The organism is Asticcacaulis tiandongensis, assembly GCF_006475605.1.
GTDB classification, from domain to species: Bacteria; Pseudomonadota; Alphaproteobacteria; order Caulobacterales; family Caulobacteraceae; genus Asticcacaulis; species Asticcacaulis tiandongensis.
The window spans coordinates 1,257,186-1,314,856 of sequence record NZ_SSBC01000010.1 but is presented as its reverse complement, the minus strand read 5'-3'; the positions used below and the strand labels follow the sequence as shown (position 1 = coordinate 1,314,856).

Sequence of the window (57,671 nt, the reverse complement as noted above, 5' to 3'; positions counted from 1 at the left end):
CAGCCAGTCCAGATTGGTGAACTTGATAGCCCCTTCGACCACAGGTCCTGCGACGGCGCAGGCGGCAAAATCAAGCGACGGCTTGCCGCCAATCTCATTGAAATAGTCAGCAATCACCGCATAGAGATCGGGATAATCCTCGGTCTCATAGGATTTGAAGTGATCAAGGCCATAGGTGTCGCCCTTGCGCTCGGCGATGGCGAAGCGCGCATTGGTGCCGCCTATGTCGCCGACAAGGCCGCTGAAAAGCTGAGAAGTGCCTGTAAACGTCGCTTGGTTGTCAATAACCGTCATTATACCTACCAGAAAACGGAGCCGCCTGTATCGGATGCCCCGACCAGACGCCTGAACGGTGCGAACAGCTCCCGCCCCAGACCGTCCGCTTCCGGAGGTCTCTGGGCAGCAGGTCGCGCCGCAAATTCCGCTTCATCACCTATGAAGCTCAGGTTCCCGTTTTCACAATCTACTCTTACCTTGTCTCCTGACCGTAATTTTGAGATCGGTCCGCCGTCAACGGCTTCTGGAGTAAGGTGTATGGCGGCTGCGACCTTTCCTGATGCTCCCGACATGCGGCCATCGCTGACCAGGGCGACTTTACGCCCCTGATCCAGCATGGCCGACAGTGAGGGAGTCAGGCTGTGCAGCTCCGGCATGCCATTTGCTTTTGGCCCCTGAAAGCGCACAACGCAAATGAAATCGCCTTCCGGCAGGTTTCCGGCTTTAAAAGCAGCCAGAAAATCGTCCTGATCGTCAAATACCGCCGCAGGGCCTTCGATAAAGCGGTGCTCAGGTTTGACGGCGGAAATCTTGGTGACCGCAGCCCCCAGATTCCCCTTTAATTCACGTAATCCGCCTTCGGCTGAGAACGGATTGGTGACCGGACGAAGAATATTCTCATCAAGGCTTTGGGCAGGTGCATCGCGCCACACCAGTTCGCCATTGTTCAGGATCGGCTCTTTGCCATAGGCGCTTAAGCCCTTGCCCCAGACGGTGGTGACGTCTTCGTGCAGTAGGCCCGCACTCAGTAATTCGCGAATCACAAAACCGATGCCACCGGCGGCATGGAAATGGTTTACGTCGGCGGCCCCGTTAGGATAGACGCGCGCCAGAAGCGGCACGGCGTGGCTCAGGTCGTTCAGGTCTTCGGGCAGAAGCTGGATGCCTGCGGCGCGCGCCATGGCCGGAAGGTGCAGGGCGTGATTAGTCGAACCGCCCGTGGCCAGCAGGCCGACAACGCCGTTGATAATAGCGCGTTCGTCAATCACATCGGCCATATAGATCGGCGCATCGCGGTTGGCGGCGGTCTTTACCGCCTGTTGCACGGCGGCGCGGGTCAGGGCGTCACGCAGGTCACCATGCGGCGGCACAAAGGCCGCGCCCGGTACATGCAGGCCCATGACTTCCATCAGCATCTGGTTGGAATTGGCCGTGCCATAGAAGGTGCAGGTACCGGCGGAATGGTAGGAAGCCATTTCGGCGGCCAGAAGCGCATCGCGACCGACTTCGCCCTTGGCATACTGGGTACGGACTTTTGCCTTTTCGGGATTGGGCAGGCCGGACGGCATAGGCCCGGACGGGACAAAGATCACCGGCAGGTGACCGAAGGCCAATGCCCCCATCACCAGACCGGGAACGATCTTGTCACAGATCCCCAGACACAGGGCGGCATCAAAGGCATCATGGGTCAGGGCAATGGCCGTCGACATGGCAATGACGTCGCGCGAAAACAGGCTGAGTTCCATGCCCGGACGGCCTTGGGTCACGCCGTCGCACATGGCGGGCACGCCACCGGCGACCTGAGACGTGGCACCGGATTTGCGGGCATAGTCGAGGATTTTTTCAGGGTAGCGATAATAGGGCTGATGCGCCGACAGCATGTCATTATAGGCGGTGACAATGCCGATATTGGGGACATTATCGAGCGCGGCAGCCAGTTTGTCGTCTGTGTCGCTGGCGGCGACCACGTGGGCATAGTTGGCGCAGCTTAATTTCTTGCGGCGCGGCTCATGAGTTTTATAACGCGCGATGCGGGCCATATATTCGGCACGGCTGTCACGGCTGCGGGCAATCAGGCGCTCGGTGACGGCTTTAACAACAGGATTCAACTCGGTCATATTTTTATATCCTTCCCCCTCGGTGTCTTAAATCAGCCTATGCGACCCAGATAATATCGACGGGTTGCGCAAGCTGTTTCAGGAAGGCCCCGATGGGCGCGGTGTCCTTATCGGGGTTGGCGATGGCCTCTCGGAGGGCCTCAAGTTTCGCCTTGCCGGTTATGTATAGCACAATGCGGCGCGACCGGTTAAGGGCGTTCACGCTTAATGTGAGGCGAGGAAGTTTGGGCTCAAGCGATCCGTCGGTGGCCGCAACCGGCACAACCAGTGTTTCGGTGTCATAGATGCTGGCATTGAGCGGGTGCTGCGGGAAGATCGACGCATAGTGCTTGTCGCCCCCCATCCCGAGCAGGGTCACATCGAACACCGGTGCCTCACCGTCATTCAGCGCGCGTAAGGCGGCCTCGGCTTTTTCAGCGCTTAAGGCCTGATCGGCATCCTGAATGAGGCTGAGGAAGGTCAGGCCTTCGATGCCGGAGGTCGCCTCACGCATCATGCGGGTGTTGGAGCTTGGGTCATCGACCAGCACAAAGCGCTCATCGACCTGAGTGAGGGTGACCTTGTCCCACGCCACATCAAGCGTATGCAGACGTTCGTAGACTGGCTTAGGGGTCGAACCGCCCGCGCCACAGATCACAGCCTTGTCTTCAGCAGTGATAGCGGTGGCCACAGCGTCACCGATCAGGTTCAGGACAGCGGTTTCGGCTTCGTGGGCCGTGGCGAAAACCTGAACCTCAAAGCGACCGGCGGTCCCTTCCAGAATAAGGGTATCAGTCATTCCACACTCGCCCGTCACGATCCAGCAGGGTATAGGCGCTGGTCGGGCCATTGGTGCCCGCCGGATAGATTTGCGGCTTCGGATAGGCCTTTTCCCAGCCTTCGGCAATGCCATCGACCCACGCCCAGGCGGCCTCAACCTCATCACGGCGGACAAAGGCAGCATTGTTGCCATTGAGGGCATCAAGGATCAGGCGCTCATAGGCGATGCGGCGGCGCGGCGGTTTATTGCCATTGCCGTTAAAGGCGTTGATGAGCGACAGGGACAGAGCCAGAGGTTGCAACTGTTGCTGGCCATCGGCGCTGAGGCCCGGGGCCTTGTTCATCACGGTCAGGGAAATATCTTCATCCGGTTGCAGACGGATCACCAGACGGTTCGGTGTGGCCTCGGTGCCAAAAAGGGCATGAGGCACGGGCCGGAACTGAATGACCACTTCGGTCGTGCGGGTCGGCAGGCATTTGCCGGTGCGCAGATAAAAGGCCGTGCCGCTCCAGCGCCAATTGGCAATCTCTGCCTTAAGGGCCACGAAGGTTTCGGTGTTCGACGGTGAGCCTTTTTCAGCCTCGTAACCGGCAATCTTTTCGTCACCGGCGTAGCCCGGGCCATACTGACCACGGGCCGTGTTTTGCAGGACGTTAGACGCGTTGATTGGCTTAAGGCTTTTGAGCACCTTCACCTTTTCGTCACGCAGGGAATCGGCGGACAGACCGGCAGGCGGCTCCATGGCCAGCAGGCACAGAAGCTGGAGCAGGTGGTTCTGTAACATGTCGCGCAGCGCGCCATATTCGTCGTAGTAACCCAGGCGATCACCGGTGCCGACGGTTTCGGAAACCGTAATCTGAACGTGATCGATGCTCTGGGCATTCCACAGGGGTTCAAACACCGTATTGGCGAAACGCAGCGCAATCAGGTTCTGCACCGTTTCCTTGCCGAGATAGTGGTCGATGCGGAACACGCGCGATTCGTCGAAAGCGACGGCGACCGAATCGTTGATCACCTTTGAGGTGGCCAGATCACGGCCCAGCGGTTTTTCGATGATCACGCGGTTAGGGGCCGCGTTCAGGCCCGCCTCAAGGATACGCTCACACAGCGGCTTGAACAGGCTGGGCGAGGTGGACAGGAAAAAGACGATGTCGAGGTTTTCAGGCTCACCGATCTCAGCCTTGAGCTTTGCGCCCCATTCGGTGTCGTAGGCATCAAGCGGCAGGTGGGTCAGGCGGTCGGTAAAGGTCTTGAGGGTGCCGTCTTCGAGGGCGTCGCCGGAACGTTTGGTAACCGCCGCACTGACGCGTTCAATGAAGGCGTCATGGGTTATGGCTTCGCGGGCAATGGAGATAAGCCTGAGGTCCTCGGCCAGAAAGCCATCCTGATCAAGCATAGCCAATGACGGCCATAGCATGCGCAGGGCCAGATCGCCTGTGCCGCCTACGAGCACAAAGACAGGCTGACGGCGGCCGGTTGATCTCGATTCGGCTGATTTAGACTCGGTAACGGAACGATCGGACACTTTTGCTTTTCCCGGGGCCTATGAAGCCCTTTTCTTTTGTGAAGGGCTTTGGATGGTCATACAGATACCGTATGACAGCGCTGTCATACATGTCCTTCGGCGCAGGGTCAAGCCCGATATAGACTAAATATGATTAAGGCCCGTTTAGACGATATAAGCGTTAAAACGGGCCTCTGCAAGAATGTTGACTGGTATTTTATTGGCTTTTTATTGGTGTTAACCTGTATTGCGCAGGGCGCTGGCTATACCATTGACCGTCAGTTGCATGGCCAGTTCAACCAGCTTATGCGTGTTGCCGTCGCGGCGCAGACGTAGAAGCTCGACCTGCATGTGATTAAGCGTATCCAGCAGCGGCGCAGAACGTTCGATGGAGGCTCTCAGAGCTTCCTGATCCGGCAGCAGGGTTTTTGAATTGCGGATACGCAGGCACAGGGCGACGGTCTCATCATATTCGTCACGAATACGGGCAAAGATGCGTTTGGCCTCAACCGGATCGCTGGCCAGACCGGCATAGAGTTCAGCGATTTTCAGGTCTGACTTGGCCAGAGCCATTTCCATATTGGCGAGGAAAACGTCGAAGAACTCCCATTCGTTGGCCATACGGATCAGGGTGTCGTCGTCGGTGCCGACCGCTTTCACTGCCGAGGCAAAGCCGTACCAGCCGGGCAGAACGAAACGCGACTGCGACCATGAGAAGACCCACGGAATGGCGCGCAGATCCTCGATCTTGCCGGATTTGGTGCGTGAGGCCGGACGCGAACCAATCTTCAGGTCGCTGATCTCAGAAATCGGCGTGATCGAGCGGAAGAAGGCCAGGAAGTGCGGGTCGTCATAGACCAGACCGCGATAAGCCTTAAAGGAGGCTTCGCTAAGGCTTTCCATCAGGTCGGCATATTTGGCCTGAGCCAGCTTTTCGTGGCTCTGGCCCTTAACGTCTTCGCGCGACGGCAGGGAGGCGAGGAAGACGGCGGCCGAAAAGGCATCAAGGGTTTTTTGCGCGGTGATGGCATTGCCGAATTTGCGGGCGATCATTTCGCCCTGTTCGGTGACGCGGATTTGCCCGTCAACCGTGCCTTCGGGCTGTGCACGGATAGCGGCAAAGGCCGGGCCCCCGCCGCGACCGACCGAACCGCCGCGACCGTGGAACAGGCGCAGCTTGACGCCGCGTTCGGTACAGACGGCCTTGATGGCCGAAGACGCCTTGTGCAGCGACCAGCGTGAGGCCGTATAGCCGCCGTCCTTGTTGGAATCGGAATAGCCGAGCATGACTTCCTGAATGGCCGGGCGGCCAAGCAGCGAACGCATGGCCGGAAGCCCGAGCCAGCGCTTCATGATTTCCGGTGCGGCCTCAAGGTCTTCGATGGTCTCAAACAGAGGCGCGGTACGGATCATGGTGTGCGGCGACGGGCCACCATAAACGAGGCCGGCCTGTTTCAGCAGCACCAGCGGCTCAAGAATGTCGGACACCGACTTGGCCATGGAGATGATATAGGAACCGATGGCATCAGGGCCAAAGACGCGTACGACTTCGGCGGCAGCATCGATGATTTTCAGTTCGCGCTGGGTCTCAGCCGAATAGCGTGCAAACGGCCAGCGCAGCAGGCGGTCATTGGTCAGTTCCGCCACCAGTGCCGATACGCGCTCGTTTTCCGAAAGTGAGGTGTAGTCCAGAAGCTCGGACGACTGGGCAAACAATTCGGCCACTACCCGTTCATGCACACTTGAGTTCTGGCGCAGGTCGAGTGACAGAAGGTGGAAACCACAGGAGCGGGCAATCTGGATCATCGATTTCAGGGTGCGCCCCACCAGACGCTTGCCACCAAAATCCTTCAGGCTGTCACGAATAACCTTGAGGTCGAGCACGAAGGCTTCGGCGGTCTCATAGGCCGGAATCAGTGGATTGGTCAGGGTGTGCGGCAGGTTGAGGATCGACTCAGATGTCGCCGCCAGACGGGCGCGAATATAGGAGATGGCGCGCCGGTAAGGTTCATCAACGCGGTGGACATTGGTGTCGGCGGATTTCCGCGCCAGTTCCAGAAGACCGTCCGAAACCTTCGCCAGTTCCTGAGACAGGGTCAGTTCAATATCGAGTTTTTCCAGTTGCTCGAAATAGAAGCTCAGGATCAGCTTGGACTGTTGTTCAAAGGCATATTTCAGCGTTGTATCATCGACATGCGGGTGACCATCGCGGTCGCCACCGATCCATGAGCCAAGCTTAAGGATATTTGGCAGCGGGCCTTCGAGTTCGATCTCCTTGCCCCACTGAGTATAGAGTTCGGTCAGGGCTGGCAGGATCGAGCGTTTCACTACGCTCAGCGAGTTCTGTACCTCGTCGGCCACGCTGATGCGTTCGGGACGGTTCAGGCGCGTGTTGAACAGAAGCGCCACGGCCCGATACAGGTCTTCCTCAAGATATTTGCGATCGATAGGACGATTAGCGGTTTCGTATTTCGCCAGAAGTGAGGTGATCTCATATTCACGCTCAACGATACTGGCGCGACGCATCTCGGTCGGGTGTGCCGTAAACACCGGTGACGCCAGAATGCCACGCAGGGTGTCTTCGATTTCGGTCTGGGTGTAGCCATCCAGACGCGCCGAGGTCACGGCATTGACGAGGCTGATCGGTTGCGGATTGCCTTCGGCATCTTCGAAGGTTTCAATGCGGGCCAGATTGGCAACGTCTTCTGAAATAACCGTCAGGGCCGACAGGCAGGTCAGAAGACGCGCGGCGTGGGCGGCTTCGGATTCACTTAGGCCCTTAAGGGTCAGAACCTGACTTTTCAGGCCGTCAATTTTTGACAGGACATGCACCTTGCCAAATTCATGTACCGCCTCGGTCAGAAAGCCTTCAAGCATGGCTATATTCTGCCGGACGTGATCGATCGTCGTATCCGTCATCAACTTTTAGTCCCCTAAGAACTCGTACTTTTATTCTGGCTTGAATGTGGTTTGTGGGCGCGGTGCGGACACATCCGTCAAGCGGGATTTTCTCCAAACTAGCGCAAAATTTGTGCGCCGCAAGAAAAAGCTGAGGCGGCACGGTGCAGGCGGAACCTAAGACGAAATAATACAAGGGCTTGAGCGATGCGGAGACTGTTTATTTTTTAACTATCTTCAAAATGTCTGACTTAATAAGGGGTTGCGTGAGGTCGTGCAGGGTGTGAGGTCGCAAATTTTTCGTTAACCATGCCCGCTCATCAAATCCTAAATCCTGCGCTTTAAGCTACCTTTCACGCGCGTATCTGTGTGCCGGAGTCAGGAGCCGGTCACGGGCGCGCAGAATGGGAAAGCAGAATGGCTAAGGCAGTATTTCATCGGCATCAGAGGGTTTATGTCGAGCCGGTCGGCACCTGGGCGGTCATCGATAAGGTGAATCCGGTCTGGGCCAAGGGCTTTGATGAGCCGGTCCGGGTGACCTATGATTGCGGTCTGGGTCGTGATTTCCGTGCGGATGAACTGGTGGCTGAGGGGGAGGCGGAGACGCGTCGTGACGGCGATGTCACCCATTGGCGTCTGATGCGGGCCAAGAATAAATGGCACGCGCCTGACAGCAGCGGTCATCATCCGTTTCCCGGCACCTATCCGGTGGTCGTCACAGACCAGAATGATTGGGGCGGCTGGCGCGTACCGGCGGCAGAATATGATCGCGATCCGGCCCTGATTGAGATGCAGGCCCGTCTGATTGCGGCGGCGCCTCGTATGCTCAAGCTGATGAAGACACTGGTTGAGTTATCAAGCCATGATGCAGACGATATGCCGGACGGGGTGATTCAAATTGCCCGTCGTGCCGAACAACTGCGTCGTCTGATCGAAAACGATACGGTGGAAGCCCCTAAGGACGCCCGACAGGCTGCGTCACTATAAATTGAGGCAAAAAAAACCCCGACGCCAGATCCGGTAAACCGGCAGGGTCGGGGCATGAGGCCATTTAACCTTTTAAATAATGCCAAATTTAAAAGGCCGCTTAAAACCACACGGACGCGCGACCGTGAAAAAGGGAAAGAAGTCGCGCTCAGCCATGGTTCTAAAGTCAAAGCTCCGATGCTGTCGGCAGGTGTCTTGAAAAAGGCATCCGGCGTCTGGCGAGCGGAGATAAGCACCAACGGGTAAATTTACGGTAGTCATTTCTGACAGCGCTGTCAAATGCGTTTTTGATTTTTCCTTCATTTTTTGACGTCAAGGAATAAAAAATAAGCATGAGCGGGGCAAAATTTAGAATTAAATTGCTGTATATATTGAATAAAAATAATAGCATTTAATTTCATTATTTTACTGTCCCTTTTGTCAAAACCCTTGGTTTGCAGGGTTTTACGGGGTTGACGCCTTTTGATAGCGCTGTCATTAAGGTTTGAAAGATGTAGCGCGCCTCTACGGTCAGCGCTTGCCGGAGGCTGACGGTTGACTTTCGCCTCAAAACCGGCGCCCCATAAAACAATATTCCCGTTATAAGGGATGAAGGCAGAGAAGGACGGACGAACATGCGCAATAATACAACGGCATTTAAGCGTTGGCTGAAAAGCGGAGCTTCTGCGGGACTGTTGCTTGGCTGGGGGCTGTCGGCCTGCGCGACGACCGGCAGTGTGGACGCAACGCCTGCAACACCGTCGACACCTGTCGCGGAAGCTGCTGCGGTTACAGTAAATCCGGTTTGGCCTGAACTGAAAGATGCCGGTCTGATTGATGCCGATGTTGAGGCCCAGATCGATCAGCTGATGGCGGGGATGACGCTTGAAGAAAAGGTCGGTCAGGTTGTGCAGGCTGATATCGCCTCCATTAAGCCCGAGGATCTGCGCAAATATCCACTGGGATCGATTCTTGCCGGTGGTTCGTCTTCGCCGAACGGCAATGAGCGCGCCACGCCGCAGGAATGGCTTGATCTGGCCGATGATTTCTGGCGCGCCTCTCTGGAATATCCGTCACAAACCAAGATACCCTTGCTGTTCGGTATTGATGCCGTGCACGGGCACTCGAACCTCGTGGGCGCGATTATTTTCCCGCACAATGTCGGTCTGGGGGCGACGCGCAATCCTGAACTGATGAAGCAGATTGCCGAGGTTACGGCCTATGAAATGACGCTGGCCGGTGTCGACTGGACGTTTGCTCCGACTGTGGCTGTGGCGCGCGATAAGCGCTGGGGCCGTGCTTACGAATCCTATTCGGAAAACCCTGCCGATGTGGCCGCCTATGCCGGTAAGGTCGTTGAGGGCCTTCAGGGGGCCGATGGTGGCGATAAGGGTGTGAAGCCCGGTCGTATCATCTCCTCGGCCAAGCATTTTCTGGGCGATGGCGGCACCGATGGTGGTCGCGATCAGGGCGATGCGACCATGACTGAAGAAGATTTCGCCAACATACATAATGCCGGTTATCCGCCGTCTATTGAGGCCGGTGCCCTGACGGTTATGGCCTCGTTCTCAAGCTGGAACGGCAAGAAAATCACCGGTGACAAGTATCTGCTGACGCACGTCCTTAAGGAGCGCATGGGCTTTGACGGCTTTGTGGTGTCTGACTGGAACGCACAGGGGCAGGTGCCAGGTTGCACGACGGTTTCCTGTCCGCAGGCGTTCAATGCCGGTATCGACATGTTCATGGCGCCTGACTCCTGGAAGGGTATCTATGAAAACACACTGGCTCAGGTGAAATCCGGTGAAATTACCGAAGCGCGTCTGGATGATGCTGTGCGTCGTATCCTGCGCGTCAAGATCAAGGGCGGCCTGTTCACACTCGGCGCGCCTAAGGACCGCCCGCTGGCGGGTCACTTTGAAAACCTGTCCAAGCCCGAACACCGCGCCATTGCCCGTCAGGCCGTGCGTGAGTCTCTGGTACTTCTGAAAAACAACGGTTCAATCCTGCCGATCAAGGGTAGCGCCAATATTCTGGTCGCCGGTGACGGCGCAGACGATATCGGCAAGCAATCCGGCGGCTGGACGATCAGCTGGCAGGGTACGGGCAATACGAATGCCGACTTCCCGCATGGTCAGTCGATCTTCGGAGGCATTAAGGAAGCGGCTGAGGCTGCCGGTGGTAAGGCGACTTTAAGCGTCGATGGCTCGTTCTCCGGCCAGAAGCCTGATGTGGCCATTGTTGTGGTGGGCGAAGACCCTTACGCCGAGTTTCAGGGTGACCGCCCGAATCTCGACTATCAGTCCGGTGAAAAGGCCGATCTGGCGCTGATCAAAAAGCTGAAGGATCAGGGGATTCCGGTGGTAACCGTGTTCCTTTCGGGGCGTCCGATGTGGGTCAATCCTGAAATCAACGCCTCTGAGGCCTTTGTCGCGGCCTGGTTGCCCGGTACCGAGGGCGCAGGTGTGGCTGATATCATCATCGGCGACAAGGCGGGTAAGCCGCGCCATGATTTCAAAGGCAAACTCAGCTTCAGCTGGCCAAAGCGTGCGGATCAGCAGCCTCTGAACTATCAGCAGGCAAACTATGATCCGTTGTTTGCCTATGGGTTTGGCTTGACCTACGCCAATAAAACAAACCTTGCTCCATTGTCCGAAGATTCCGGCCTCAAGGATGTGCAACTGGTGAACGTGGACAACTATTTCACGGCGGGTCGCGTGCGCGAACCATGGAAATTCTATCTGGCCGATGCGCAAGGGGCCGCTGAGGGGGCGGGCAATCTGGCGTCACCGCAAGGTTTCATCACCCAAACCATTACCGACGCCGGAGCACAGGAATCAGGTCGTATCCTGACCTTCACCGGACAGGAATCGCGCGCCTATTTTGAAGGCCCTCTGGTTGATCTGAGCCGTCAGGCCACGGGTGAACTGGCCATTTCCTTCAGCTATAAGCTGGATCAGGCCCCGACCGGCCCGGTTAATCTGTTCCTTGGCCGTGACCGCTTTGTCGGCCAGCAACGTGATATTTCGCGGCTTCTCAAGGCCGATGGCAAGTTCCACACGCTTAAGGTCAAGCTGAACTGCTTCGGCGCTATTGGTCTCGACATGAAGCAGGTCGGTATTCCGTTTGGTCTGTCTTCGGCGCAACCGCTGAAGATCACCTATAACACCGTACAGTTGGCGACCATCGAAGGCGAAGGCCAGTGCCCGTAAAAGGGCTGTTTTCTGGCCTGCAAAGGCGCCTCTTCTGCGCTTCCGATGCTCATGTACCCAAGTACACTGCGCTTCGGTTCTCGAAGACACGTCTTTTCGGCTAAGACTCCAACCCTTTTAAAGCGTCCTTAATCAGGTAAAAAAAGCCCCCCTGAAGTTTTTCAGGGGGGCTTTTTTGTTTGACCTGCGCTTTTTGCAGCCCGACCTATTGCAAGGTCGTCTCAGGCTGCATATCGGCGCGTATTCGGTCGATTTCCTCTTTGAGCTTAAGCTTCTTACGCTTCAGTTCCTTGAGATAGAGTGAGTCCACAGAGGGGGAGCGTTCCTCACGCGCGATGGTGGCCTTGAGGGACTGATGACGATTATCTAGCTCACGGACTCTGGCTTCTATGCTCATTGGTAGTCTCCTTCACAATACGGACGTCTGCGGGCCTGTTGCCCGGATCCATAAAAAATGTGTCTGAAAGAACTATGTCCAAACCCCATGTTTGAACCCCACCATGGAACACTGTAAAGCGTGGACTGTAGAATCACGATCGGTTACATTCGATCACGCTATTGAGAGATTCAGAGTAAGCGTGTGCTTAACCCTGTTTCCCCGTTAAGGAGAAAAAATGTCGCCCCAAACTCCCTCACGGCTCATTGTCGCCATAAGCGGCGCGTCAGGGGCGATCTATGGCATAACCGCCCTTAAGATGTTGAATTCACTAGGGGTTGAAAGCCATCTGGTGATCTCAAAAGCGGCGGCACTGTCGCTTTCGGCCGAGACAGACCGGAGCCTTTCGGAGGTAAATGCACTGGCGGATCAAGTCTATCGGGTGGGGGATATTGGCGCAACCATAGCCTCGGGATCGTTCCGTACACTGGGTATGTTGATTGCACCCTGTTCAATCAAGACCCTAAGCGAAATTGCCACGGGGGTGACGTCAAATCTCATTAGCCGGTCCGGTGACGTGACGCTTAAGGAACGTAGGCGGCTGGTGCTGATGGTGCGCGAAAGCCCGCTGCATCTGGGGCATCTGAAGACCATGGCGGCGGTGACGGAGATGGGAGCGATTGTGGCTCCGCCCGTTCCCGCCTTCTATACCCGCCCGCAAACCCTTCAGGATATGGTCGCTCAGAGCGTCGGTCGTGCGCTTGACCTGTTTGGCCTTGAGGCCCCCGTGCAACGCTGGGGCGGCATGAACGCCGATGACTGAAAATTTCTGGGACTGGGCAGTCAGAGTCTATGCCACGCCTGCGGTGGCCGAAGCCTGCCTTGAGCTACAGGATACCCATGACCAGTGTGTGCCGCTTTTGTTGTTCGGTCTGTGGACCGAAGCGCAGGGCTATGTGCTGAACGAAGACCTGTCTGAAGCGGCGGTTGATACGGCGCGGGCCTGGTCTGAGCACGTCATTGCGCCTTTGAGGAGCATTCGTCGCCGCATCAAGGGGCCCGTCAGCGATATGGACGATGCCGCCAAGTCGGCAATCCGTGAGCAGGTCAAGGCGGCGGAACTGGCGGCGGAAAAAGCGCTGATGTCAGCGCTTGAGGGGCTGATGTCCACCGAGCGCTCTCAGACACAGGCGGGAGACAATCTGGTGCGACTGGCGCGTTTCTGGTCACCGGTGGTGCCGCGCACAGGTCTTAAGCGTTTAAGAGACGCTCTTTCTTAAGGGGGTATTTTGCGCTATAAACCCTTAGTCAGCGTATAAGTCCTTATAACGCCAATCCCTGAAACGGAGCTGATCTCGATGCATGACGACAGCAATATACACGCCCTGTTCCGACCGGATGCCCTGACGTTGGTGAAAAATACCGAAGCGACGGGCGGTGGTGATGAGGAAAGGCGGGTGCTGTCACGGCAGGATAATAGTCCTCAGTCCGCCAACGAGACCGATCATCAACCGGATGACCTTGAGCCGCAAATCCGCGAAGAAGACGAACATGTGCGGTCCTTGCCAATAAATGCCGAGACGGTGGCCCTGCGCACGCAATTGGCGCTCTTGCGTCAGGAGCATAAGGATCTCGACGATTCTATTTCTGCCCTTGAGGTCGTGCCTCAGCCGGATCAGATTCTGATCGCCCGCCTGAAGCGTAAAAAACTGGCTCTGCGCGATCAGATTGTTACCCTAGAGGACCGTATCCGTCCCGATATTATTGCTTAAGCGCGTCGGCCTTCTCCGCATAGCGTTTGGCCATAAACGTACAGACCACCAGCTGGATTTGATGGTAAATCATAATCGGCAGCATGAGCATTCCCATGGCCGGATGACCGGCAAACAGTACGGCGGCGATTGGCGCGCCATTGGCCAGACTTTTCTTTGAGCCGCAGAAGACGGCGGCCACTTCATCTTCATGCGAAAAGTTCAACCGGCGGGCCATGAAGACGGTTAAGCCCAGCACCACAATCAGTAGGGCTGATGTCATGACCACGATGCCCCCGATCAGCAGCGGGTCATACTGTGTCCACAGACCGGCCAGTGTCGATTCACAAAAGGCGGCATAGACGATCAGTATGACGACCGTGCGGTCGGCCTTGGATATCCACGGTTTGTGCCGTGCGAGAAACTTACCGATAAAGGGCCGCAGCATCTGACCGGCGGCAAAGGGCAGCAGCAGCTTGACCATCACATCCATTATGGCGGGGCCGAGCGGCAGGTGACCGGATGAAGCGCTGACCACCAGCGAAATCAGAACCGGTGTCATGACCATGCCGATCAGGCCCGAAAGCGTGGCGTCAAATATGGCCCCGGCCACATTGCCGCGCCCCATAGCCGTCATGGCCACCGATGTGGTGATGGTCGAGGGCAGGGCGCAGAGGAAAAAGAAGCCCAGTCGCACTTCTTCGGGCAAGACCCCGCCGGTGGTGAAAAATACCGCAAAACCTATGGCTGGAAACAGGACAAAGGTTGCCGCATGGACAAAGACATGCAGTCGCCAGTTGGCGGCACCGGCCTTAACGGCGGAGGGCGACAGATTGGCCCCGTGCAGGAAGAAGACCAGACCGATACCGATGGAGGTGACAATGTCGAGGTGGAGCACGCCACCCTTTGCGCCCCATTCAGGAAGCAGAAGGCCAGCAATCACCGCCAGTATCATGGCCAAAATAAAACCATCCAGCCGAAAAAACTTCATCATGTCGTCACAGGGGTAAGGGATTGTGTGAGGTCGGAACTTAGGCAATACTCAAGAAATTACAAGATGTTATCTTTACTTAGGGTCAATTGAAAAAGGCGGGGTAATCATGGGTATTGCTGATAATCTGAAAACGGGGCTTAAGCTGCCGGTTATTGCGGCACCGATGTTTTTGGTTTCTGGCCCTGATCTGGTTATTGCAGCCTGTAAATCCGGCATTATCGGCACCTTTCCGGCGTTAAATCAGCGGACCTCAGAAGGTTATGCGGACTGGCTTGAGCAGATTAGTGCCGCCCTTTCGCCTGACGATGCCCGATATGGCGTTAATCTGATTGTACATAAGACCAATAGCCGCCTTGAGGCCGACCTTAAGTTGACGGTGGATCATCAGGTGCCGCTGGTAATCACCTCATTAGGGGCTGTCAGTGAGGTGGTGGACAGCATCCACAGCTATGGCGGCGTGGTGTTTCATGATGTCATTTCCGTGCGTCACGCCGAAAAGGCAGCAGAAGCCGGTGCCGATGGCCTGATTCTTGTGTGTGCCGGCGCCGGTGGCCATGCAGGCACCCTGAACCCGTTTGCGCTTTTGGGCGAGGTACGGCGTTTCTTCAAAGGTACGATTATACTGTCGGGCGCCTTAAGCACAGGGCGTGATGTGGCCGCTGCGCGTCTTATGGGCGCTGATCTCGCCTATATGGGGACGCGGTTTATTGCCACGCGCGAGGCTATGGCGCAGGAGGCCTATAAGGCGATGCTGCTGGAGAGCGCGGCTAAGGATATCGTCTATACGCCTGCGGTATCCGGTGTGGCCGCAAGTTTCCTTGGGGCTTCGCTTCAGGCCAATGGCTTTACGCCGGAAATTCTGGCGGGGGAAAAGCCCGCTATGGACATGGCGCATGAAATGCATGAGGAGGCCAAGGCATGGAAAACCGTCTGGTCGGCGGGTCAGGGCGTTGGTAATATCGAAGATATTGTGCCGGTGGCGGATCTGGTGGAGCGGCTCAGAACGGAATATGAGGAAGCCGGTGCGGACTTTGTACAGAATTTTAATGCCGGGACTGTCACATAACTGTCGTGAAAATGTCGTAGAGGGCGTTATGTGACGCTTTTTTGGCAGATTTATTACAAGGTGGCGTAGGCAAAGCGCTGCGAGGAGTTATCCGTTGTCTTCTGTTTATACCCCTGTGGCGCTTGCGGCCATTGTCTCGTTACTGGTGCAAACGCCGGTTCTGGCGGAGGACATCAAACTGTCGGGTCAGTTTACGCTCGCCACAGATTCCAACAGCAAGGGTGTGTCGGAAACGAAAGGCAATGGTCAGGCCGGTGCGGTTCTGACGGCGACCCGCGGGCTTGGCTTTGCCGCCCTGCGCTATAAGAATTACAAGGGCAGTGATGGCAGTGACCATCAGTCGGGTATAGCGCTTGGTCTCAAAGGGCAAACCGACAGCGGCTATAAATGGTCGAGCCAGATCATCTATAAGGTCAATCTTGGGGCGGTCGCAGGTTCGGACAATGAGGCCTATGAATGGCAGACCGATCTGAGTAAATCCTATGGCAAAAATGGCCTCTATTTCGAAAGTGTCTATTCACCGGATTCCAGCGGCTCAACCAAAGAGGCGCTCTATATTGAGGTCGGGGCCACGCGCGAATTGACTGATCGCCTTGAGCTTTCCGGTGGTATTGGGGGCCGGACCATGCGCCCCAGCCGTGATTACATGGCGTGGAACGTCGGCCTGAGCTATGCCCTGCGGGACAAGACTGAGCTTGATCTGCGCTATTACGACACCAACCGCCATGAATATTCCAAGGGGCATGGTGACCGTTTGGTGCTGGCCCTTAAGCAGGGTTTCTAGCTTCCGTTTGAGGCGTCCGGATCATGCGCTTCAAGACGCGCCCTGAGGCTGTCGATTTCCGAGAAGAACCGCCGACGCACTTCGGAGGCATAGGGGTTGTCGCGTTCGATACTGAGAAACAGTTCATCCGAATCTCCCTGCACCAGACGCACACCTTGCATCAGAAGGTCATAGGAGCGCGTGGTGTGCTCCTGCGGCAAGGGCTCCAGACCACTTAAGACCTTGGCGATCATATGCGTCAGGCCCTGAACCGCTGCCAGCGCCCGGTCGTGTTCCTCTGGAGTGGCCAGTGAGACCTTAAGGCCGAGCGTGTTTTTCAGAAAGGCTATGACGGGTTTGAGGTGACGCATCCGTACGGGGCAGACAACGATTTCCATATCGTTGATGCCTTTGCTGGCCGATTGTGGCCCGAAAAGGGGATGGGTACATAATATGGAAGTGGTCGGTGCCAGCGTGTCTTTCAGCCACTGGGCGGGCTTCACCTTCACCGAGCCGACATCAATCACCAGCGCATATTTGCGCACATGCGGGGCGATGGTTTTCGCCAGTTCCTTAAGGGAGCGTATCGGCGTGGCCAGAACCACAAACCGGCAGGCGGCCGCGACCTCAAGTGTCGTAAGGGTAACATTATGACGTTTGGCGAAGGCCCTGGCTTTAGGCGACGGATCATAGACATAGATGTCGAAATAGGGCGCCAGATGACGCACAATCAATTGCCCGAAGGCCCCCAAGCCGAACAGACCCAATGTATATACTTTTTTGCTCACGCGCCCACTTATCCCGTTTTTTAGCCTAAGCGGGTTAGCATATTCCAAAACGGGATGCGAGTATAAAGCCGTAAGATACGTGCCGAGGCAGGGCTATTTGCCTTTACGCTGTTGCTTGGCGCGTTCGGCGGCCCGGGCCTCAAGACCGATCTGAAGCGGTGTTTTCGGCAATTCATCGAGCGTCAGTTTACCGTCCTTGTTGCGATCAAGCAGGTTAAAGCGGGCGGTGGTCGCCTTGATCCATTCGTCCTCGGTGACCCGAAAATCGAAGTTGCGGTCAGCAGCCCTGATCGGCTGAGGCTCGTTGATAAGGCTGAATTGTGCCGCCCCCTGAATGCGAGCCTGATAGGCCTGTGTCCAGGGCTCGGTCGCCTTGTCGTTTTCACGCTTGCGGTATGTGGGTTGTTTGACCAGCGGGCTGAAACCAAGGATCTCAGGGGCCAGTTCCTGTTCGTAGCGGCTGTTTTCCTGAGAACTGATGATCTTGTTGCCATCGACATCGACAACGGCAAAAAAGCGCAGGGCATCGGCCAGAAACTCTTCACGGCTTAGGGCACCATCCTGATCAGTATCAGCACCGGAAAACCACAGGGCGGTCGGGTAGGCCTCACTGAGGGGGCTTTTGAAGACTTCGCCGGACGGGCTGAAGAAAACGGATTGCCCGGCCACGCGACCGGAGGGGACTGCCTCTTCGGTGGTAGGGGCCTTGGGCGGTGGTGCAATCTGAGCCCATGTGGTTCCAGCCATGAAAAGAGGTGCCAGAAATAAGGCTGATTTCGTCCACATGCTTTTAAGCCCCGCAATATCTTGAGAATCTTACTGTCTGGCGTTTATGTGATCTTTACATGGTCTGAATATGGCAGAACCGACATAAAATCAGCTGTCACCTTTTAATTATCGCCATGCTTAATAATCAACGTGATAGTCCTTGGGGAAGGGGGCATTGGCAAAGGCTTTTTTAGATGTCCAGTCCTGAGCGGGCGCGGTCCAGTAGCTGTCGGTTTTGGGCAGACCCAGTGCCAGAAAGCTTGAGGCGGTGATATACATACTGCCATTATTGGAATACCAGTCGCCCAAAGCTGGCTGATGACCGGCAAAGCCAATGGTCAGATAGCCTTCGTCGAAATTCGAAGGATGCGTGAAAATGGCCTTATGCGCCGCCGTCAGCGCCGCCCGAACCTGACCTTCGGGCAGGCTTTGCGGCAGTTGCTTGCGCCAGGCCAGCAGCGCCAGAGGCTGAAAGGCTGCCGTGCGATAGGTCAGGGAGCGGCCAATCGGCGGGAAGGTGCCTTCGGGGGAGATAAAGCGCTCCAGATGTTCGCCATAGCGCTGCATGCGCTTTAAGGCCTGCGCCAGAAGGTCAGCAGGTTTGCCGCGCCAGTAAGGGGCATTGTGGCGGGCCAGAACCTCAAGGATTTCGACCATAAACGGATGAATGACGAACGAGCCGTAATAATCGAAATGGAAGGTTTCGCCGTCCTTGATCCAGCCGTCACCGACGTACCATTCATTGATCTTTCGCACAGCCGTATTCAGGCGCATCGGATCATAGTCTTCGCCGACCGATAGCAGAAAAGCTTCGTTCATGGCCGCAAACAAAAGCCAATTGGTATAGGGCGGCTCGACGCGCCTTAGGCCTTTTATCTCAGCAATCAGGCGCGATTTGGTGGCCGCATCAAGTGGCTCCCACAAAGCCTTTGGGGCGCGGATCAGGGCATTTGTAACATAGGCCGAATCGACCAGCGCCTGCCCTTCGCTGCGCCACAGAAGATAGTTCGGACTTTTAGGATCAACGGCATGGACATAGCTTTGCAGGGCGTCCTGCCGCAGCTTGTGGCGGATACGGCCTTCGGCTGTTGTGTCGTCGGGAAGTGTAAGCCATGGGGCGACACCTGATATTAGTCGGCCAAAGGCTTCCATATAGGTGACCGCTGGATCGCGGCCATCCCAAGTCGGGCTAAGTTCGCGTTTAAAATTCTGCCTAAGGCGGCCCTGCGCCATGTTGGACAGGACAGGTTCGGCCATTTTCCTGAGCAGGCCGCTCATATAGGCGCGATCATCAAGCGGCGGTGTTGCCGCAGTAGCAGAGGTAGTCGAGGCGGAGGACAATGCCGCCGCCCCGCCTATGGCTGACCGGAAAAGGTCGCGCCTGTGCATGAATTAAGCCTTTTCGGCCTGAAGCCTCTCAAGCGGCACCTTGGCAAGACGTGGGCTGAGAAGGGAGATAATGGCAAAGCCGACCAGATAGGTACAACCAGCGACAATGAAGATCGGCTGATAGGAGCCGAAGGCATCAAGGATGTAGCCGTTATATTGTGACATCAGCATGCCACCGATGGCACCGGACATACCGCCGAAACCGACGACCGAGCCGACCGCTGCTTTGGGGAAGATGTCCGAAGGTAGGGTCATCAGGTTAGCTGACCAGGCCTGGTGCGCCGCGGCGGCAATACCGATGATCAGCACCGCGAGCCACAGATTGCTGACGAACTGTACGCTAATGATTGGCACAACCACCAACGCACACATCAGCATGGTTGCCTTACGCGCAAAGTTGGGTGAGCGTCCGTTCTTGATCAGGCGTGAAGACAACCAGCCGCCGCCGATAGAGCCGCCATCGGCCAGAAGATAGATAGTGATCAGGGCCGGATAGAAGGTCGCCAGTTCAAGGCCATGTTCCTTATTCAGGAACGACGGCAGCCAGAACAGATAAAGCCACCAGATCGGGTCAGTCAGAAATTTACCGAGCGCGTAGGCCCAGGTTTCCTTCTGACGCAGAAGCTTCGACCAGGGTACCTTGGCGGTGGCTTCGGCAGCCAGCGCCAGATCTTCGCCGTCGCTCGAGCGGATATGCTCAAGTTCAGCCGCGTTCACCTTGGGGTGTTCATGCGGGCGGCGATACATGATCAGCCAGGCAATCAGCCATACGCTGGTGATGATACCAATAGAGATAAAGGCCGCGCGCCAGCCGAAAGCCAGCGTGATCGCCGGAACAATAAGTGGCGTCAGAATCGGGCCTGCGGCTGTACCGGCATTAAAGATGCCGGTGGCCATGGCACGTTCTTTTTGCGGGAACCACTCAGACACGGCCTTCAGGCTGGCCGGGAAGCTACCGGCTTCACCCAGACCCAGTGTAAAGCGGGCGATGGCAAACTGTGTCACCGTATGCACCAGTCCGTGGCCTATATTGGCGAGCGTCCAGACCGTGAAGGCAACGGCATAACCTACGCGCACGCCGATCTTGTCGATGAAACGTCCAAAGGCCAGAAGGCCTATGGCATAGGCGGCCTGGAAGGCGGTGATGATGTTGGCATAGTCGTGTTCACTCCAGCCAAGCTCAACCTCAAGGGTGGGCTTAAGGATGCCGATCATCTGACGGTCGATATAGTTGATGGCGATAGCCGTGAACAGAAGACCGACAATGATCCATCTGTAGCGGCTGGCCCGCTGCAAGGCAGCAGACTGATTATCTGACATTAAAGGCGCTCCTGCTATAGCTCTTATTTTTGGTTGAAGGTGTTGTCTGATAATTTTTCACATCTGACAACGATTTTATAGATACCGGTGTCATTTATTTTTCGTGTGTTCTGTAATTTACCCGCATTATCGCCTTCAAGCTGAAATTCATAATATGTATTATTTCATAAATGGGCAAATCAGAATTTTGCTTAAAAATCATGCATGACACCGATTTCAGGCTTGATGAGGTGGGGCATGAGTGTTAGCAATCGATTTGTCTGAGTTAAAGGTTGTGATCGCTTTGGATAAGGCGGTGCATGTCCCCCTCAGGCGAGCAGGTATAATCGCATCTGACAGACATAAACGGATAAATCCGGCGGGAGGCGATGCAGGGAGCGAAGGGTGAACCGCGTGAGCGCAATCGATATCCGTAATGTCACCAAAGCCTATGGGCCGACATTGGTGCTGGATGATATTTCCCTTAAGGCAGAGGCCAATGAATTCATTGCCTTTCTTGGCCCGTCCGGTTGCGGGAAATCAACGCTTTTACGGATGATCGCGGGCCTTGAAACCCTTGATGCCGGTGAAATTCATATCGGCGGGCGGCGGATCGATGAACGGGAACCGGGCGCACGTGGCGTGGCCATGGTCTTTCAGCACTATGCCCTTTATCCCCACATGACCATCCGCGACAATATGGGTTTTGGCCTCAAAAATATTCGTATGAATAAGGCGGAAATCGACCGGCGTGTGGCCGAGGCGGCCCGTATACTTGAGATTGAGCCATTCCTCGATAAAAAACCCGGCCAGCTGTCGGGCGGTCAGAAGCAGCGCGTGGCCATTGGCCGTGCTATTGTTAAAAACCCTGACATATTCCTGTTTGATGAGCCGCTATCTAATCTGGATGCGGCGTTGCGGATGCGCACGCGGCTGGAACTGGCGCAACTGCGGCGCCGTCTGAATGCCACCATGATTCTTGTGACGCACGATCAGGTCGAGGCCATGACTCTGGCCGACCGGATTGTGGTCATGCATGATAAAAAGATTCAGCAGGTTGGTGCGCCGATGGACATCTATGCCCGTCCGGCCAACCGCTTCGTGGCCTCCTTTGTTGGCTCACCGCCGATGAATTTCCTGCCGGTAAGCGTCAGTGAGGGTGCAAACGGAGCGGTGGCGACGCTGGGGGACGGCTCTAAGGTGACCACCCGTGTGAAGGGTTTGACGGATAGCGCCTCATGGGAGTTGGGGCTGCGGCCCGAGCATGTGCGCGTGAGTGATCAGGGGCTGGCGGCGAAGGTTGAATTTGTCGAGCGGTTGGGAGAGCGCACGCTCGTCTATGCCCGTCTCGGTGATGGTACGGCGCTCACGGCCGAAGACGAAGGTCTGAGTCGTGTGAAAATGGGCGATACCATTTATCTTAAGGTGGATGGTGACGCGGCGCATCTGTTTGATGCCGATGGTAAGGGCTACCATACGCCGGAGGTCGGCTGATGATGTCGCCCAAAGCCAGACGGGAATTCGGTAATTTCCTGTTCGTCGCCCCCTATCTGTGTGTTTTCCTATGGCTTTTAATCTGGCCGCTGATTTCCGGCATGGGCCTGAGCCTGTTCAAGGCCGACCTGTTCGGCGGGGCCAGTTTTGTAGGCTTTGAAAACTATAGTCGTTTGTTGCAGGACCCTGTTTTCCTTCAGGCCGTGGGCAATACCTTCTACTTCGTCGCCCTGACGGTTCCGGCTCTGGCGATCATTCCGCTGTTTCTCGCCCTGATGCTGAACCGCGCCACACGTACGGCAGCGTTTTTCAGAGGCGTGTTCTTTTCATCCTCGGTGCTGTCGGTGACCATTGTCACCCTGATCTGGCGCATGGTGCTGATGTCCGACGGCGGCTTTGTTGCCAATATTATAGGCTTTTTTGGATTTGATCCGATCCCCTTCCTCAGTGACCCCAATCTGGTGATGATCTCCATGAGTATCATTACGGTATGGTGGTGTCTGGGGCTGCCGATGATGCTCTATCTATCTGCCCTGCAGCAGGTGCCGCAGGATATTTACGAAGCCGCCGCCCTTGATAACACGCCGTGGTGGAAGCAACTGACGCATATCACCTTACCAGCCATCAGCCGCACGGTTGTGCTGGTGGTCATCATGCAGTGCGTCTTGCAGTTCCAGTTGTTCGGGCAGCCGCAACTGATCACGCAGGGCGGGCCTAACGGGGCGTCGCGTCCGATTGTCCTGTTTATCTTTGAGGTCGGCTTCCGTCGTTGGGATATCGGCTATGCCGCAGCGGCGTCGCAAATCCTGTTTGCCATTATTCTGATGGTAACGCTGGCGCAGTATTTCGTTGCGTCGCGTCGTGAGGGGAGGGGCCGATGAGCAAACCCTTCGGTCATATGGGTTGGCGTCATAGCCTGTGGTGGCTGGCGCTGATTGCGCTGGGGCTGATTATGGTCGCGCCGCTGATCTGGACACTGATGCTGTCGCTGAAGTCGAACTCAGAGCTTCTGCGTTCGACGACCAACGCCTTTCATCTGCCCTATACGCTGGAAAACTACGCGGCGATTCTCAAAAGTTCCGGCGTATTTCGCTGGCTGTTCAATTCGGTGCTGGTGGCGGGGCTTACGACAATTGGGGTGCTGACCCTGTCGTCACTGGCGGGATATGGTTTTGCGCGGCTTGAGTTTCCGTTCCGTGATGTGTTGTTCGTGGTCGTGCTGTTCGGGCTGGCTATCCCTGAGCAGGCGGTGATTATTACGCGTCACCAGATGTTCGCCGGTCTGGGGTTGCACAATTCTTATCCGGGGTTAATCCTTCCCGGACTGGCGGCACCCTTTGGCGTGTTTCTCATGACCCAGTATTTCAAAGCGATCCCGAAAGAATTGGATGAGGCGGCGATGCTCGATAATGCCTCACGCCTTAAGGTCTTCTGGAAAGTGCTGCTGCCCCTGACATTACCCGCGCAGGCGACACTGGGCATTTTCACCTTTCTGGCGGCATGGAATGATTACTGGTGGCCGCTGATCTCGGCGACGCGGCCTGAGATGTTCACCCTGACCGTTGGGATTGCTTCCTCGCAGATCAATTTCGCCCAGACAAGCGGTCTTGGCTATCTGATGACGCAAGCGGTGTTCGCCTCGGTGCCGATCCTGATCGTCTATGTCTTTTTCCAGAAATATATTGTGCGCGCGGTTGCGGGGCAGGCGGTACGATGAACCATTCGGCAAAAGTGGGAACCGGTTTTGCGATCGGAATGGCGAAACAAATAAGCGGGCTTTTGTCATTATTAAGGGTGTCCCCCACCCACCGCTTCGCGGTCCCCCCTCCCCGTAAACGGGGAGGGATGTGGATGGGGGTTTGTCTCGCTCTGGGGCTCGCCGCCTGTTCGCCCCAAGGCGACCGGACACAGATTACGGTTCAGCGTATCTTTGGGGAATGTCGTGCCAATGTGCCGAAGGATCAGGCCCCGCTGCGTAACCCCGATGGGGAGTGCGAAATTCTCACCGGCCTGATCGACCGTTTTCAGCGTGAAAACCCGGACATCGACCTTAAGGTCAATGTCGTCGCCTGGCCCGGCTATGATCAGCTTTCAGCGCAATATGCGGCCGGTGATCCGCCCGATGTCGTCAGCATCCATATGTCGTCAATTCCTGATTATCAGGTGCGTGGCCTGATCGTGCCGGTAACGCCCTATCTCGATAAGGCCGGTATCGACGCTGGCGCTTTCACGCCTGCGGCGCGTCAGGGCGTCATGGTGAAAGACGCGGCCTATGGCCTGCCGTTCGATAACTGGACGCAGCTCTGGCATATCAATACCGGCCTGTTCCGTCAGGCGGGACTGATGCGCGGTTCGGAGCCGATATTACCACATAGCCCCGAAGAGTTGCTCGCTCAGGCGCGTCAGTTTAAACAGGCGACGGGTAAGCCCTATCTGGTGCAGTCGATGATCAATGAGCGGGCCGCCTATACGCGCAATCTTTATACCTATCTCATGAACCAGCAGGCGGTATTTTTTAAGAACCCGAAGCAGATTACCCTCAACACCCCCGAAGCCCGCCGCATTGTTGGCCTTTTCAAGCAAATCTATGACGAAGGTCTGACGACGCGCGATCAGGACTATCCGGCGGCGACGCAAGGGTTCCTCAACGGGCAGGGTGGGGTCTATCTCGGCGGCACATGGCTGATCGGTACCTATGAAAATGAGGCCCAGACGCGTGGTCAGCCGCTTTATGAGTCCTATACGGTGAAGCCCTATCCGGCTCTGTTTGGCCCGAAGCAGACCGCCTATGTCGATGGCCATGCCTGGGTGGTGTCAGACCGCAAGCGCAGTGCGGCTCAGGATGAGGCGGTCAGCCGTTTCCTGAAGTTCCTCTATGACCACAATTACGACTGGTCGCGCACGGGACACCTGCCGACGGTGCAGAGTGTGGCCGAAAGTGACGCTTACCTGAATTTGCCGCACCGGCGCGATATTGTGTCCTTAAGCCATACCGGCCAGACCTTACCGCCCGAAGTGCAGCGCCAGTTCGCCATTCAGGACATTATCGGCGATGAGCTGTTTTCCGCCATCACCGGCCATAAAACCATCGAGCAGGCCCTGACTGACGCCGAGCGCCGCGCCAATGACCTTCTTTTCCATCTTCTCTGAGAGTGAGTGCCAGATATGACCCTCAAAGCTTCCGTCATCGCTGACCGCGATTTTATCGTCGATAAGCTTGACCGCCGCCTGTTCGGCACCTTCGTTGAACACATGGGGCGCTGCGTTTATGGCGGCATCTATGAGCCGGGCCATGCGACAGCGGACGAGCATGGCTTCCGTCAGGATGTGCTCGAACTCACGAAGGAACTTGGCCCGACCATTGTGCGTTATCCGGGGGGGAACTTTCTGTCGGGCTATGACTGGGAAGACGGCGTTGGCCCTAAGGAAAACCGTCCCGTTAAACTCGATCTGGCCTGGCATTCGACCGAGACCAACCAGTTCGGCACCAACGAATTTATGACTTGGATCAGGAAGGCCGACATCGAGCCGATGTTTGCCGTCAATCTCGGGACGCGCGGGCCGGATGAGGCGCGTCATTTCCTTGAGTACTGCAACCATCCGGGCGGCACCTACTATTCCGATCTGCGTATCTCGCATGGCTTCAAGGAGCCGCATGACATCAAGTTCTGGTGTCTGGGTAACGAGATGGACGGGCCCTGGCAGATATGCGCCAAGACGGCACACGAATATGGCCGTCTGGCGCAGGAAACCGGCAAGGTCATGAAATGGGTCGATCCGTCGGTGGAACTTACGGCCTGTGGCTCATCCCAGCGCCTGATGCCGACCTATGCCCGCTGGGAATATGAGGTGCTCGATACCTGTTTTGAGCAGGTCGATTATATCTCGCTGCACCATTACATGCGCAATGACGGCAACGACATCAAAGAGTTCTTTGCCGAGGTCGAGGCGCTCGATTATTTCATCAAGGAAGTGGCGGCCATTGCCGACGCTGTGGCTGCGACGCGGCGGTCCAAAAAACGCATCATGCTGTCGCTGGATGAATGGAATGTCTGGTATAAGGCGCATGGCCCTGACGATGTGAAAAAGCCCGGCTGGCCCGAAGCGCCACCACTGCTGGAGGAAATCTATAATTTTGAGGACGCGCTGGTGCTGGGTGGGGCGCTGATTGTCATGATGAACAATGCTGACCGTCTTAAGGCCGGTTGTCTGGCGCAACTGGTCAATGTCATCGGACCGATCATGACCGAAACCGGTGGACCAGCCTGGCGACAGACCATCTTCCATCCTTTTGCCGATGCGACGAAATACGGACGCGGCGAGGTGCTGCGCCTTAAGGTCGATACCACGACCTTTGAGACCAAATCACAGGGGGCAATACCGCACCTTTTGACGGCGGCGGTATTCGATCCTGAGACCGGCGCGGTGTCTGTATTTGCGCTTAACCGCTCGACCGATGAAGAGATGAACCTGAGTGTCGATCTGCGCGGTCTGGGTGCAGGGCTTAAGCTTGAGGCGGCGACGGAACTGCATCATGCCGATCTCAAGGCGGTCAATACGAAGGGTGCGGAGACCATCCGTCCGGCGGCTCATCCGGCGGCAAAGATTGACGGGCAACAGTTCACGGCGACGCTGAAACCGCAAAGCTGGAATGTGTTTAGCCTGCGCGTTTAAGGCCACTTCTAAGGCCCGTGCCATGACCCGATAATTTTGTGGGCCGCACGGGCATTTATTGGACAAGTCTGTGTTGTCTATAACGCTTGAGTCGGCGCTTATTTTAATTAGTCATACCAATTATCAGGCGGGTGAGTAAGTCATGCAAGCCTGCATATAATTTCCATTTTAAAATATGCAATAAATTCAATATATTGTAATATGTTGCCGGAATGCCGCGCCTGTTCTGAAATGTGGTTAAATTTCAATTTGTCTGTCATATTCTATATTGACAGTGTGTCTTATGTCCGACAATTATTGCCATAATAAGTTAAATGCCCAGACAAGGGCATTGAAAATCATAGGGAGATAATTTCATGAGAACCAAAGGGTCGGGGGCGCATTGTGCCCGTAAAGTGAGCGTTCATGCCTTGATGGTAACGGTGGCCGCCTCATCGTTGATGATGGGCGCGACGCAGGTAGCGGCGCAGGATGCCGTTGCCGCCGAAGAAGATGTCGAAGTGGTTGTTGTGCGCGGGGTTCGCGCCAGTGCGGCTAAGGCCGTTGACGTCAAGCGTCGCTCAACCCAGATTGTTGACTCGGTCATCGCTGAAGACATCGGCAAGCTGCCGGACAATAACGTGGTCGAGGCGCTGCAACGCCTGCCGGGTATTCAGGTGACGGGTCGTCTGGGTGGGGAGACTAGTGGCATTACTATCCGTGGATTGCCGGATATTGCGACGACCTGGAATGGTCGAATAAAGTTTACTACGACTGGTCGTCAGCAGCAGTTGCAGGACATTCCTGCTAACCTGATTAATCGCATCGATGTTTATAAGACCCGAACAGCAGAGCAGCTTGAGCATGGTCTTGCCGGTCAAATCGATGTGCAAACCCATCGTCCATTTAACTTCCGCGGTTTTCAAGCGACTGCGGCCGTACGCGGCACGTGGAACGAGCAGGCTGACAGCTATAATCCCAACCTTTCAGCCTTGGTTTCCAACCGCTGGAGCACCAGTGTTGGTGAAGTTGGGGCTCTCATTAATATTTCCTATAACCGCAACAAATTCCGTAATCAAAACACCATGGCCGGGGCTATGGTTCCATTCATGACGGAAAATCCGCCAGCAGGCTTTGTGCCGTTGGAGCGGTTCTGGCCGGATAACCCGCGTGCGCCGTGGCAGCCGGGTATGGAGCATGGGTTGCCTTATGCGGAAGGTTCGACCATTTTGGTAGATGGGACGACGCAATATCCATATTACCTCGCCCGTGATGCCATGGCAGCCACGGATGTGCATGGTGACCGTAAGCGGGCCGCTGTAAATACTGCTTTCCAATGGCGCCCGAATGAGAATGCGGAATACACCCTTGAATATGTTTACGAGGGGTATCGTAATGATGACAATAACCGTATGCACTTCTCGTTTGCGGACTGGTGGGGTTCATTGGGGCCTAATCCCCAGTTCACCCTTTTCCCCGGCACGAATATAATCAAGACGCGTACGGTTAATAGCGTCTTTGGCTTCCAGTCAGCGGACTTCAGGCAGCGCAGTACTGACACGCACATTTTGGCGTTGAATGGTAAATGGCGCGTAAGGGATAATATTACCATTATAGGTGATATTGCTTACCAAAAGAGTGATTACGAGAATGCATTCATAGCTGTTCAGACCGAGCGTGCCGGGCAGAATATTACCGTCGATTTCAATGCGAAAGACGACCTGCCATCATGGCAGATTGTTGATCCGAACGTACCTAATGTACTGACGGACGCTTCCCAATGGACATCCGGCCCCTTCTTTGACAACGCGGACCGTCATAAAGGCGATGCCTTGACCGTTTCGCTCGATGGTGACTGGGATGCGAATGAAGGCATATTGAAAAAGGTAAGCTTCGGCGTGCGTTATGATGATCGTGGCGCCACTCAGTACCACAGAGAGCAGGATATAATAGGTTCGCTGGGCCGACTATTAAGTTCTTTCCCAGATGAAGCCATTTTGACGAACACAGGCTTCTTCGATGGCCGTTCCGATGTGCCAACGTCTTGGGTCCAGTTTAATTCAAAATGGCTGTTCGATAATGCAGACACTGTCCGCACGGCATATCAAGCAATCAAACCGTCATTGGTTACTGAGGAAAATTTCCCTTATAATCGTGACTTTGATGTTCAGGAGGTCACCACCTCGGCCTATTTCCAGGCAGATATAGAGCCTCAGGTGTTCAGCCGCCCGTTACTGATCAATTTCGGTCTGCGCTACGTGAAGGTTGAGACAGATATGACCTTTGTTGACCGTCTTTCAAAGCAGGTGTCTACGGGGTCTGCAAATACACGTGAAGTCATGCCTAGCCTGACATTACGTTATGATCTTACGGACACGGTTCGGTTGCGCTACAACTATGGTGAAACCTTGCGCAGACCAGATTTTGTCGATTTGAATCCGAATTTGGCACTCAGGGGGATTATAACTAATACGGGCTTAGGGACGGGTGACCAAGGTAACCCTAATCTTAAAGCAGCCCACTCTAAGAATACCGATATCGGGGTTGAATGGTACTTTGCGCGCGACAGTGTTGTAAGTCTCACGGCCTTTAAGCGAGAAATAGAGGGGCTGGTGGTTCCAGGCGTATCAATCAGGACCATCCTTAATTCTGGTCAGAATACTGATAAGTTTATTATTTCTCAGCCCCTTAATGCCTCGGACGGTGAACTCAAGGGTATCGAGTTGGGGCTGACCTATTTCCCTGACTACCTCCCAGGTTTACTTGATGGTCTTGGAGTGCAGGCGAGTGCGACATGGTTGGATTCAACTCAGAACATCCCGATTTATAACTTCACTACAGGTCAGTTGATCGGTCAGGATAATTCGTCTTTCTTTGGGGTTTCGGACTTCTCTTACAACATAACGGCCGCTTATGAACGTGGTCCAATTGGTGCTAGACTGTCGTACGTATGGCGTGAAGATTTCTTGGCTCGTAATGAGGCGCGTAACTTTGCCAATCCGCTCGGTATTTGGGTAAGCCCTGAAGCGAGTCTGGATTTCCAACTGAATTACGATGTTAACGATAAGGTTTCACTGTCTCTTGATGCCGTGAATGTTTTGGATGAGATGAGCCACCAATATTATAAATTTGCTGAGTCTGGCGGGCCTAAAACCCATAACCACCTTGGTTTCATTGTCGGTCGCCATGTCTCGCTCGGTCTGCGCTGGCGTCTGAATTAGTAACATCCGGGTTCTTGCCTCCGATGTAAGAGCAAACTGGCGCTGCCGTTTCATTCCCTGACGGCAGCGCCTTCTTTTCCTTTGCTGTTTCGACTTCTGCAAAAAGCCAAAAACAAAGGACAAATGCTATGTTTAACCGAAGGCTTATGCTCCAGAGCGCAGTGGCTGTGGGCGTGACGAGCGCAACCGGCCTGATGGCGGAAACAGTCGCGCCTGTATCCCCTGAACTTAAAGGCAATCTGTCGCCCGTACATGATCCGACCATCATCAAGGCGGACGGTCTCTATCATCTGTTTTCCACATCGCAGATGCGCGAAGCGCCGGGGCTTATTCACTGGCGTACGTCAAAAGACCTGATTAACTGGGATTTCAAAGGCGCGGTGATGACCGCTTTTCCGGACTGGGTTAAGACGGAACTGCCTGAGACGCGCGGCGCGTGGGCGCCTGACATACAATTCCATAACGGGCTTTACCGGCTTTACTATTCTCTGTCATTGTTCGGTAAGAATACGTCCGTCATTGCCATGCTTACCACACCGACACTAAATACAGATGATCCAGCTTTTAGCTGGAAAGATGAAGGTGTTGTGCTTCGTTCTGTGGCTGAAGACCACTTCAATGCTATAGACAGTCATCTTTTTATTGATGACGACGGGCGTCAGTGGTTGTCCTGGGGCAGTTTCTGGGGTGGTATACAGTTGGCCGAGGCGGATCCGGCTACGGGCAAGCTGAAACAATCGGTGCGCAAGCGGCGCAATATTGCCCGCCGTCCGCCGCCGGGGGCGGTTGAGGCACCGGTGATTATCAAACAGGACGGATACTATTATCTGTTTGTATCTTATGACTTTTGTTGCCGTGGGTTGGAGTCAAGCTATTACACTGTGGTGGGTCGCGCCCGTAAGGTTACCGGGCCATATGTCGATGATCAGGGGCGTAAACTAACCGAAGGTGGCGGCAGAAGAGTTATCCACGCCGACATGGATGTGTCAGGACGTTTCAAGGGGCCGGGGCATGTGGATATCCTGCGCGATGAGGGGCGCGACTATATTGTCTATCACGCTTATGACAGTGAAAACCGAGGGCGCCCGACCTTGCGCATAAAGGCATTGCACTGGACCACTGACGGCTGGCCCGAAGTCAGATCGGGAGCGCTATGATGGACGATCACCCGCACATATCGAATACGCACGTACTGGCAGGCGGCTTTGCGCCGGAGGGCCAGTCAGAACGTCTGCATGGCGCTTTGGCGCACCGTCTGGCGGTGGATATCCTGAAGGGCGTCTATCCGTCGGGCACGGTTCTGCCTTCGGAAATTGAGTCGAGCGAAAGTCTGAAAATATCTCGCTCGGCCTATCGTGAGGCCATCCGTATTCTGGCGGCCAAGGGCATGGTCGAAAGTCGCCCCAAGGCCGGAACGCGGGTTACCGAACGCACACGCTGGAATATTCTTGATCCCGATGTTCTGGGCTGGATGTTTGAAACCGAACCGTCGGAAAGCTTCATTCAGGGCCTGTTCGAGTTGCGGCTGATTACCGAGCCGGCGGCGGCAGGACTGGCGGCGACGCGCCGCACCGACGAACAGATTGCAGCCATGGCGGATGGCCTGGAGCGTATGGAGCGCCATACACTTGAAACCGAAGCGGGGCGCAAGGGCGATCTCGATTTCCACCATGCCCTGTTAACCGCCAGTCACAACGAAGTGCTTATATCCTTAAGCACATCCATCGGGGCGGCGGTGGCCTGGTCCACCCAGTTCAAACAGAGGCATAACAAACTGCCGCGTGACCCGGTGCCAGACCATGCAAAGGTGTTTGATGCCATTGTGGCCCGCGATGTCGGGGCCGCGCGCTGGTGTATGGAATCGCTGGTGCGCATGGCGCTTGAGGATACCCAGCGTAGTATGGATTAGCCGTATCTGACTGATTTATTTTAATAGTGTGAAAGAGGAATTGAAGGACATGTTATCGGGACTGAAAACGCTTATGACCGGTGTGGCGATGGCCGCAACGGTTATGGTTGCGGCACAGGCGCAGGCACAGGGTGCGGCGGTGAAAACCGAAGTGACCATTGATGCGTCCAAAGCTACCAATGTCATTCCGCCGGAAATCTATGGCCATTTTGCCGAACATCTGGGCCGCATGATCTATGAAGGTGTTTGGGTTGGCGAAGACAGCCCTATCCCGAATACGCGCGGCATTCGTAATGATGTTACCAAGGCGCTGAAAGACCTTGGGGTGCCGGTCATCCGCTGGCCCGGCGGGTGCTTTGCTGACCGTTATAACTGGAAAGACGGCATTGGCCCGCGCGACCAGCGTCCGGTAACGATCAACACGATCTGGGGCGGCGTCGAAGAGTCCAATCACTTCGGCACGCATGAGTTCTTTGATTTTGCTGACCAGATTGGTGCCAAGACCTATATTGCGGCCAATGTCGGTTCCGGTTCTCCGCGTGAAATGTCGCAATGGCTTGAATATCTGACGGCGGTCGATAACTCGCAATATGCCAAATTGCGCCGTGAGAATGGCCGTGAAAAGCCGTGGGTTGTTGACTATATCGGCATCGGCAATGAGACCTGGGGCTGTGGCGGCGACATGACTCCGGAGCATTCGGCTGATCTGTTCAAGCAGTTTGCGACCTTTGCTGACAACTATAATCCTGATCAGAAGACCCCTGAAACCCGTATGATCAAGGTCATGTCAGGGGCCAATGTCGCCGATTATAACTGGACTGAAGTGTCCATGAAAAACCGCAACCACAATGTCCATGCCTTGTCGCTGCACTATTACACCAGTGCGGGCCTGAACTGGCCGCCGTCACGTCCCTCCATGGGCTTTGACGAAGCCGGTTGGGCCGTGATCCTTAAGGAAGCGCTGCACATGGAAGAACTGGTGCAGAAGCATTCGGCGATCATGGACAAGTACGACCCTGAGAAGAAGGTCGCGCTCTATGTCGATGAATGGGGCACCTGGTATAAGACCGATGACGAGACCCGTCCGGGCTTCCTGTATCAGCAAAATACCCTGCGTGACGCACTGGTGGCGGCGTTGCATTTCAACATCTTCCACAAATATACCGACCGCGTGAAGATGGCCAATCTGGCGCAGACGGTGAATGTGCTTCAGGCTGTTATTCTGACTGACAATGAAAAGATGATCCTGACGCCGACCTATCATGCGTTTGATCTCTATAAGCCTTTCCGTGGCGCGACCCATATTCCGGTAAGCTATGAGGCTCCGAAATATACCCATGGCGACATCACGCTGCCTGCGCTCGATATTTCGGCGGCCAAGGGTGCCGATGGCACCATCTGGCTGGCTCTGGTCAATCTTGATCCGAACCGTCCGCTGGAAGTGAACACCAAGGCGCTGGGCTTTACTGCCAAATCAGCCAACGGTCGTGTTCTGACGGCTGATAAGATCGATGCACACAACACCTTTGAAAACGGTTCGGTTGTGGCGCCTAAGCCTTATGAGGCCAGAGGCGGTAATAGCGGTCTGGTGCTGAAGCTGGCCCCGAAATCGGTGACGGTGGTACAGCTTAAGTAAGCGTATTTTTTGCCAATCCTGAACAGCGCCGGTTCCTTAGGGGGCCGGCGTTTTTTTTTGAGTGCATCTACCGATCAATGTGACCGAGATCACGTTCCGGCTCGATCAGGTCGCGTACCCGTTGTTTGAGGATTTTTACATCGGGAAAGCCGCCGTCCCTTTGGCGTTCCCAGATCAGCTGGTCATTGACGTGGATTTCGAACCGCCCGCCGGTTGACGGGATGAGGGCCACTTCGTCCAGGTCCTGACCGAAGGTGGACAGGAGTTCCTGCGCCATCCAGCCTGACCGCAAAAGCCAGTTGCATTGGGTGCAGTACAGAATCGAGATGCGCGGGGTCATGTTTGTCCTTTCAGAGAGCGGCGGTGCAGACTATATAACAGGCCTGTTTGCTGATTAAGAGAGAAGCCCTATGACTTCGCAAGCCCCTGATGCCGATACGACGGCCCGCATTCTCAAAACCGGTGCCGAGGTGCTGCGGATCGAAGCGGATGCACTCCGGCTCATGGCCGATACGCTGGGGGATAAGTTCGTAGCGGCGGTCGATCTGATCTATCAGACCCGTGGGCGGGTTATATTGTCCGGAATGGGTAAATCCGGCCATATTGCGCGCAAAATTGCCGCAACTCTGGCCTCAACGGGGACACCCGCCTATTTTGTCCATCCGGCAGAGGCCAGTCATGGCGATTTAGGGATGATTACGCCGGACGATACCTGTCTGGTCTTGTCCAATTCTGGCGAGACGGCAGAGCTGTCGGACATAGTGGCGCATACACGTCGTTTTTCCATTCCGCTGATCGGCGTCGCCGGTCGCCCGCAAAGTACGCTGCTGAAAACCGCCGATGTGGCGCTTGTGCTGCCCGATGCGCCGGAAGCCTGCGCCATTGGCATGGCACCGACGACCTCAACGACGGCGACGCTGGCGCTGGGGGATGCGCTGGCCGTGGCCGTCATGGAGCGCCGTGATTTCAGCAAGGAACAGTTTCGTGTGTTCCACCCCGGCGGCAAGCTGGGGGCGCAGCTTCTGAAAGTGGCTGCATTGATGCATGGCGCAGAGGCTTTGCCGCTGGTCAGTGAAGCCGCGCCGATGAGCGATGTCATCCTGACCATAACCTCAAAAGCCTTTGGTGTGGCCGGTCTGGTGGATGCAGAGGGGCAACTGATCGGGGTCATTACCGATGGCGATCTGCGGCGTAATCTGGAGGGGCTTTTGGAAAAGACCGCCGGTGAAGTGGCCTCACGCCATCCGCGCACCGTCGCCCCTGAGATGCTGGCCGTCGAAGCGCTGGGCCTGATGAACGACAAGAAGATCACCACGGTGTTTGTGGTTGATGCCGACAAAAAGCCGGTAGGCCTGTTGCATATACATGATTGCCTCAGAGCGGGTCTGGTATAAAGCCTTTGATTTGAAGGCTATCTCAACGGGGATGCGTTTTACCAAGGTCTGGCCCGAAACTTGCTGTGACAGTCTGAAGAGGGAGGGCATATGCTGGTTCTGTGGCGTTCCCGGACTAACACGCATATTTTGAGAGAAACCATATGTCGCAAAGGCTGAGGATTGCCATTGGTATTGCTACGGCGGGCCGCAGAAACCTTTTGTCTGACACCGTAAGATATATGGCCCGTCAAACTCGTCTGCCGGATGAGTTCCTTATCTGCCCCGCCAGACCTGAAGATGTTGATTCACAGACCCTTAGCGCCTGTGTGCCCAATCTGCGCATTGTCAACGGCCCTGTAGGCTCGTCACATCAACGCAACGCTATCATGGACGTTACCCAGGCGGATGTGGTGGTCTTCTTTGATGACGATTTTTTGCCTGCGGCAGATTTTCTGGAGGCGGTGGAGCGGTTGTTCAGCCTGCGCCACGATGTGGTTGTCGCTACGGGCGATGTGCTGGCTGACGGCATTAGCGGACCTGGACTCGATTTTGAACAAGGGCGGCAGTTGCTTGAGGGCTTTGGCGCGAACAACGGGGATGAGGTGTGGCCGGTATTCAACGGTTATGGCTGCAATATGGCCGTTCGTATGGGGCCTGTACGTGAAAACAGACTTGTTTTTGATGAAATGCTGCCGCTTTATGCATGGTTGGAAGACGTTGATTTTTCAAGACAAATGGCTTATCATGGTGAGGTGGTCAAGGCGACCCAAATGAGGGGGGTCCATTTGGGCAATAAGGCATCCGGCCGTAGTCCCGGTAAGCGTCTGGGCTACTCGCAGATCGCCAATCGTATATATATTAAGCGCAAGGGTAGTATTTCCTGGTGGCAGATGTGGTACGGGAACTTCAGAAATCTGTTCGCAAATACGCTGAAAAGTATTGCACCTGAACCATGGGTAGACCGAAGGGGGCGGCTAACGGGTAATATAATGGCCTTAATAGACTGGGGTTCAGGTCAACTGAATACTAAAAAAATACTTGAAATGTAATGCTGCCGGGAAGCGCCGAATGAAATTCTCACTTATAATGTCTACTCTGGGGAGGAAAAAAGAAGTTTTTGATTTCATTGATAGTCTGAAGACGCAAGACTATCCCAGCTTTGAGCTGATAATAGTAGATCAGAACGCAGATAATGATATTTTGAAATTTATAGACTCGTCTGCAGTCAGCTATAGTCTGAAATATCTGCACTGTCCTGAGATGCGTGGCTTAAGCCGTGGCAGAAATGCAGGCATCAATCAGGCGGATGGGGATATACTGTGTTTTCCGGATGATGATTGCATCTATCCGGATGACCTGCTTCAGAAAGTTTTCCTGAAAATAAAAGAGGAGAATGCGGATATATTATGCGGACGTGCCGTTGATAAGGCGCTGCGATCTATAAATGGCCGGTATGAGACTGTTGCTCAGGCCGTTAGTCGTCATAACGTATTTACCACGCAGATTGAATGGGTGACTTTTTTTAAAAAAGAAGTGTTTGAGTCAGGCCTGAGGTATGATGAAGCTATTGGCATCGGTGCCAGTACAATATGGCAGGCTAATGAAGGCCAGGACATAGTATTGAGGGCTCTGAAAAACGGTTTCACAGCCTATTATGATCCCAATATTTACGCCCACCACGAAGAACTGAACATCTACAGGCCGGATGAAAAAATGCTTCAGAAGGCGCGTGGATATGCACGTGGCATGGGCTATGTGATGGGAATACATAATTTTCCCATAGGGTTTGCTATGAACTATGTCTTAAGGGCCTTAGGTGGGGTGCTGATTTTTACTATGAAATTAAATTTGCCCAGAGCGAAATATTACTATCATGTATTAATGGGAAGAATTGAAGGCTATAGACACGGGATTTCTGCTGTGCGTTCCGGCAGGATATAAGACGTGTCAGCCAAGGTTTACGGGTGACCGTGAATTTTTCGTGCCTGCAGAAAATCACTTCACACCATGCAGGATGCGCTTTATTGAATCCCGATGCGCACCATCATTATTATTCCCGCCCGTTACGCCTCAAGCCGATATCCCGGTAAGCCGCTGGTTATGTTGAAAGACAAGACCGGCGTATCGAAATCGCTCATTCAGCGGTCGTGGGAGGCTGCCAAGGGTGTGGCCGGTGTCGATGAGGTTTATGTCGCCACCGATGATGACCGCATCAAAGACGCCGCCGAAGCGTTTGGGGCCAAGGTGGTGATGACATCTGAATCCTGTCGCAATGGCACTGAGCGCGTGGCTGAGGCCATCACCAAGCTTGAGCCGGCGGATATCTATGTCAATCTTCAGGGCGATGCGCCCTTGACGCCGGTATGGTTCGTTGAGGCTTTGATCAATGAGATGAAAGCCGATCCGTCCGTAGGGATGGCGACGCCGGTGCTGCGTTGTGATGCCCAGACCCATGCCCATTTTGTTGAAGACCGTCAGGCTGGTCGTGTCGGCGGCACCACGGCGGTGTTCGATAAGAACCGTAACGGGCTTTATTTCTCGAAAGAGGTTATCCCCTATACCGGTAAGACCTTTGAAGACGGTGATGCGATCCCCGTTTTCCATCATGTCGGGGTCTATGCCTATCGTAAAGCGGCGCTTGATGCCTATATGGGATGGGAACCGGGGCCGCTTGAGAGCTTTGAAGGTCTTGAGCAACTGCGTTTCCTTGAAAATGGCGCCCCTATTCGTTGTGTTGAAGTCGATGGCCGTGGCCATGTCTTCTGGGAACTGAACAATCCGGTCGATGTCGCCCGTATCGAAAGTGTGATCTGATGAATGCTCTGCACGTTAAAACCAAGGTGTTTAACATCGGTGATATTGCCATTGGGGGCGATGAGCCGTTTGTGCTGATTGCCGGGCCATGTCAGATTGAAAGCCGTGACCACGCGCTGTTTATGGCCGAGAAGATCGCCATGGCCTGTGAACCGACCGGCACAAAGTTCATCTATAAGTCGTCTTATGATAAGGCGAACCGGTCTTCGATCGGCACGGCGCGCGGTATAGGCATGGAGGAGGGCTTAGGTATCCTTCAGGCCGTGAAAGATGCCTTTGGCGTGCCGGTGCTGACGGATGTGCATGAATCTTCGCATTGTGAGCAGGTCAAGGATGTCGTTGATGTCATCCAGATTCCGGCCTTCCTCTGCCGTCAGACCGATCTTCTGCTGGCGGCGGGTAATACGGGTCGTGCCATCAACGTTAAGAAGGGCCAGTTCCTGGCCCCCTGGGATATGGCCAATGTCGCCAAGAAGATTGCTTCGACAGGCAATGAGCGGATCATCCTGTGTGATCGTGGCACGAGCTTTGGCTACAATACGCTGGTCAGTGATTTCCGTGGTCTGCCGATCATGGCCCAGACCGGTTATCCGGTGATGTTTGACGCCACCCACTCGGTACAGCAACCAGGCGGGCAGGGTACGACCAGCGGTGGCCAGCGTGAGTTTGCGCCGGTACTGGCGCGGGCGGCTCTGGCGGTCGGGGTGTCAGCGGTATTTATCGAAACCCATGAAGACCCTGATAATGCGCCGTCTGATGGGCCGAACATGATCCCTATTCAGAACATGTCTGATCTGATCGGAACGCTGCGCAAATTCGATGACTTGGCTAAGGGTAAGGTGGGCTAACCGATTTAGCTTTCGGCGGCGATCGCCTCTGGTATAATCAGGCCGGAATTTAAGTTAAGCCCCTCATGTCGTTGCGGTATGTCTTTCTGGAAAAATCTTGCGCAAATAGCCGCGCGTTCATTTGATTCTGCGGAGAATCCGGCCTGCCCCAAGGGGCCGCCGGGACGCGATCCGGCGTTTGCCACAGCGGTGACGGCGCTCGGGGCGAAGCTGGCCATGGCCGATGGTCTGGCGGAAGAGGCCGAGCAGCAGGCGTTTCTTGAGGTCTTTCAGCCGGAAAACGGGGCCTATGACAATGTGCTGAGGCTTTATGATCTGGCGCGGCAGACAAGCCTTGGGTTTGAGTCCTATGCCCGACGACTGGCGCGGCGGTATGCGGAGTGCCCGCAGGTGCTTGAGGACGTGCTGGAGGGCCTGTTTCACATAGCGGTGTCCGATGGCGGCCTGAGTGATGCCGAGGAGACCTATCTGGAAACTGTGGCGGAACTGTTTGAACTGCCGAAAGCGACCTATCGTCGCATCCGGGCGGGTTATGCCGCGCCGGATGCCGAGGACCCTTACCATATTCTGGGGCTGGCGCCCGATGCGGAGGAGAAGGACATCCGTCTGGCGCGTAATAAGCAGCTGAATGATTTTCACCCTGATCGTGTGGCGGCAAGGGGTTTGCCAAGGGAGTATGAGGCCATCTATACTCAGAAGGCGGCTTTGATTAATCGCGCCTATGAGCAGATACGCCGTGAACGGATGGCCTGAGCGGTTCTGTCAAAAACCCCGGCAATCATAAAAAAGTTACCTCTCCTGAGGCGCAGGTGGTTGACGTGCGCCTTATTCGTGCCAATCTGGTATGGTGAACATGACGTATCAGTGAGCCCGGATCAGTGAACCCTGCAACGGCTGAACGCATGTGTTGAGGTAATGACCATGAGTGAGTACAAATCGTTTTTCGGCCGGTTTCAGCGTGAGCCGCATCCGTGGGCGCACGTCAGACGGGAGAATAATATGGCCAGACTAAAACACATCGTGCTGATGACCGGCATCGGATTCTTATCGCTGGCGGCAGTGGCCGTTACAGTGATCTTCGCCGGTATTGTGGCAATTGTCGGCCTTGTCGGGGCGGCGCTTATGGCGCTGACGGCGCTTATTACGCGCAAGCCGGTCAAGGTCTTCATCCGCCGTCCGCAGGCCAAAAAAGACGACGGCGTGCTTGAGGCGCGTAAAAACGGCTCGACGTGGGAAGTCTATTGATTCTACCCTCCCTGTTGCGTCTTTGACAGTTTCGAAGCCCCTGCTATGAAGCGGGGGCTTTTTATTTTTACGGATACTCTTGTGGCCTTCATTTCCCGTCCATCGCCGAATTTCAATGAACGCAAAGGCCCGCCGGATATGGTGGTGTTGCACTACACCGGCATGGAGACGGCTGAGGCGGCACTGGCGCGTTTGTGCGATGCAGCGGCGCAGGTGTCGGCCCATTATGTCGTTGATGAGGACGGGACTATCTATAGTCTTGTGCCTGAAGAACGGCGTGCCTGGCATGCAGGCGTGTCGCACTGGAAAGGCGAGCGCGATATCAATGGCGTGGCGATAGGCATTGAGATCGTCAATCCAGGACATGAATTTGGTTATCGTGCCTTTCCGGATGTTCAGATTGATGCGGTGATCGGGTTGCTCGATGGCATTCGTGAGCGCTGGGATATTCCCGATTATCGTATCCTCGGCCATTCCGATGTCGCGCCTGAGCGCAAGCAGGACCCCGGTGAAAGATTCCCGTGGGACAGGCTGGTGGCGCAGGGACACGGTATCTGGGTCGAGCCTGACTTGCCGCCCGAGGGGGTGATGGGGCCGCCGCTTGATGTAGGCGATGTCGGGCCGGGGGTGTTTGCCCTTCAGGCGGCCTTGGGGAAACTGGGCTATGACATATTGCCCGGCGGGCCATATGATGCGCAAACCAAGGCCATAGTGACCGCTTTTCAGCGTCACTGGGTGCAAAGCCGGATTGACGGATGTGCGGATGCCCTGACGCGGGTGCGGCTTATGGCCCTGTTGCGCATGGTCACACTTATGTTAGAGGCTGGGTGAGAATTAATCGCAAATAAGGAATGCCTGTGACCAGCACTAATAGATCCGATGTTGTTTTGCTTATTATCGCGGGCCTTTGGGGCTTTGCGGGGGTGATGCTTTTGGCAGCCGGTGCCCATGCCGACAGCCGGTTGACGACGGCGGGTATGTTCCTGCTGTTTCATGCGGCGGCGGCGATTGGGCTTATTGGTACGGCGATACTGGGGCCGCGTTTCAAGCTGAATACGCTTTTGCTTTTGCTGGTCGGCAGTGGCGTATTTGCTGCTGATCTGGTGTCACGGGCGACGCGCGGCGAGGGGCTTTTGCCTAATCTCGCCCCGACGGGGGGCACCCTGACCATGCTTGGCTGGTTAGGCGTGGCGATCGGTGCGGCGCTCAGGCTCAAAACCAGAGCTTGATTTTTATTCCGCAAACCCGCACAGAAACCCTGGATCAGATGGTCGGGCGGTCGCGGGCAGGTTTTCCTGTCTGAGGAAAGTCCGGGCTTCACGGTAATACGGTGGCGGGTAATGCCCGCCGGGGGCGACCCCAGAGATAGCGCCACAGAGAGCAGACCGCCCTGTTTACAGGGTAAGGGTGAAAGGGTGCGGTAAGAGCGCACCGCGTTTCCGGTAACGGAAATGGCACGGCAAGCCTCACCGGAAGCAAGACCAAATAGGAACGGCGCGTCAGGGTTCACCCTGACAGGGCATTACCGCCCCAGACCGTTCGGGTAGGTCGCGTGAGCCGTCCAGCAATGAACGGCCAAGAGGAATGATCGCCAAGGGGAGCAATCCCTGAACAGAACCCGGCTTACAGACCATCTGATCCATTCTTATTCCGCCAGATTTTGACCTGACACCGGTGCGGTGATGATCTGTTCGCCAAAACCGGCAATAAGCGGCATGGCCTTGGTGATGGTCGCGGTTACGGCGGGCAGTTTGAGGGACGCGGCATGGCTGTCTTTGTTGTCCCACACCTCAGTGACCCATATCTTGCGGTCGTCGTTGACGTCTTTGGCGATTATGTAGCTAAGGCATCCGGGCATATTGCGGATACCCTCAGACATGAGGTCGATAAGGGCGTCGCGTTGCCCTGCGTGCGCATGAAAACTGCCGATTAATCCGTACATTCTGGTTTTCCTCCTGAAGCCTTTATCGGGACATTGGCGGTCAGAAATTGTCAACAGTCTTAAGTTCCCGTTCAGCCTTTGGGGGTAAGTGTGAGGATAACTATGATTTGTTCTTCTTTTGTTTCAATTATTTGATCCGCTTGCCCTTTTTCTATTAAAATTGGGTAAAAGAGTCATTCAGAGTCATTGCATCCCAATTTTTCCCATGTTAATTCTGACGCCATCCATATGAAGCGCGTCGGGGTGGCTGGCGCATGAGGAAAAGGGAGCGGGCAAACTTGGCCTGAAGGTTCAGAGGTGTTTCTCTCAACCCACGAGAAGCAGCTTGATGCCAAGCGGAGACTGTTAGTCCCGCAGGAGTTCCGTGCGGCCGCCCAACAGCCCTTTTCAGATATTGAAGCCTTTTCAGGTGTTTACTGTTTTGCTTTGAAAAGTCTGGCCTGCCTCGAATGTGGCGGGCCTCAGTTTTTTGACCGCTACAGGCGTCTGATTGAGGCGGAGCCCTTTGCCTCGCCCAAGCGTCGTCTGCTTGAGCAGCACATCTATGGCGGCATGGTGCGGTTGAATTTTGATCCGGCGGGTCGCATTACCCTGCCCGAATCGGTTTGTGACGCCTATGGCATTCGTGACGGGGTGGTGTTGCTGGGCTTAAGTGACCGGTTCCAGATCTGGTCGCCTGAAGCCTATGCTGCGGATGTGGCGATCAAAGAGGCCGAAAACGCGGCCTTGTTTGCCGAATTGGGGATTTAGGAGCATGAGTGCATCCCCGCACATTTCCGTCCTGCTGCCTGAGGTGTTAACCGCGTTTGGTAACCTTAACGGGCAATTGATTGTCGATGGCACCTTCGGGGCCGGTGGCTATACGCGCGCTCTGCTTGAGGGTGGGGCGGAGGTTATTTCCTTTGATCGTGATGCGCGGGTTCTGCCGTTTGTTGAGGCGGTGCGGGCGGATTTCCCTGAGCGGTTCCGTTTCGTAGGTCGCCCGTTTTCCGAAATGCGTGAGGGGCTGGCCGATCTTGGGGTGGCGCAGGTCGATGGCATTGCGCTTGATATCGGTGTGTCGTCCATGCAGCTGGATGAGGCCGATCGCGGCTTCTCGTTCATGCGTGACGGGCCGCTGGATATGCGCATGTCGGTGGAGGGCCTGAGCGCCGCTGATATCGTCAATGACTGGGATGAAGCTGATATTGCCCATGTCATCTGGCTCTATGGCGAGGAGCATCGCTCACGCGCCATTGCCGCGGCTATTGTGCGTCGTCGTCAGGAAGCGCCGTTTGAGCGCACGCTTGATCTGGCGGCGGTGGTTGAAAAGGCCGTCGGGGGGCGGCGCGGTGACAAAACGCATCCGGCCACAAAGACGTTTCAAGGCCTGCGTATCGCCGTCAATGATGAACTGGGCGAGCTTGAGCAGGTGCTGGATTCGTCGGAGCATCTGCTGAAGCCTGAGGGTGTGCTGGCGGTGGTGACCTTCCATTCGCTTGAGGACCGTCTGGTCAAGAGTTTCTTTGCTGAGCGCGGCGGCAAGCTGCCTTCGGGGTCGCGTTATGCGCCGCAGATTGAGGCCGGGCCGCCGCCAACCTATGCACCCTTTAAGGCCGTCGGGCCGTCTGAGGCCGAAACCGCTGCCAATCCGCGCGCCCGTTCGGCGCGTCTCAGGGCCGGTAAGCGCACTGAAAATCCGGTGTTTGTAAAGCCTGAAGCCAACAGCCGCAGAAAGGGTGCCCGATGAGAGGTGTCTCTGGTCTGTTCAACCGTCGTGTGCGCGGGATCCGTCTGGTGGAACTGGTCGGTGTGGTGCTGGCCGTTGGCATGATGATGTGGGTGGGCTTTTCCAAGGTGCGCGAAGGGGAATCCGTGCGCCGCCTGAACACGCTCAATGCGCAGATTGCCGTTGAAGAAGCTGCCATCAAGGAGCTTCAGGTAAGGGTGGCGCATCTTGAGCGTCCGGCGCGTATCGAGGCGCTGGCGACCCAGCATCTGGGGATGACGCCGGTCAAGCCTGAGCGTGAGGCGCGTCTGGAAAATCTGCCGGAAATTTCAAAAGCCCTGTCGGCACCCGATAAGGCGGTTAAACCGGTGGCCCCTTCTCAGGCGACGGCACAGGCATCTGCTGATCCGGTCGCTACAGCGCCTGCGCCGTCTCTTATTACCATCACCGAGGCCAACCCATGAAGCCAGGCCCAAAGCATTTCGGTCAAAGAAATTTTGGCCATTCGTTCATCGATTCCACCCAGTCGGGCTTTCAGTGGGTGGCTGATCGCATGTGGAAGGTCGAGCACGCCTTTGAGCGCGTAAACGCCGCCTCTCAGGAACGCATGTCCAATGTGCGTATGCGCATCTTCTTTATTCTGGTGTCTCTGAGCGTGATGTATCTGGTGCTGGCCGGATTTGCCATGAAGTCGGCTCTGGCCGGAACGGGGGCCACCGGGGGTTTGCCGGTCATGGCCAATACGCGGGCCGACCTGGTGGATCGCAACGGCTATATGCTGGCGACCGATGTCTTCAACTATGACCTGTTTGTTGATCCGACCGAAATGACCGGTGAGGATCGGCCGCTGGTCAGACGCGCCCTGATCACCCTGTTGCCTGATATGCCGCGTGAGGCGCTTGATAAGGCGATGAACAGCAAGGGGCCGACGATTGTCATGGGGATGCTCAAGGCCTCTGATCGGGCCGTCCTGCTTAGTCATGGTCTGCCGGGCGTCAGTTTTGAACCGGCCAAGGTGCGCGGCTATCCGCTGGGGGTGACCGGCAGCTTCTATGTCGGGGGTACTGAGCGCGGCGGCGGCGGGGTAGCGGGCATTGAACGGTCGCTGAACACGCAGATCATCGATGCGGGCAAGCGCGGTCAGAAAATTGAACTGGCTATGGATATGCGGGTGCAGGGCGCGCTTGAGAACGAGCTGCGGGCGGCGGCTGTTGAGCAGCAGGCGCTTGGGGCGGTGGGGCTGGTGACCAATATCCAGACCGGTGAGATCATCGCCATGGCCAACTGGCCGGAATATGATCCTAATCAGGCCGGTCAGTACAGCAACGAACAGAAATTCAACCGTGCCGCTGCCGCGCGTTATGAGGTCGGCTCTATTTTTAAGGTCATCTCGATCGCCATCGGCCTTGAGGCCGGTACGGCGACGCTTGGGACCGTTTATGATGCCCGCAGCCCCTATGCCATCGGGCGTCGCCGCATCTCCGACTTTCATGCCAAGAACAAGATCATGACCCTTGAGGACGTTTTTGTGCACTCCTCGAATATCGGGACGACTCTGGTGGCCAAGGATGTCGGTGTCGAGACCATGACACGCTATTATGAAACGCTCGGGCTTTTCCGTGCGGCAGATGTTGAACTTTATGAGTCCGCCACGCCGATCATTCCGAAAAAGTGGTCGGAAGGCACACTTGCCTCGACGTCATTCGGCCATGGCATGTCCATATCGCCATTGTCCTATGCGCAGGCGGTAGGCGCGGTGCTGAATGGCGGTTATCTGCGGCCCCTGACCCTGCTTAAGCGCGATCCGACCGTGCCGTTAAAAGGCGAGCGGGTGTTCTCGGCGTCCACGACGCGGCATATGCTTGATCTGATGCGGGTTAATGTCCTGAAAGGCTCAGGCTCACGCGCCAATGCGCCGGGGTTGCGGGTCGGTGGTAAGACGGGCTCTGCGGAAAAGCCAGCCAGAGGTGGCTATGACCGTCGCAGCCTGATTTCGTCCTTTGCGGCGGTGTTCCCGTCTGACGGCCCGATCGATCAGGAGCGCTATCTGGTGCTGATCATGATCGATACGCCGCAGGGCACCAAGGAAACGCACGGTCTGCGTACCGGCGGCTGGGTGGCTGCGCCGGTGGCCGGACGGGTGATTGACCGGATTGCGCCTTTTGTGGGTGTGGCGCGGGGAGACGACAAGTTCTCGCTGGCGGACTGGGACAAGGCCAGAGTCATTCTGGATGAAGAACAAAGCGGCACAGCGGTTGCCGATAGCGGGCAATAGGCGGGAAGTACATGACGGCACTACGCTTATCTGATGTTCTGAGGCGCGATCTGGATTACGATCCGGAAGTCACCAGTGTGACCGCGGACAGCCGTAAGGTGACCGACGGCACTTTGTTTTGTGCCTTGCCCGGTTCGGCGCAGGATGGCCGCGCCTATATCCCGCAGGCCCTGTCGCAAGGCGCGGCGGCGGTTCTGGCCCCCGAGAATACTGAAGGAGACAGGTCGCGTATCGTTACGGTGCATGATGTGCGCAGGGCCTATGCGCTGGCGGCGCGAAGCTTCTATGGGGCGCAACCCAAGACCTGTGTCGCCATTACCGGCACCAACGGCAAGACCAGTGTGGCGACCTTTTGCCGCCAGATATATGCGCATCTGGGGCATAAAAGCGCCAGTGTCGGCACGCTTGGGGTTGTTACCCAATCGGGACTGACGGAAACCGCCCTGACCGCGCCCGGCCTGACGACACCGGATGCCGGTGATCTGGCCGAGCGTCTGGCGGGGCTGGCCAGCGAGGGGGTAACCCATCTGGCGGTTGAGGCGTCTTCGCATGGCATAGACCAGCGGCGGCTGGATGGTGTGTCACTGGTGGCGGCGGGTTTTACCAATCTGACGCAGGATCATCTCGATTATCATCAGACTATGGAAGCTTACCGGCAGGCTAAGCTGCGCCTGTTTGAGCAACTTCTGCCGCGTGGGCGCACGGCGGTGCTGAATGCCGATGCCGAAGGTTTTAATGCCTTTGCGGCGTCGTCCATATTGTCGGGTCTCAATGTCGCCAGCGTCGGTGAGCGCGGTCAGTTCCTGACCCTGACGGAGCGTCGTTTGACGGCCGATGGCCAGATTCTGACGCTCGCGTTTCAGGGGCGGTCGTTTGAAGTGAAGCTGCCGCTGGCCGGTCTGTTTCAGGCCTCGAACGTACTGGTGGCGGTGGGACTATGTCTGGCGACCGGCGAAAAGGTCGATGAGGTGGTTGGCGCGCTGGAGCACCTTAAGGGCGCGCGCGGGCGTCTTGAACGGGTGGGGGCGAACCGTCATGGGGCAGAGGTCTATGTCGATTATGCCCATACGCCGGATGGTCTGGAGACGGTGCTGAAGGCGCTGCGTCCGCACACCAAAGGGCGGCTGGTGTGCGTGTTTGGCTGTGGCGGTGACCGTGACCGTGGCAAGCGTCCGCAGATGGGGGCTATTGCCGAAAAGTGGGCGGATCGCGTCTTTGTGACTGACGATAATCCGCGCTCGGAGGAACCGGCGCAGATACGTATGGAAATCCTTAAAGGGTTAGCGGGGACACAGTCGTCAAACCTTATGGAAATAGGCGACCGGCGTCAGGCGATCTTTGAGGCGGTTAACGGTTTGCAGGCCGGAGACGTGCTGGTGGTCGCCGGAAAAGGCCATGAGCAGGGGCAGATAATCGGTACGCAGGTCTTGCCTTTTGATGATGTCAGTGTAGTGGTCGAGGCCCTCGGAAACCCGTAACGGATCAGGCATGCGTAATACACTGTGGACAGGACGCGAACTGAAGGACGCCATGGGCGGCACCTATGCCGGCCTGTCGGGCGACGGGGTGTTAGCGGCCTCTGATGTGACGTTTGACAGCCGTCAGGTGAAGTCCGGCGATATCTTCTTTGCCCTGAGTGGCGAGCGCGACGGTCATGACTTCGTTGCCGATGCCTTTAAGCGTGGCGCGGTTCTGGCGGTGACCAAACGTCCGGTTGCGGGCGGGCCATGCCTTCTGGTGCCGGATGTGTTTCAGGCGCTGTATGATCTGGCAGCCTTTGCCCGCGATCGTAATCCGTCTGAAAAGCGTGGCGCGGTGACGGGGTCGGTCGGCAAGACCACCGTGACCCAGATGGTCATGGCGGCGATTGCCATGGCCGGTCGGGCGCACGGGCCTGTCAAAAGCTTCAATAATCATATTGGTGTGCCCCTGACCCTGGCGCGCATGCCCGCCGAAACCGAGCGGGCGGTCATCGAGATCGGCATGAACCATGCCGGTGAGATTGAGCCTCTGTCGAACCTTGTCAGACCCGATGCGGTGATCATTACCAATGTCGGGCCGGTACATACGGAAAACTTCGACGATGGCGAAGCCGGTGTCATGAAGGCCAAGGCGGAAATATTTGAAGGCCTTAAGCTCAACGGGCTGGCTATTCTGAATGCCGACGATAAATGGTTCGATGACCTGAGTGAGCGCGCCGACGAAGCGGGGGCGGTTATTGCTTCGTTCGGGGAAAAGGACGGGGCGGATGCGCAGCTTCTGGAGCATCGCATTGAGGACGGGCGCGGCCATATCCGGGCGCGTTTCCGCGATCAGGAGGTGGCCTTTTCTCTGGCGGCGACGGGTAAACACCATGCGGTCAATGCCATGGCGGTATTGCTGATGTGTGAAGCCTTAGGGGTTGAACTGACGATCACGCTTCTGGCGCTTGAGGCGTTTCAGGCGCTGGACGGGCGCGGCAAGACTCACGTCCTGAGCAGGGCTGACGGCAAGGTCAGACTGGTTGACGAAAGCTATAATGCCAATCCGGTATCGATGACCGCGACCATGCGGGCATTGGGCGCTATGGAAACGACAGAAAACGTCCGCCGTATTGCCGTGCTGACGGATATGCTGGAGCTTGGGGTCGATGAGGCGCGTCTGCATGCGGGTCTGGCTTCGGTTATTGCGGATAACCACATCGATAAGGTCTATCTGGCCGGTCCGCTGATGAAATATTTGTGGGAGACCTTGCCAGAATCCCGCAGAGGGGGGTATGCCGATAAGGCTGAAGACCTGATTGCGCCGCTGAACGCGGATCTCAAGGCGGGTGACGTGGTGCTGGTCAAAGGCTCCAACGGATCACACGCCAGCCGGATCGTGGCGGGGCTTCTGGCGCACAGTTCATAATGTCAATTTTCAAGGTTTAAGCGGCCGATGTTCTATCTGTTGTACGATCAACTTTCAGGACAGGAACATAACTGGCCGCTGATCAACCTGCTGAAGTATCAGACCGTGCGCGTCGGTCTGGCGCTGGTGACGGCCTATATTGTTGCCGTCGCCATGGGCAGCCGCTTTATCCGCTGGATGCGGTCAAAGCAGGGGCGGGGTCAGCCGATCCGCACTGATGGGCCGGAAAGCCACCTCCTGACCAAAAAGGGCACCCCAACCATGGGGGGGCTAATGATTCTAGCCGGTATTCTGGTGGCGACGCTTCTGTGGGCGGATTTGCGCAGCCCGACCATCTGGGTGGTTCTGGGTGTGACCATGAGCTTTGGCGTGCTGGGCTTTATTGATGACTATGCCAAGGTCACGAAGCAAACCTCGGCAGGCCTTTCGGGATCACAGAAGCTGATTGCGCAATTTATTACTGCCGGTGTGGCGGTCGCGGTTCTGGTGTTTCTGGCGCCGCAATCGCCTAATTCGGCGAACCTGAGCACGTCGCTCGCCTTCCCGTTCTTCAAGAATGTGCTGCTGAATTTTGGTCTGTTCTATCTGGTGTTCGGGGCCGTGGTCATTGTCGGGGCATCGAATGCCGTGAACCTGACGGACGGGCTTGACGGGCTGGCGATTGTGCCGGTGATGATTGCGGCGGGGACGTTCGGTATCATTGCCTATGCGGTCGGTAACTATGTGTTTGCCAACTATCTCAATGTGCACTTTGTGCCAGGGTCGGGTGAAGTGGCCATTTTCTGTGCGGCGATCATTGGCGGGGGCATGGGCTTTTTGTGGTACAATGCGCCACCGGCGAAGATTTTCATGGGCGATACCGGGTCTCTGGCACTTGGGGGCGGTCTGGGGGCTGTGGCGGTCGCTACCAAGCACGAGATCGTTCTGGCGATTGTTGGCGGCCTGTTTGTGGTCGAGGCCTTGTCGGTGATGATCCAGATTGGCTATTTCAAGCTGACCGGCAAGCGCGTGTTCCTGATGGCCCCAATCCATCACCATTTTGAAAAGCTGGGCTGGGCGGAATCGACCATTGTCATCCGTTTCTGGATTATTGCCGCCATGTTGGCCATGATCGGTCTGGCAACGCTGAAACTACGTTAGGAACTGAGCTGTGATCCCCGTTAAAGGCTTTGAAGGCAAGCGTGTGGCCATTTTTGGTCTGGGCCGTTCTGGGCTTTCGGCGGCGCGTGCGCTGAAGGCTGGCGGGGCGGAGCCGCTACTGTGGGACGACAAGCCGCAATCGATGCTGGCCGCTGCCAAGGAAGGCTTCACTATTGAAAACCTGAAAGTGGCCGACTGGGGCGATATTGACGCCCTGATGCTGTCGCCGGGGGTGCCGCTGACCCATCCGGAACCGCACTGGACGGTGGTGGCGGCAAAGGCGGCGGGCGTGCCGGTATTGGGGGACATCGAACTTTTTGCACAAACGCTGAATGCGCTGCCGGAAAAAAAGCGCCCGCGAACCGTGGCCATTACGGGGACCAACGGCAAATCGACGACGACGGCGCTTATTGGGCATATTCTGAAAAGTGCCGGTAAGGATGTGCATGTCGGCGGTAATATCGGCGTTGGGGTGCTTGATCTGACGGAGATGCACGCCGGTGCGATCTACGTCATTGAGACTTCAAGCTATCAATTGGATCTGACCCATTCATTCCGGCCGGATGTATCCGTCCTGCTGAACTTTTCGCCAGATCACCTTGATCGGCATGGCGGCATGGATGGCTATATTACCGCCAAGAAGCGCCTGTTTACCAATCAGACAGAGGCCCAGACGGCTGTGATCGGTACGGATGACGCATGGTCGCAGGCTCTGGTGACGGAAATGACCGCGCATCATCCGGTGAAGCTGGTGCCGGTATCGGCGCGTCGCACGTTGGGGCGCGGGGTCTATGCGCTGAATGGCGTGATCTATGACGCGACGTCTGAGCGGGCCTATCAGATTATCGATTTGAAATCCGTGCGTACCCTGACGGGGCGGCACAACTGGCAAAACGCCTGTGCCGCCTATAGTGCCTGTAAGGCGCTGGGCTTGAGCACGGAGGCCATTGTTGCGGGACTGCGCAGCTTTCCTGGGCTTGACCACCGCATGCAGGAGATCGGGCGCATAGGCAAGGTGCGCTTTATCAACGATTCCAAGGCGACCAATTCGGATGCGGCACGGCAGGCCATGTCAAGCTTTGACCGTTTTTACTGGATCGCCGGCGGGCGGGCCAAGGTGGGCGGCATTGAAGATCTGGGGGATCTGTTCCCGCGCGTGAAAGAAGCCTTCCTGATCGGTGAGGCGGCGGAGCTGTTTGAGAAAACCATTGGCAATGCGGCTCCGTGTACGCAATCGCGACTGTTGTTTACCGCTGTGGCGCAGGCCTATGCGGCGGCGGAGAAAAGCGGAAAGGAAGAGATTGTGCTCTTGTCTCCCGCCTGTGCCTCTCAGGACCAGTTTACCGATTTTGAAGCCCGTGGGGACGCCTTTAAGAGTGCCGTTTCCGAAATCGGGAAATCGATTATCGAAACGGCATCCTGAGGAGCGTCCCTAAATCAGGACGGTATTATCATCGTTATCTTTAGCCATGGCCCGGTTGACGACCTGCAATAGCTGAAGCTGGTTGAAGGGTTTCCTGATCGACAGTTTCGCGCCTTTGAGCATGGCGTCCTGCAGGACGTCACTGTTTTTCAGATAGGCGGTCATGGCAATGATCGGGATGGCGGGCCAGGTCGCGTTGATGATCTTAATGCCCGTCAGGCCTCCGATGCCGCCCATGACAATATCGGTCAGCACGGCATCAATTCGGGTCATTTCCAGCCGCAGCAAGGCGTCCTCGACCGAGGGGCTTTCGGCCACATAGAAACCCTCGTCCTCAAGGAAATTGCGGTAAATGATCCGCGAATGGGCATCATCGTCGATGACCAGAATACGCTTTACAGGGCCTTTGCGTCGCTGAATGCGCCCGGCCTCGTCACATATCTGGCGAATGTCATCCAGATCAAAGGGCTTGGGCAGCAGGAAATCGACATCTGAGCGTCTGGCCCGGTTCAGGGCCTGACTGGCGGCCAGCGGGCGATCGCGTTGGCCCGCCGTCATCACCGCAATAGGGGTGTTGGGAGCAAGGGCCCTGAAGGCTTCGAGGTGATCCAGACTATCGTCCTGACCGATAAATACGTCGAGCACAATGAGCTGGAACGTATGGGCCTTTAGTTTTTGCAGAGCTTCAAGACGATCATTGGCAATGTGGACAGTGGTGCCCGCCTTTATCAGCAGGGTTTCGACGATACGCGCCTGTGTTTTGCTGTCTTCCAACACCAGAACGTTTTGGGTCATGAAATTCACGCCTTGTTACAAATTATTTCTATACGAAATATTACAATTTGTTTCTGCGCAAGTGCAAAAAGCCGAATGGTTGATTTTTGTTAACAATAAGTTGTGAAGCCTATATGCGGGCGCACTTTACCGGTCGGAAGCGGTATGTGCGTCCCGATAACGATTATAGCTCTTAAGGTGAGATGTGGCCTAGGGGCGTTTCGCCGCAGGGGCGGGCGTATGGCGGAAAACGATATAGCTGAATAGTACCATCGAGGCGAATGTCACCACTGATCCGACAGCCGCAAGGGGTGCCAGTGCGGCAATCCCGAGCACCGAGCCAGCTATGCCGGGAGCGAGCAGTAAAAGCCCTAAGGTCAGGCTGAGCAGATGTATCAGAGCCAGTCTGGTCTCGGCCTCTGGGCGGGCGCCATAGAACAGGCCTGACAGAAACATACCGACCCAGCCGAGAAGATTAATATGCGCATGTACAGGCGACAGGGTGAAGTCATGCTTCATGCCCATGATGACGCCCATCAACATGCCAACAAGGCCGAACACGACGGCCAGCCGCAAAAACCATACTGAGATCATTTGAATTCCCCCCCCCTATTTATCCCTTAGGGAGAAGTTAGCCTTGTTCAGGGAGGGGGGCAATACGGGAATTAGGCCCGTATTCAGACAGACGGATCAGCAGGAGGAATCAGTCCCTGTAACTGACGGGTCAGGCGTTCACCCCGACGTCCTGCGGCCAGTGCGGCATCAGACAGGCGTTTAAGATCACTGTTGGGGCTTTGTTTGCCGATCATTTCCAGAGCGGCATTCATAACCTTGAGCATCTCGCTGAAGTCATGGGCCATCTGGCCCGAAAGCCGTCCGGCGGCTTCATAGCGGCTGGTTTCGTTCAGGGCCTGATCCAGTCGCCTTTCGCGGGCCTCAAGATCGGCCTTGGCCAGTTTGAGGGTATGGACTTCGTGTTCCAACGCACCGAGGCGGGTTTTAAGGCTCAGATATTCCATGCCTTCGGTATAGCGCTGGTTTTCATTGGCTGTTTCTGAGAGCGTTTTTGGGGGCGGCTGAGGGGCGGAGTCTTTTGCCGCCTCGACGTGGTCAGTAATATCAATGGCGACGCCAAAGAGTTGACGCAAATCCTCGGGGCCATGCGCCTGACCCTTGAGGGCAATTTTCCGTAAGCCCTGTTCGGGGTGGTTTACCTCAAGTTCAAGATCAAGGTCGTCAGCCTCTCCGGACATCAGTTGACTAAAGGCCGTATCCGCCAGCGCCTGATCGGTATCAGAGATCAGGGTCGGGCCACCGGCTTCGGTGCGTCCGATAAGGCGGCGCATGCCTTCGTCTTCGATGATGGCCTCAGACTCGCGGTCATAGTACCAGACGCCGACCCCAAGGGCAGCGCGCGCGGTTTCAGCCTGCCTCAGGTCAGCCAGCGCGAGGGCGTCTTCGGGTGAAACGGCGGACGTGTGTGCGATCTGGAATGACGGCAAGGGCAGGGCCATGACGGTGATGCCCTGTTCTGCGCCGTCCTGAGTATGTACGCGCCAGCCGCTGACTATGCCGGTGCGCGTCTGGTTGTCGGGCGCCTTGAGGCTTAGGGTTGTGTGGCGTCGGTTGTCGTCAATACCGGCGCTATCAGGCGTCAGGCCGGTCAGATAGTCGAGCGCCTTCGGCAGGTCGTCTGCGGCAATGCAGAATTCTCCCCAACTGCGCCCCAAAGCGGTTTCGCGTGTCAGTCCGAACAGGTCGCAAGCGGCGGCATTGAGATCGACGATTGTGCCATTTTGATCCAGACCAAAAAAGGCGGCGGGGGCAGAGGTAAACCAATGGCCGCGCCAGATGCCGCTCAGGTCGCCAATGCCTTCGCCATAGGTGGTCTCAAGCTCCACAAGGGCAGTGGTCGAACCTATGACCTCGCCCATAGTGTTGACGATCGGCATGGAGGTTACCGATACGCGCACCTTTGAGCGCGTATTATGATTGACGATCATATGTTCAAAGCCCTTAACCGTCTGGCCGCGCAGGGTACGGGCCACGGGCAGCAGATCGGGCGGGATGATGCGGCCATCGGGGTAGGTGATGCCCCAGGTCGCCGAGTGAAACCTCAGGCCGATCAGTTCGTTATCCTTACGGCCCAGCAACTGGTGAGCGGTGCGGTTGGCAAAGGTGAACTTGCCCGTCGCATCGGTTTCCATCAGCGCCACCGGTATGGCGTTAAGCACATTGAACATGCGCCGTTCCAGATTGTCGATCTTGCGTTCAGCCTTGAACAAAAGGCTCTGGAATTCGCGCACCTGAAGCGTGCGCTTGACCGCGACAATGCCCGCCATAAGGGCCAGCCCCAGCAAAATAGCAGCGGCAAGCGCAAGCAATACAATCAGATCGCCTTCGGTTTGCAGCAGCATATCAGACAGAACCCCCTAAACAGTTGCCACACTAAATGGTGACTTGCCATAAAACGCGACACAATTAGCCCGTGAGTTGTTTCACAGCAAAATCCATACCCGTAAAGCCGTCATCAAGCGGCATAGGTGGGGGAATAACAAGGCAACAGGAATTAAAATGCAAAAAGGCCGGTCCCGAAGGACTGGCCTTTTGAGCAATCACCCGAAAGAGTGATTGGAGCGGGCGAAGAGGATCGAACTCTCGACATCAACCTTGGCAAGGTTGCGCTCTACCGCTGAGCTACGCCCGCTTAAATCAGTTTTCAGTGGGCGTCGCCGCCGCCTGAGGAGCGCCTTATAGACAAAAGGGCCGGATCATTGCAAGCGCCTTTTTCGGCAAAGCTGTGAAAAACTTTTAAAAAAATACGCGGCCTATTTGCCATAGGGAGACGGCAGGGTGGCAAAGACCAGGCCCGGCACGAAATCACCGGCTTCAAAACGGGCATATTGCGGGCCATCGGCAAATTCAAACACCACAATAATATCTTCGCGCGGATCAAGGCGGGCGATAGCGGTTGTGGCGTCTATCGGGAAATCAAACCGAATGGTCGGACGGGCCTGCGCGCGGCCCTTATATTCGCCCATCACGTTGAAGCCCGCCATATTAACCTTAGGGGCGTCTTCAAGAACCATGCTTGTCAGGTGACGGCTCTGGGCCGTGAAGCTGTGGTCATAGCGGGTGATGTTGAGCGGCATGGTGGTGCTCAGGCCGAAAGGCGCGGTGTCGATTACACCGGAAGGCCGGTATTTCGGATCGCGCACCATGAGGCGGGCGCTGTAAGGGCGTCTGTCGTCAGGAAACTGAACCATGGCCGTCAGGGCGTGGCGATCAGTGAAGCCGTGAAGCCCCAGAGCCATATGGATATCGCCGGTTTTCTGATACTGTACCAGCCGCCATTTACGCGTTTCGGATTCGGTGCGATCGGTCAGCCACTGGGCTTTTGGCCCGGTAAAGGTCAGGCGGTTTTGCGTGACAAAGCTTCTGTAGGCCCCTTTGACGGTATCAACCTCAGCCAGCAGGGCCGGGTTGCGGCAATCGGCACGTGCGGCGGCGCTATGTGCCTGATGGATGATACCATAGACCGACTGAGGGCTGTGGCCGCTGATCAGGGCCGCATTGCGCATCTGGATCAGGCCGCCGCCCAGAGCCAGAGCCTCGGGCGCACTTAGCCAGTGGCAGGTTTTGTTGGCCGTATGGATGAACTGGCGTTGTGTGAGTTTGCTTAAGGTGTCGGCCAGCGCGGCCCCGGAAGTGGCCACACAGGCAAGGGCCAGCAACGCCGCCTTAAGGCTGAAGCGCTTGGATGCAGGGGGCGCAGAGGAAACTGGGGTCACAGATATGCTTTTCAGAGGATTTACTTGGTGCGGTCGCTTAACCTCTTTATAAACGGGTAGCCTTAATCCCCCGTTGGCAAACAGGGTTAAAACAGGATTTACCATGGATATTCCCACCGACTTCTGGGTGGCGGCCTTGCTGAAGCGTACCGAGCAGGGGGGCGGGTTCAGCTATGTGACGCGGCGCGGTGATCCGAAGGCAGGAACGGTTATTATCAGGCTGCTGCATTTGCGCGAGGGACGGCACCGGTTGCTGCGTCTGGTGAATACCGGTACAGGTGAGCGCTGGATCAGTCCGCTGCGCTCAGAAGCGGTTGCAGATATGGATGCCTATATAGAGAAGGAAAAACGCTTCGATCCCGATCTGTGGGTCATTGAAATCGAAGACGCCGAAGGCCGGCACTTTCTGACCGAACCAGTGGAGGGCGATGTTCAGGATTTGTAAACCCTGTTCCTAAACGGGATGTCAAAGCCTTTGTGTGAGGATGTCAGCATCAGAATAGTCAGTTTAGGGTGATGCGGCGTGTATTTTTTGCTCAATGATATGGTTTTGGAACTTGAACCTTCGCGTATGGGCCAGCCGCTTGATGGTCAGCGTTTCGAAGCCCTGTCCATCGACTATATCGCGCGTCTGGGTAAGGAAATGTTCGCTGCTGATCCGCAGGCGCACCGCAAGGACCCTGAGCGGGCGCGCCGTCTGTGCTATCTGCTGTACCTGAAAATGCCGCGCATCAATGCGGCCCAGTTTTTCAATCTGGGCACCAATGGTAAGCCGGATGAAGTCGATGCCAGTTTCAAGTCGCTGAATGAAATGGCCATGGGTATGATGTACCAGCAACAGCAACAAGGTCAGTTGGATGCGCAGAAGGTGGATCACGCCGTCTGGCAACGCCGCGCGGCGTAAGAGCAAAAGACATTTTTATGATGAAGAGCCTTCCCTGATGATCAGGGGAGGCTTTTTTCATGTCTGGGCATGGCGGGGGCCGTCACAAAGCTATTTTGCTTTTTATCTGAAAACCGCTTCGCACTTTTCGGAATGCGCTCTAGGTTTTGTTGGCGTTCATAACAGGATTGATCATGAGCCTGACGACTTCTATCGGCTGGGTGCCGCCGTCCTACGGTCTGACCGTCATTGCCGAAGCCGCATCGCCGGACAACACCATAAGTGTTCAGGTGCTTCTGGATGGCGACGGGCGGGCGCATTATGCCGTCTCCCGCAAAGGTGAGGCAGTAATAAAGCCGTCGCGGCTGGGGTTCATTCTGGCCGATCAGCATCAGCTTGAGCGCAATTTCGCGCTTGTGGCGGCGGAAACCACACGCTTTGATGAGACATGGGAGCAGCCGTGGGGTGAGCGGCGCTTTTCGCGTAATCACTATACGCAATTACATGTCAGGCTTAAGGAAAGCGCCCGCGAAGGCCGGTCTTTGAATGTGACCTTCCGTATCTATGATAAGGGTCTGGGCTTTCGCTATGAGTTCCCTGAGCAGGGGGGCCTTGAGACGGTTAATATCGCCGAGGAACTGACGGAATTTGATATGGCTGAACCGGCCACCGCCTGGTGGATACCGGCGGGCGAATGGAGCCGCTACGAATATCTTTATCAGAAAACGCCGCTGTCAGAGGTCGGGCAGGCCCATACGCCGATGACGATCCGCACGCAGTCGGGTCTGTATATGGCCTTTCATGAAGCGGCGCTGGTGGATTATTCGGCCATGTGGCTGCGTCACGTGGGTGGCCAAAAGTTCAAGGCCAGTCTGTCGCCCGCAAGCACGGGGCCTAAGGTCTCACGTCAGGCCCCGTTCACTACACCCTGGCGGACGTTGCAGATTGCGGAAACGGCAGGCGGGCTGGTGGAAAATGACCTGATCCTTAACCTCAATGAGCCGA

At 56.0% G+C, this 57,671-nt stretch carries 54 protein-coding genes, 1 tRNA gene and 1 other RNA gene (2 of these 56 cut by a window edge); 38 read left to right on the top strand and 18 right to left on the bottom strand.

The features are described 5' to 3' along the window. The 5 genes from glk to ppc form a co-directional block, all read right to left on the bottom strand. A protein-coding gene (glk, locus tag E5201_RS10450; RefSeq protein WP_140985956.1) for a glucokinase crosses the window boundary here: on the bottom strand, positions 1-294 show its 5' end (the start). It extends 720 nt beyond the left edge of the window; only the first 294 of its 1,014 coding nucleotides appear in the window; the start codon lies at positions 292-294; its stop codon lies beyond the left edge, outside the window. Positions 295-299: 5 nt separating this feature from the next. Then, the gene (edd, locus tag E5201_RS10445; protein WP_140985955.1) at positions 300-2,114 is read right to left on the bottom strand and encodes a phosphogluconate dehydratase; all 1,815 of its coding nucleotides are present in this window, start codon (positions 2,112-2,114) and stop codon (positions 300-302) included. Between the two features lie 37 nt (positions 2,115-2,151). Then, entirely contained in the window at positions 2,152-2,892 is a 741-nt protein-coding gene (gene pgl / locus E5201_RS10440) for a 6-phosphogluconolactonase (protein ID WP_140985954.1), read from the bottom strand. Next, on the bottom strand, positions 2,885-4,399 hold the full coding sequence (zwf, locus tag E5201_RS10435) for a glucose-6-phosphate dehydrogenase (RefSeq protein ID WP_281280218.1): 1,515 nt from the start codon (positions 4,397-4,399) through the stop codon (positions 2,885-2,887). The genes pgl and zwf overlap by 8 nt, the downstream gene beginning before the upstream one ends. Positions 4,400-4,615: 216 nt before the next feature. After that, positions 4,616-7,297: a phosphoenolpyruvate carboxylase gene (gene ppc, locus E5201_RS10430; RefSeq protein ID WP_140985953.1), complete on the bottom strand. Its 2,682-nt coding sequence runs from the start codon at positions 7,295-7,297 to the stop codon at positions 4,616-4,618. A 396-nt stretch (positions 7,298-7,693) separates the two neighbouring features. Between ppc and E5201_RS10425 the strand changes: the two genes are divergently transcribed. The 3 genes from E5201_RS10425 (at position 7,694) to E5201_RS10415 (ending at position 11,451) form a co-directional block, all read left to right on the top strand. Next, positions 7,694-8,263: a hypothetical protein gene (locus E5201_RS10425; RefSeq protein ID WP_140985952.1), complete on the top strand. Its 570-nt coding sequence runs from the start codon at positions 7,694-7,696 to the stop codon at positions 8,261-8,263. 54 nt (positions 8,264-8,317) lie between these two features. Then, a complete protein-coding gene (locus tag E5201_RS10420; protein ID WP_140985951.1) occupies positions 8,318-8,509 on the top strand; it encodes a hypothetical protein in 192 nt (63 codons plus the stop codon). Positions 8,510-8,877: 368 nt separating this feature from the next. Then, a complete protein-coding gene (locus tag E5201_RS10415; protein WP_140985950.1) occupies positions 8,878-11,451 on the top strand; it encodes a glycoside hydrolase family 3 protein in 2,574 nt (857 codons plus the stop codon). A gap of 205 nt (positions 11,452-11,656) precedes the next feature. On the opposite strand, the gene E5201_RS10410 is transcribed toward E5201_RS10415, so the two are convergent. Continuing rightward, a complete protein-coding gene (locus E5201_RS10410; protein ID WP_140985949.1) occupies positions 11,657-11,848 on the bottom strand; it encodes a DUF465 domain-containing protein in 192 nt (63 codons plus the stop codon). Between the two features lie 217 nt (positions 11,849-12,065). Here E5201_RS10410 and E5201_RS10405 point away from each other — a divergent pair, with 217 nt between their 5' ends. The 3 genes from E5201_RS10405 (at position 12,066) to E5201_RS10395 (ending at position 13,599) form a co-directional block, all read left to right on the top strand. Beyond that, complete coding sequence (locus E5201_RS10405; protein WP_140985948.1) at positions 12,066-12,650, top strand: UbiX family flavin prenyltransferase; 585 nt, start codon at positions 12,066-12,068, stop codon at positions 12,648-12,650. After that, positions 12,643-13,107: a TIGR02444 family protein gene (locus E5201_RS10400; protein ID WP_140985947.1), complete on the top strand. Its 465-nt coding sequence runs from the start codon at positions 12,643-12,645 to the stop codon at positions 13,105-13,107. The genes E5201_RS10405 and E5201_RS10400 overlap by 8 nt, the downstream gene beginning before the upstream one ends. Positions 13,108-13,185: 78 nt before the next feature. Continuing rightward, on the top strand, positions 13,186-13,599 hold the full coding sequence (locus E5201_RS10395; protein WP_140985946.1) for a YdcH family protein: 414 nt from the start codon (positions 13,186-13,188) through the stop codon (positions 13,597-13,599). Here the strand turns inward: E5201_RS10395 and E5201_RS10390 are convergent. Beyond that, complete coding sequence (locus E5201_RS10390) at positions 13,589-14,572, bottom strand: bile acid:sodium symporter family protein (RefSeq protein ID WP_246050568.1); 984 nt, start codon at positions 14,570-14,572, stop codon at positions 13,589-13,591. The two genes, E5201_RS10395 and E5201_RS10390, sit on opposite strands and share 11 nt — an antisense overlap. A 106-nt stretch (positions 14,573-14,678) precedes the next feature. On the opposite strand from E5201_RS10390, the gene E5201_RS10385 reads away from it, so the two are divergent. Further along, positions 14,679-15,638, top strand: coding sequence for an NAD(P)H-dependent flavin oxidoreductase (locus tag E5201_RS10385; RefSeq protein ID WP_140985945.1), 960 nt, complete (start codon positions 14,679-14,681; stop codon positions 15,636-15,638). Positions 15,639-15,732: 94 nt separating this feature from the next. Then, positions 15,733-16,422, top strand: coding sequence for a TorF family putative porin (locus E5201_RS10380; protein ID WP_140985944.1), 690 nt, complete (start codon positions 15,733-15,735; stop codon positions 16,420-16,422). On the opposite strand, the gene E5201_RS10375 is transcribed toward E5201_RS10380, so the two are convergent. The 4 genes from E5201_RS10375 to E5201_RS10360 all read right to left on the bottom strand — a co-directional run bounded on the left by E5201_RS10375 (position 16,419) and on the right by E5201_RS10360 (position 20,666). Then, positions 16,419-17,189: a prephenate dehydrogenase gene (locus E5201_RS10375; protein ID WP_246050567.1), complete on the bottom strand. Its 771-nt coding sequence runs from the start codon at positions 17,187-17,189 to the stop codon at positions 16,419-16,421. The two genes, E5201_RS10380 and E5201_RS10375, sit on opposite strands and share 4 nt — an antisense overlap. Positions 17,190-17,282: 93 nt before the next feature. Further along, positions 17,283-17,936, bottom strand: coding sequence for an EF-hand domain-containing protein (locus E5201_RS10370; protein ID WP_181404594.1), 654 nt, complete (start codon positions 17,934-17,936; stop codon positions 17,283-17,285). A 159-nt stretch (positions 17,937-18,095) separates the two neighbouring features. Beyond that, the gene (locus tag E5201_RS10365; protein ID WP_140985942.1) at positions 18,096-19,346 is read right to left on the bottom strand and encodes a DUF2264 domain-containing protein; all 1,251 of its coding nucleotides are present in this window, start codon (positions 19,344-19,346) and stop codon (positions 18,096-18,098) included. A gap of 3 nt (positions 19,347-19,349) precedes the next feature. Further along, positions 19,350-20,666, bottom strand: coding sequence for an MFS transporter (locus E5201_RS10360; RefSeq protein ID WP_140985941.1), 1,317 nt, complete (start codon positions 20,664-20,666; stop codon positions 19,350-19,352). Between the two features lie 393 nt (positions 20,667-21,059). On the opposite strand from E5201_RS10360, the gene E5201_RS10355 reads away from it, so the two are divergent. The 9 genes from E5201_RS10355 to E5201_RS10315 all read left to right on the top strand — a co-directional run bounded on the left by E5201_RS10355 (position 21,060) and on the right by E5201_RS10315 (position 33,558). Further along, positions 21,060-22,139 (top strand): ABC transporter ATP-binding protein, encoded by a 1,080-nt coding sequence (locus E5201_RS10355; protein WP_140985940.1) that lies wholly within the window; start codon positions 21,060-21,062, stop codon positions 22,137-22,139. Continuing rightward, positions 22,139-23,020: a carbohydrate ABC transporter permease gene (locus E5201_RS10350; protein WP_140985939.1), complete on the top strand. Its 882-nt coding sequence runs from the start codon at positions 22,139-22,141 to the stop codon at positions 23,018-23,020. The genes E5201_RS10355 and E5201_RS10350 overlap by 1 nt, the downstream gene beginning before the upstream one ends. Further along, positions 23,017-23,856 (top strand): carbohydrate ABC transporter permease, encoded by an 840-nt coding sequence (locus E5201_RS10345; RefSeq protein ID WP_140985938.1) that lies wholly within the window; start codon positions 23,017-23,019, stop codon positions 23,854-23,856. Before E5201_RS10350 ends, E5201_RS10345 begins: the two co-directional genes overlap by 4 nt. 134 nt (positions 23,857-23,990) lie before the next feature. After that, positions 23,991-25,289 carry an ABC transporter substrate-binding protein gene (locus E5201_RS10340; protein ID WP_140985937.1) on the top strand — a complete coding sequence of 433 codons (1,299 nt, stop codon included), beginning with the start codon at positions 23,991-23,993 and terminating at the stop codon, positions 25,287-25,289. A 15-nt stretch (positions 25,290-25,304) separates the two neighbouring features. Next, the gene (arfA, locus tag E5201_RS10335; protein WP_140985936.1) at positions 25,305-26,813 is read left to right on the top strand and encodes an arabinosylfuranosidase ArfA; all 1,509 of its coding nucleotides are present in this window, start codon (positions 25,305-25,307) and stop codon (positions 26,811-26,813) included. Between the two features lie 356 nt (positions 26,814-27,169). Then, positions 27,170-30,013 (top strand): TonB-dependent receptor, encoded by a 2,844-nt coding sequence (locus E5201_RS10330; protein WP_140985935.1) that lies wholly within the window; start codon positions 27,170-27,172, stop codon positions 30,011-30,013. A gap of 128 nt (positions 30,014-30,141) precedes the next feature. Further along, positions 30,142-31,170, top strand: a complete 1,029-nt coding sequence (locus E5201_RS10325) for an arabinan endo-1,5-alpha-L-arabinosidase (RefSeq protein WP_140985934.1) — start codon at positions 30,142-30,144, stop codon at positions 31,168-31,170. Beyond that, the gene (locus E5201_RS10320) at positions 31,170-31,922 is read left to right on the top strand and encodes a FadR/GntR family transcriptional regulator (RefSeq protein WP_246050590.1); all 753 of its coding nucleotides are present in this window, start codon (positions 31,170-31,172) and stop codon (positions 31,920-31,922) included. Before E5201_RS10325 ends, E5201_RS10320 begins: the two co-directional genes overlap by 1 nt. A 49-nt stretch (positions 31,923-31,971) precedes the next feature. Next, positions 31,972-33,558 (top strand): alpha-N-arabinofuranosidase, encoded by a 1,587-nt coding sequence (locus E5201_RS10315; protein ID WP_246050565.1) that lies wholly within the window; start codon positions 31,972-31,974, stop codon positions 33,556-33,558. 67 nt (positions 33,559-33,625) lie between these two features. On the opposite strand, the gene E5201_RS10310 is transcribed toward E5201_RS10315, so the two are convergent. Next, positions 33,626-33,898, bottom strand: a complete 273-nt coding sequence (locus E5201_RS10310; protein WP_140985932.1) for an Rdx family protein — start codon at positions 33,896-33,898, stop codon at positions 33,626-33,628. 70 nt (positions 33,899-33,968) lie between these two features. On the opposite strand from E5201_RS10310, the gene E5201_RS10305 reads away from it, so the two are divergent. The 10 genes from E5201_RS10305 to rnpB all read left to right on the top strand — a co-directional run bounded on the left by E5201_RS10305 (position 33,969) and on the right by rnpB (position 41,483). Beyond that, positions 33,969-34,952, top strand: coding sequence for a KpsF/GutQ family sugar-phosphate isomerase (locus tag E5201_RS10305; protein WP_140985931.1), 984 nt, complete (start codon positions 33,969-33,971; stop codon positions 34,950-34,952). Positions 34,953-35,095: 143 nt separating this feature from the next. Next, positions 35,096-35,983, top strand: a complete 888-nt coding sequence (locus tag E5201_RS10300) for a glycosyltransferase family 2 protein (RefSeq protein ID WP_140985930.1) — start codon at positions 35,096-35,098, stop codon at positions 35,981-35,983. Positions 35,984-36,002: 19 nt separating this feature from the next. Continuing rightward, positions 36,003-36,875: a glycosyltransferase family 2 protein gene (locus E5201_RS10295; protein ID WP_140985929.1), complete on the top strand. Its 873-nt coding sequence runs from the start codon at positions 36,003-36,005 to the stop codon at positions 36,873-36,875. A 93-nt stretch (positions 36,876-36,968) separates the two neighbouring features. Further along, entirely contained in the window at positions 36,969-37,748 is a 780-nt protein-coding gene (kdsB, locus tag E5201_RS10290) for a 3-deoxy-manno-octulosonate cytidylyltransferase (RefSeq protein ID WP_140985928.1), read from the top strand. Continuing rightward, positions 37,748-38,596 carry a 3-deoxy-8-phosphooctulonate synthase gene (gene kdsA / locus E5201_RS10285; protein WP_140985927.1) on the top strand — a complete coding sequence of 283 codons (849 nt, stop codon included), beginning with the start codon at positions 37,748-37,750 and terminating at the stop codon, positions 38,594-38,596. The genes kdsB and kdsA overlap by 1 nt, the downstream gene beginning before the upstream one ends. Positions 38,597-38,674: 78 nt before the next feature. Beyond that, positions 38,675-39,349 (top strand): TerB family tellurite resistance protein, encoded by a 675-nt coding sequence (locus tag E5201_RS10280; protein WP_140985926.1) that lies wholly within the window; start codon positions 38,675-38,677, stop codon positions 39,347-39,349. 168 nt (positions 39,350-39,517) lie between these two features. After that, positions 39,518-39,841, top strand: a complete 324-nt coding sequence (locus E5201_RS10275) for a hypothetical protein (RefSeq protein WP_140985925.1) — start codon at positions 39,518-39,520, stop codon at positions 39,839-39,841. 45 nt (positions 39,842-39,886) lie between these two features. Continuing rightward, positions 39,887-40,672, top strand: a complete 786-nt coding sequence (locus tag E5201_RS10270; RefSeq protein WP_140985924.1) for a peptidoglycan recognition protein family protein — start codon at positions 39,887-39,889, stop codon at positions 40,670-40,672. A gap of 26 nt (positions 40,673-40,698) precedes the next feature. Continuing rightward, a complete protein-coding gene (locus E5201_RS10265; RefSeq protein ID WP_219993589.1) occupies positions 40,699-41,070 on the top strand; it encodes a DUF423 domain-containing protein in 372 nt (123 codons plus the stop codon). Between the two features lie 34 nt (positions 41,071-41,104). Continuing rightward, positions 41,105-41,483: RNase P RNA component class A (gene rnpB / locus E5201_RS10260), an RNA gene on the top strand. 3 nt (positions 41,484-41,486) lie between these two features. On the opposite strand, the gene E5201_RS10255 is transcribed toward rnpB, so the two are convergent. Continuing rightward, entirely contained in the window at positions 41,487-41,783 is a 297-nt protein-coding gene (locus tag E5201_RS10255; RefSeq protein ID WP_140985922.1) for a putative quinol monooxygenase, read from the bottom strand. A gap of 297 nt (positions 41,784-42,080) precedes the next feature. Between E5201_RS10255 and E5201_RS10250 the strand changes: the two genes are divergently transcribed. The 8 genes from E5201_RS10250 to murD are packed head-to-tail and all read left to right on the top strand — an operon-like array spanning position 42,081 to position 51,218. Beyond that, entirely contained in the window at positions 42,081-42,533 is a 453-nt protein-coding gene (locus E5201_RS10250) for a division/cell wall cluster transcriptional repressor MraZ (RefSeq protein ID WP_140985921.1), read from the top strand. A 4-nt stretch (positions 42,534-42,537) separates the two neighbouring features. Further along, positions 42,538-43,512: a 16S rRNA (cytosine(1402)-N(4))-methyltransferase RsmH gene (gene rsmH / locus E5201_RS10245; protein ID WP_140985920.1), complete on the top strand. Its 975-nt coding sequence runs from the start codon at positions 42,538-42,540 to the stop codon at positions 43,510-43,512. Further along, positions 43,509-43,955 carry a cell division protein FtsL gene (gene ftsL / locus E5201_RS10240; RefSeq protein ID WP_140985919.1) on the top strand — a complete coding sequence of 149 codons (447 nt, stop codon included), beginning with the start codon at positions 43,509-43,511 and terminating at the stop codon, positions 43,953-43,955. Before rsmH ends, ftsL begins: the two co-directional genes overlap by 4 nt. After that, the gene (locus E5201_RS10235; RefSeq protein ID WP_140985918.1) at positions 43,952-45,766 is read left to right on the top strand and encodes a peptidoglycan D,D-transpeptidase FtsI family protein; all 1,815 of its coding nucleotides are present in this window, start codon (positions 43,952-43,954) and stop codon (positions 45,764-45,766) included. The genes ftsL and E5201_RS10235 overlap by 4 nt, the downstream gene beginning before the upstream one ends. 11 nt (positions 45,767-45,777) lie before the next feature. Continuing rightward, positions 45,778-47,244, top strand: a complete 1,467-nt coding sequence (locus E5201_RS10230; protein WP_140985917.1) for a UDP-N-acetylmuramoyl-L-alanyl-D-glutamate--2,6-diaminopimelate ligase — start codon at positions 45,778-45,780, stop codon at positions 47,242-47,244. Positions 47,245-47,254: 10 nt separating this feature from the next. Further along, entirely contained in the window at positions 47,255-48,655 is a 1,401-nt protein-coding gene (locus E5201_RS10225) for a UDP-N-acetylmuramoyl-tripeptide--D-alanyl-D-alanine ligase (protein ID WP_140985916.1), read from the top strand. Positions 48,656-48,682: 27 nt separating this feature from the next. Then, entirely contained in the window at positions 48,683-49,795 is a 1,113-nt protein-coding gene (gene mraY / locus E5201_RS10220) for a phospho-N-acetylmuramoyl-pentapeptide-transferase (RefSeq protein WP_140985915.1), read from the top strand. Between the two features lie 10 nt (positions 49,796-49,805). Continuing rightward, positions 49,806-51,218, top strand: a complete 1,413-nt coding sequence (murD, locus tag E5201_RS10215) for a UDP-N-acetylmuramoyl-L-alanine--D-glutamate ligase (RefSeq protein ID WP_140985914.1) — start codon at positions 49,806-49,808, stop codon at positions 51,216-51,218. A 9-nt stretch (positions 51,219-51,227) separates the two neighbouring features. On the opposite strand, the gene E5201_RS14805 is transcribed toward murD, so the two are convergent. From E5201_RS14805 to E5201_RS10190, 5 genes are all read right to left on the bottom strand, one after another. Then, positions 51,228-52,013 (bottom strand): response regulator, encoded by a 786-nt coding sequence (locus E5201_RS14805; protein ID WP_181404593.1) that lies wholly within the window; start codon positions 52,011-52,013, stop codon positions 51,228-51,230. Positions 52,014-52,202: 189 nt separating this feature from the next. Next, positions 52,203-52,586, bottom strand: a complete 384-nt coding sequence (locus tag E5201_RS10205) for a hypothetical protein (RefSeq protein WP_140985913.1) — start codon at positions 52,584-52,586, stop codon at positions 52,203-52,205. A gap of 83 nt (positions 52,587-52,669) precedes the next feature. Further along, positions 52,670-54,409: a PAS domain-containing protein gene (locus tag E5201_RS10200; protein ID WP_140985912.1), complete on the bottom strand. Its 1,740-nt coding sequence runs from the start codon at positions 54,407-54,409 to the stop codon at positions 52,670-52,672. A gap of 215 nt (positions 54,410-54,624) precedes the next feature. Beyond that, positions 54,625-54,699 (bottom strand) — tRNA-Gly (locus E5201_RS10195). Between the two features lie 121 nt (positions 54,700-54,820). Beyond that, positions 54,821-55,783 carry a hypothetical protein gene (locus E5201_RS10190; RefSeq protein WP_140985911.1) on the bottom strand — a complete coding sequence of 321 codons (963 nt, stop codon included), beginning with the start codon at positions 55,781-55,783 and terminating at the stop codon, positions 54,821-54,823. Positions 55,784-55,886: 103 nt separating this feature from the next. Here E5201_RS10190 and E5201_RS10185 point away from each other — a divergent pair, with 103 nt between their 5' ends. From E5201_RS10185 to E5201_RS10175, 3 genes are all read left to right on the top strand, one after another. Continuing rightward, positions 55,887-56,228 (top strand): DUF1491 family protein, encoded by a 342-nt coding sequence (locus E5201_RS10185; protein ID WP_140985910.1) that lies wholly within the window; start codon positions 55,887-55,889, stop codon positions 56,226-56,228. A gap of 99 nt (positions 56,229-56,327) precedes the next feature. Beyond that, a complete protein-coding gene (locus E5201_RS10180) occupies positions 56,328-56,687 on the top strand; it encodes a hypothetical protein (protein WP_246050563.1) in 360 nt (119 codons plus the stop codon). Positions 56,688-56,860: 173 nt separating this feature from the next. After that, on the top strand, positions 56,861-57,671 hold the 5' portion of the coding sequence (locus tag E5201_RS10175; RefSeq protein ID WP_140985908.1) for a glycoside hydrolase family 97 protein. Its footprint extends 1,211 nt past the window's final position; the window shows 811 of its 2,022 coding nt (coding positions 1-811); it begins with the start codon at positions 56,861-56,863; its stop codon lies beyond the right edge, outside the window.

Coding starts and splice junctions, on each gene's coding strand:
- edd (WP_140985955.1), bottom strand. CDS start 2,114: ATGACCGAGTTGAATCCTGTTGTTAAAGCCGTCACCGAGCGCCTGATT.
- pgl (WP_140985954.1), bottom strand. CDS start 2,892: ATGACTGATACCCTTATTCTGGAAGGGACCGCCGGTCGCTTTGAGGTT.
- ppc (WP_140985953.1), bottom strand. CDS start 7,297: ATGACGGATACGACGATCGATCACGTCCGGCAGAATATAGCCATGCTT.
- E5201_RS10425 (WP_140985952.1), top strand. CDS start 7,694: ATGGCTAAGGCAGTATTTCATCGGCATCAGAGGGTTTATGTCGAGCCG.
- E5201_RS10420 (WP_140985951.1), top strand. CDS start 8,318: ATGAGGCCATTTAACCTTTTAAATAATGCCAAATTTAAAAGGCCGCTT.
- E5201_RS10415 (WP_140985950.1), top strand. CDS start 8,878: ATGCGCAATAATACAACGGCATTTAAGCGTTGGCTGAAAAGCGGAGCT.
- E5201_RS10410 (WP_140985949.1), bottom strand. CDS start 11,848: ATGAGCATAGAAGCCAGAGTCCGTGAGCTAGATAATCGTCATCAGTCC.
- E5201_RS10405 (WP_140985948.1), top strand. CDS start 12,066: ATGTCGCCCCAAACTCCCTCACGGCTCATTGTCGCCATAAGCGGCGCG.
- E5201_RS10400 (WP_140985947.1), top strand. CDS start 12,643: ATGACTGAAAATTTCTGGGACTGGGCAGTCAGAGTCTATGCCACGCCT.
- E5201_RS10395 (WP_140985946.1), top strand. CDS start 13,186: ATGCATGACGACAGCAATATACACGCCCTGTTCCGACCGGATGCCCTG.
- E5201_RS10390 (WP_246050568.1), bottom strand. CDS start 14,572: ATGATGAAGTTTTTTCGGCTGGATGGTTTTATTTTGGCCATGATACTG.
- E5201_RS10385 (WP_140985945.1), top strand. CDS start 14,679: ATGGGTATTGCTGATAATCTGAAAACGGGGCTTAAGCTGCCGGTTATT.
- E5201_RS10370 (WP_181404594.1), bottom strand. CDS start 17,936: ATGGCTGGAACCACATGGGCTCAGATTGCACCACCGCCCAAGGCCCCT.
- E5201_RS10365 (WP_140985942.1), bottom strand. CDS start 19,346: ATGCACAGGCGCGACCTTTTCCGGTCAGCCATAGGCGGGGCGGCGGCA.
- E5201_RS10360 (WP_140985941.1), bottom strand. CDS start 20,666: ATGTCAGATAATCAGTCTGCTGCCTTGCAGCGGGCCAGCCGCTACAGA.
- E5201_RS10350 (WP_140985939.1), top strand. CDS start 22,139: ATGATGTCGCCCAAAGCCAGACGGGAATTCGGTAATTTCCTGTTCGTC.
- E5201_RS10345 (WP_140985938.1), top strand. CDS start 23,017: ATGAGCAAACCCTTCGGTCATATGGGTTGGCGTCATAGCCTGTGGTGG.
- E5201_RS10340 (WP_140985937.1), top strand. CDS start 23,991: ATGGGGGTTTGTCTCGCTCTGGGGCTCGCCGCCTGTTCGCCCCAAGGC.
- arfA (WP_140985936.1), top strand. CDS start 25,305: ATGACCCTCAAAGCTTCCGTCATCGCTGACCGCGATTTTATCGTCGAT.
- E5201_RS10330 (WP_140985935.1), top strand. CDS start 27,170: ATGAGAACCAAAGGGTCGGGGGCGCATTGTGCCCGTAAAGTGAGCGTT.
- E5201_RS10325 (WP_140985934.1), top strand. CDS start 30,142: ATGTTTAACCGAAGGCTTATGCTCCAGAGCGCAGTGGCTGTGGGCGTG.
- E5201_RS10320 (WP_246050590.1), top strand. CDS start 31,170: ATGGACGATCACCCGCACATATCGAATACGCACGTACTGGCAGGCGGC.
- E5201_RS10315 (WP_246050565.1), top strand. CDS start 31,972: ATGTTATCGGGACTGAAAACGCTTATGACCGGTGTGGCGATGGCCGCA.
- E5201_RS10310 (WP_140985932.1), bottom strand. CDS start 33,898: ATGACCCCGCGCATCTCGATTCTGTACTGCACCCAATGCAACTGGCTT.
- E5201_RS10305 (WP_140985931.1), top strand. CDS start 33,969: ATGACTTCGCAAGCCCCTGATGCCGATACGACGGCCCGCATTCTCAAA.
- E5201_RS10300 (WP_140985930.1), top strand. CDS start 35,096: ATGTCGCAAAGGCTGAGGATTGCCATTGGTATTGCTACGGCGGGCCGC.
- E5201_RS10295 (WP_140985929.1), top strand. CDS start 36,003: ATGAAATTCTCACTTATAATGTCTACTCTGGGGAGGAAAAAAGAAGTT.
- kdsB (WP_140985928.1), top strand. CDS start 36,969: ATGCGCACCATCATTATTATTCCCGCCCGTTACGCCTCAAGCCGATAT.
- kdsA (WP_140985927.1), top strand. CDS start 37,748: ATGAATGCTCTGCACGTTAAAACCAAGGTGTTTAACATCGGTGATATT.
- E5201_RS10280 (WP_140985926.1), top strand. CDS start 38,675: ATGTCTTTCTGGAAAAATCTTGCGCAAATAGCCGCGCGTTCATTTGAT.
- E5201_RS10275 (WP_140985925.1), top strand. CDS start 39,518: ATGAGTGAGTACAAATCGTTTTTCGGCCGGTTTCAGCGTGAGCCGCAT.
- E5201_RS10270 (WP_140985924.1), top strand. CDS start 39,887: ATGAAGCGGGGGCTTTTTATTTTTACGGATACTCTTGTGGCCTTCATT.
- E5201_RS10255 (WP_140985922.1), bottom strand. CDS start 41,783: ATGTACGGATTAATCGGCAGTTTTCATGCGCACGCAGGGCAACGCGAC.
- rsmH (WP_140985920.1), top strand. CDS start 42,538: ATGAGTGCATCCCCGCACATTTCCGTCCTGCTGCCTGAGGTGTTAACC.
- ftsL (WP_140985919.1), top strand. CDS start 43,509: ATGAGAGGTGTCTCTGGTCTGTTCAACCGTCGTGTGCGCGGGATCCGT.
- E5201_RS10235 (WP_140985918.1), top strand. CDS start 43,952: ATGAAGCCAGGCCCAAAGCATTTCGGTCAAAGAAATTTTGGCCATTCG.
- E5201_RS10230 (WP_140985917.1), top strand. CDS start 45,778: ATGACGGCACTACGCTTATCTGATGTTCTGAGGCGCGATCTGGATTAC.
- E5201_RS10225 (WP_140985916.1), top strand. CDS start 47,255: ATGCGTAATACACTGTGGACAGGACGCGAACTGAAGGACGCCATGGGC.
- mraY (WP_140985915.1), top strand. CDS start 48,683: ATGTTCTATCTGTTGTACGATCAACTTTCAGGACAGGAACATAACTGG.
- E5201_RS14805 (WP_181404593.1), bottom strand. CDS start 52,013: ATGACCCAAAACGTTCTGGTGTTGGAAGACAGCAAAACACAGGCGCGT.
- E5201_RS10205 (WP_140985913.1), bottom strand. CDS start 52,586: ATGATCTCAGTATGGTTTTTGCGGCTGGCCGTCGTGTTCGGCCTTGTT.
- E5201_RS10200 (WP_140985912.1), bottom strand. CDS start 54,409: ATGCTGCTGCAAACCGAAGGCGATCTGATTGTATTGCTTGCGCTTGCC.
- E5201_RS10185 (WP_140985910.1), top strand. CDS start 55,887: ATGGATATTCCCACCGACTTCTGGGTGGCGGCCTTGCTGAAGCGTACC.
- E5201_RS10180 (WP_246050563.1), top strand. CDS start 56,328: ATGGTTTTGGAACTTGAACCTTCGCGTATGGGCCAGCCGCTTGATGGT.